At 74.7% G+C, this 57387-nt stretch carries 43 protein-coding genes and 7 pseudogenes (2 of these 50 only partly in view); 19 read left to right on the top strand and 31 right to left on the bottom strand.

Features of this window, described 5'->3' with window-relative positions; all coding sequences use genetic code 11:
• The 7 genes from sufB to BS72_RS02195 form a co-directional block, all read left to right on the top strand.
• Positions 1 to 819, top strand: partial view of a Fe-S cluster assembly protein SufB gene (gene sufB / locus BS72_RS02225; RefSeq protein WP_037905945.1) — the 3' portion only. Its footprint begins 615 nt before the window's first position; 819 of the gene's 1434 nt are visible here — the last part of the coding sequence; its start codon lies beyond the left edge, outside the window; its stop codon occupies positions 817 to 819.
• Positions 820 to 1004: 185 nt separating this feature from the next.
• Positions 1005 to 2174 carry a Fe-S cluster assembly protein SufD gene (gene sufD / locus BS72_RS02220; protein WP_037905944.1) on the top strand — a complete coding sequence of 390 codons (1170 nt, stop codon included), beginning with the start codon at positions 1005 to 1007 and terminating at the stop codon, positions 2172 to 2174.
• A complete protein-coding gene (locus tag BS72_RS02215; RefSeq protein ID WP_037905942.1) occupies positions 2171 to 2503 on the top strand; it encodes a bifunctional 3-phenylpropionate/cinnamic acid dioxygenase ferredoxin subunit in 333 nt (110 codons plus the stop codon). The genes sufD and BS72_RS02215 overlap by 4 nt, the downstream gene beginning before the upstream one ends.
• Before the next feature lie 7 nt (positions 2504 to 2510).
• Positions 2511 to 3275: a Fe-S cluster assembly ATPase SufC gene (gene sufC, locus BS72_RS02210; RefSeq protein ID WP_037905940.1), complete on the top strand. Its 765-nt coding sequence runs from the start codon at positions 2511 to 2513 to the stop codon at positions 3273 to 3275.
• A 26-nt stretch (positions 3276 to 3301) separates the two neighbouring features.
• A complete protein-coding gene (locus tag BS72_RS02205) occupies positions 3302 to 4549 on the top strand; it encodes a cysteine desulfurase (RefSeq protein ID WP_198545766.1) in 1248 nt (415 codons plus the stop codon).
• Between the two features lie 12 nt (positions 4550 to 4561).
• Positions 4562 to 5029, top strand: coding sequence for a Fe-S cluster assembly sulfur transfer protein SufU (gene sufU, locus BS72_RS02200; protein ID WP_037905937.1), 468 nt, complete (start codon positions 4562 to 4564; stop codon positions 5027 to 5029).
• Positions 5026 to 5367, top strand: coding sequence for a metal-sulfur cluster assembly factor (locus BS72_RS02195; protein ID WP_037905935.1), 342 nt, complete (start codon positions 5026 to 5028; stop codon positions 5365 to 5367). The genes sufU and BS72_RS02195 overlap by 4 nt, the downstream gene beginning before the upstream one ends.
• A gap of 170 nt (positions 5368 to 5537) precedes the next feature.
• Here the strand turns inward: BS72_RS02195 and BS72_RS02190 are convergent, their stop codons facing one another.
• From BS72_RS02190 to BS72_RS36245, 9 genes and pseudogenes are all read right to left on the bottom strand, one after another.
• Positions 5538 to 6224: a response regulator gene (locus BS72_RS02190; protein ID WP_037905934.1), complete on the bottom strand. Its 687-nt coding sequence runs from the start codon at positions 6222 to 6224 to the stop codon at positions 5538 to 5540.
• Between the two features lie 134 nt (positions 6225 to 6358).
• The gene (locus tag BS72_RS37655) at positions 6359 to 6763 is read right to left on the bottom strand and encodes a response regulator transcription factor (RefSeq protein ID WP_051950562.1); all 405 of its coding nucleotides are present in this window, start codon (positions 6761 to 6763) and stop codon (positions 6359 to 6361) included.
• Positions 6764 to 6781: 18 nt separating this feature from the next.
• Positions 6782 to 7057, bottom strand: a pseudogene (locus BS72_RS39720) (response regulator); the annotation flags it as partial.
• Positions 7058 to 7095: 38 nt separating this feature from the next.
• A pseudogene (locus tag BS72_RS37650) lies at positions 7096 to 8553 on the bottom strand (ATP-binding protein); the annotation flags it as partial.
• Between the two features lie 137 nt (positions 8554 to 8690).
• Positions 8691 to 9884, bottom strand: a complete 1194-nt coding sequence (locus BS72_RS02180) for a universal stress protein (RefSeq protein WP_051950559.1) — start codon at positions 9882 to 9884, stop codon at positions 8691 to 8693.
• Positions 9885 to 10122: 238 nt separating this feature from the next.
• Complete coding sequence (locus tag BS72_RS02175) at positions 10123 to 10656, bottom strand: potassium-transporting ATPase subunit C (RefSeq protein WP_037905931.1); 534 nt, start codon at positions 10654 to 10656, stop codon at positions 10123 to 10125.
• Positions 10657 to 10752: 96 nt separating this feature from the next.
• Positions 10753 to 12831 carry a potassium-transporting ATPase subunit KdpB gene (gene kdpB, locus BS72_RS02170; RefSeq protein WP_037905929.1) on the bottom strand — a complete coding sequence of 693 codons (2079 nt, stop codon included), beginning with the start codon at positions 12829 to 12831 and terminating at the stop codon, positions 10753 to 10755.
• A gap of 79 nt (positions 12832 to 12910) precedes the next feature.
• The gene (gene kdpA / locus BS72_RS02165; protein WP_037905927.1) at positions 12911 to 14599 is read right to left on the bottom strand and encodes a potassium-transporting ATPase subunit KdpA; all 1689 of its coding nucleotides are present in this window, start codon (positions 14597 to 14599) and stop codon (positions 12911 to 12913) included.
• Entirely contained in the window at positions 14599 to 14688 is a 90-nt protein-coding gene (locus BS72_RS36245; protein WP_157856132.1) for a potassium-transporting ATPase subunit F, read from the bottom strand. The genes kdpA and BS72_RS36245 overlap by 1 nt, the downstream gene beginning before the upstream one ends.
• Before the next feature lie 528 nt (positions 14689 to 15216).
• Here BS72_RS36245 and BS72_RS02160 point away from each other — a divergent pair.
• From BS72_RS02160 to BS72_RS02140, 5 genes are all read left to right on the top strand, one after another.
• A complete protein-coding gene (locus tag BS72_RS02160) occupies positions 15217 to 16605 on the top strand; it encodes a DUF3616 domain-containing protein (RefSeq protein ID WP_037905924.1) in 1389 nt (462 codons plus the stop codon).
• A gap of 202 nt (positions 16606 to 16807) precedes the next feature.
• Complete coding sequence (locus BS72_RS02155) at positions 16808 to 18754, top strand: DUF2264 domain-containing protein (RefSeq protein WP_232792186.1); 1947 nt, start codon at positions 16808 to 16810, stop codon at positions 18752 to 18754.
• A 138-nt stretch (positions 18755 to 18892) separates the two neighbouring features.
• Positions 18893 to 19870 (top strand): 2,3,4,5-tetrahydropyridine-2,6-dicarboxylate N-succinyltransferase, encoded by a 978-nt coding sequence (dapD, locus tag BS72_RS02150; protein ID WP_037905922.1) that lies wholly within the window; start codon positions 18893 to 18895, stop codon positions 19868 to 19870.
• Between the two features lie 729 nt (positions 19871 to 20599).
• On the top strand, positions 20600 to 21439 hold the full coding sequence (locus BS72_RS37645) for an aminotransferase class V-fold PLP-dependent enzyme (protein WP_232792185.1): 840 nt from the start codon (positions 20600 to 20602) through the stop codon (positions 21437 to 21439).
• Positions 21440 to 21762: 323 nt separating this feature from the next.
• On the top strand, positions 21763 to 23430 hold the full coding sequence (locus BS72_RS02140; protein ID WP_037905921.1) for a hypothetical protein: 1668 nt from the start codon (positions 21763 to 21765) through the stop codon (positions 23428 to 23430).
• 284 nt (positions 23431 to 23714) lie between these two features.
• Here BS72_RS02140 and BS72_RS02135 read toward each other — a convergent pair whose 3' ends face one another.
• The 8 genes and pseudogenes from BS72_RS02135 to BS72_RS02105 all read right to left on the bottom strand — a co-directional run.
• Positions 23715 to 24548, bottom strand: coding sequence for a PIG-L family deacetylase (locus tag BS72_RS02135; protein WP_037905918.1), 834 nt, complete (start codon positions 24546 to 24548; stop codon positions 23715 to 23717).
• A gap of 905 nt (positions 24549 to 25453) precedes the next feature.
• Positions 25454 to 25984: a hypothetical protein gene (locus BS72_RS02130; RefSeq protein ID WP_037905916.1), complete on the bottom strand. Its 531-nt coding sequence runs from the start codon at positions 25982 to 25984 to the stop codon at positions 25454 to 25456.
• 351 nt (positions 25985 to 26335) lie between these two features.
• A complete protein-coding gene (locus BS72_RS02125; protein WP_051950556.1) occupies positions 26336 to 26974 on the bottom strand; it encodes a hypothetical protein in 639 nt (212 codons plus the stop codon).
• A 10-nt stretch (positions 26975 to 26984) separates the two neighbouring features.
• On the bottom strand, positions 26985 to 28406 hold the full coding sequence (locus BS72_RS02120) for a hypothetical protein (protein WP_051950552.1): 1422 nt from the start codon (positions 28404 to 28406) through the stop codon (positions 26985 to 26987).
• A gap of 93 nt (positions 28407 to 28499) precedes the next feature.
• A complete protein-coding gene (locus tag BS72_RS33515) occupies positions 28500 to 28811 on the bottom strand; it encodes an SPRY domain-containing protein (RefSeq protein ID WP_198545735.1) in 312 nt (103 codons plus the stop codon).
• Positions 28812 to 28955: 144 nt separating this feature from the next.
• Entirely contained in the window at positions 28956 to 29759 is an 804-nt protein-coding gene (locus BS72_RS02115; RefSeq protein WP_037905914.1) for a nucleotidyltransferase domain-containing protein, read from the bottom strand.
• A gap of 200 nt (positions 29760 to 29959) precedes the next feature.
• A pseudogene (locus BS72_RS02110) lies at positions 29960 to 31184 on the bottom strand (TerD family protein).
• A gap of 113 nt (positions 31185 to 31297) precedes the next feature.
• Positions 31298 to 32128: pseudogene (locus BS72_RS02105) on the bottom strand (NAD-dependent epimerase/dehydratase family protein); the annotation flags it as partial.
• 292 nt (positions 32129 to 32420) lie between these two features.
• Here BS72_RS02105 and BS72_RS02100 point away from each other — a divergent pair.
• Together BS72_RS02100 and BS72_RS02095 are read left to right on the top strand one after the other, a co-directional pair.
• Positions 32421 to 33362, top strand: coding sequence for a 5-dehydro-4-deoxyglucarate dehydratase (locus BS72_RS02100; protein WP_037905911.1), 942 nt, complete (start codon positions 32421 to 32423; stop codon positions 33360 to 33362).
• 19 nt (positions 33363 to 33381) lie between these two features.
• Complete coding sequence (locus tag BS72_RS02095) at positions 33382 to 34578, top strand: hypothetical protein (RefSeq protein ID WP_037905910.1); 1197 nt, start codon at positions 33382 to 33384, stop codon at positions 34576 to 34578.
• Positions 34579 to 35002: 424 nt separating this feature from the next.
• Here the strand turns inward: BS72_RS02095 and BS72_RS02090 are convergent, their stop codons facing one another.
• The 4 genes and pseudogenes from BS72_RS02090 to BS72_RS02075 all read right to left on the bottom strand — a co-directional run bounded on the left by BS72_RS02090 (position 35003) and on the right by BS72_RS02075 (position 38601).
• Entirely contained in the window at positions 35003 to 35362 is a 360-nt protein-coding gene (locus BS72_RS02090; RefSeq protein WP_051950548.1) for a hypothetical protein, read from the bottom strand.
• Between the two features lie 885 nt (positions 35363 to 36247).
• Positions 36248 to 36811 (bottom strand): annotated as a pseudogene (locus BS72_RS02085) (SigE family RNA polymerase sigma factor); the annotation flags it as partial.
• An 83-nt stretch (positions 36812 to 36894) separates the two neighbouring features.
• A complete protein-coding gene (locus tag BS72_RS02080) occupies positions 36895 to 37719 on the bottom strand; it encodes a class I SAM-dependent methyltransferase (RefSeq protein ID WP_051950547.1) in 825 nt (274 codons plus the stop codon).
• Positions 37720 to 37791: 72 nt separating this feature from the next.
• Entirely contained in the window at positions 37792 to 38601 is an 810-nt protein-coding gene (locus BS72_RS02075) for an IclR family transcriptional regulator (protein ID WP_051950546.1), read from the bottom strand.
• Positions 38602 to 38756: 155 nt separating this feature from the next.
• Here BS72_RS02075 and BS72_RS02070 point away from each other — a divergent pair, with 155 nt between their 5' ends.
• The gene (locus BS72_RS02070) at positions 38757 to 40286 is read left to right on the top strand and encodes an aldehyde dehydrogenase (NADP(+)) (protein WP_037907278.1); all 1530 of its coding nucleotides are present in this window, start codon (positions 38757 to 38759) and stop codon (positions 40284 to 40286) included.
• Positions 40287 to 40368: 82 nt separating this feature from the next.
• Here the strand turns inward: BS72_RS02070 and BS72_RS02065 are convergent, their stop codons facing one another.
• The 3 genes from BS72_RS02065 to BS72_RS02055 all read right to left on the bottom strand — a co-directional run bounded on the left by BS72_RS02065 (position 40369) and on the right by BS72_RS02055 (position 42988).
• Complete coding sequence (locus BS72_RS02065; protein WP_037905906.1) at positions 40369 to 40908, bottom strand: AAA family ATPase; 540 nt, start codon at positions 40906 to 40908, stop codon at positions 40369 to 40371.
• Positions 40909 to 40986: 78 nt separating this feature from the next.
• Positions 40987 to 41352 carry a DUF488 domain-containing protein gene (locus tag BS72_RS02060; RefSeq protein WP_037905904.1) on the bottom strand — a complete coding sequence of 122 codons (366 nt, stop codon included), beginning with the start codon at positions 41350 to 41352 and terminating at the stop codon, positions 40987 to 40989.
• A gap of 10 nt (positions 41353 to 41362) precedes the next feature.
• Complete coding sequence (locus BS72_RS02055; RefSeq protein ID WP_078900946.1) at positions 41363 to 42988, bottom strand: MFS transporter; 1626 nt, start codon at positions 42986 to 42988, stop codon at positions 41363 to 41365.
• A gap of 256 nt (positions 42989 to 43244) precedes the next feature.
• Between BS72_RS02055 and BS72_RS02050 the strand changes: the two genes are divergently transcribed.
• The 4 genes from BS72_RS02050 (at position 43245) to BS72_RS02035 (ending at position 48638) form a co-directional block, all read left to right on the top strand.
• Positions 43245 to 44156 carry a GlxA family transcriptional regulator gene (locus BS72_RS02050; RefSeq protein WP_051950721.1) on the top strand — a complete coding sequence of 304 codons (912 nt, stop codon included), beginning with the start codon at positions 43245 to 43247 and terminating at the stop codon, positions 44154 to 44156.
• Between the two features lie 374 nt (positions 44157 to 44530).
• Positions 44531 to 45835, top strand: a complete 1305-nt coding sequence (locus BS72_RS02045) for an SGNH/GDSL hydrolase family protein (RefSeq protein WP_037905900.1) — start codon at positions 44531 to 44533, stop codon at positions 45833 to 45835.
• An 87-nt stretch (positions 45836 to 45922) separates the two neighbouring features.
• Positions 45923 to 47005: an amidohydrolase family protein gene (locus tag BS72_RS02040; protein WP_037905898.1), complete on the top strand. Its 1083-nt coding sequence runs from the start codon at positions 45923 to 45925 to the stop codon at positions 47003 to 47005.
• A 355-nt stretch (positions 47006 to 47360) separates the two neighbouring features.
• On the top strand, positions 47361 to 48638 hold the full coding sequence (locus tag BS72_RS02035; RefSeq protein ID WP_232792184.1) for an SCO1860 family LAETG-anchored protein: 1278 nt from the start codon (positions 47361 to 47363) through the stop codon (positions 48636 to 48638).
• Positions 48639 to 48789: 151 nt separating this feature from the next.
• On the opposite strand, the gene cobC is transcribed toward BS72_RS02035, so the two are convergent.
• The 7 genes and pseudogenes from cobC to BS72_RS02005 all read right to left on the bottom strand — a co-directional run.
• Positions 48790 to 49821, bottom strand: a complete 1032-nt coding sequence (gene cobC / locus BS72_RS02030) for an Rv2231c family pyridoxal phosphate-dependent protein CobC (RefSeq protein WP_037907272.1) — start codon at positions 49819 to 49821, stop codon at positions 48790 to 48792.
• A complete protein-coding gene (locus tag BS72_RS39070) occupies positions 49767 to 50822 on the bottom strand; it encodes a cobalamin biosynthesis protein (protein ID WP_407638933.1) in 1056 nt (351 codons plus the stop codon). The genes cobC and BS72_RS39070 overlap by 55 nt, the downstream gene beginning before the upstream one ends.
• A gap of 65 nt (positions 50823 to 50887) precedes the next feature.
• Positions 50888 to 52284: pseudogene (locus BS72_RS02025) on the bottom strand (cobyrinate a,c-diamide synthase).
• Positions 52278 to 52874 (bottom strand): cob(I)yrinic acid a,c-diamide adenosyltransferase, encoded by a 597-nt coding sequence (gene cobO / locus BS72_RS02020; RefSeq protein WP_037905897.1) that lies wholly within the window; start codon positions 52872 to 52874, stop codon positions 52278 to 52280. Before cobO ends, BS72_RS02025 begins: the two are co-directional and overlap by 7 nt.
• Positions 52874 to 55032, bottom strand: a pseudogene (locus BS72_RS02015) (putative cobaltochelatase). The gene cobO and the pseudogene BS72_RS02015 overlap by 1 nt, the downstream one beginning before the upstream one ends.
• Before the next feature lie 143 nt (positions 55033 to 55175).
• A complete protein-coding gene (locus BS72_RS02010; RefSeq protein ID WP_037905896.1) occupies positions 55176 to 56678 on the bottom strand; it encodes a cobyric acid synthase in 1503 nt (500 codons plus the stop codon).
• On the bottom strand, positions 56675 to 57387 hold the 3' portion of the coding sequence (locus BS72_RS02005) for a cobalamin biosynthesis protein (protein WP_037905895.1). The gene runs 262 nt beyond the window's last position; 713 of the gene's 975 nt are visible here — the last part of the coding sequence; its start codon lies off the right edge, out of view; the stop codon is at positions 56675 to 56677. Before BS72_RS02005 ends, BS72_RS02010 begins: the two co-directional genes overlap by 4 nt.

Here is a 57387-nt window from a genome sequence, read left to right as displayed (position 1 = left end):
GTGGAGATCCCGCTCCAGGCGTACTTCCGGATCAACACCGAGAACATGGGCCAGTTCGAGCGGACCCTGATCATCGTCGACGAGGACGCCTACGTCCACTACGTCGAGGGCTGCACCGCGCCGATCTACAAGTCGGACTCGCTGCACTCCGCGGTGGTCGAGATCATCGTGAAGAAGGGCGGCCGCTGCCGCTACACGACGATCCAGAACTGGTCGAACAACGTCTACAACCTGGTCACCAAGCGGGCCGTCGCCTACGAGGGCGCCACCATGGAGTGGATCGACGGCAACATCGGCTCCAAGGTCACCATGAAGTACCCCGCCGTGTACCTGATGGGCGAGCACGCCAAGGGCGAGACGCTCTCCATCGCCTTCGCCGGCGAGGGCCAGCACCAGGACGCCGGCGCCAAGATGGTCCACATGGCGCCCAACACCTCCTCCAACATCGTCTCCAAGTCGGTGGCCCGGGGCGGCGGCCGCACCTCCTACCGCGGCCTGATCGAGATCGGCGAGGGCGCGCCGGGCGCGAAGTCCAACGTGCTCTGCGACGCGCTGCTGGTCGACACCATCTCCCGCTCCGACACGTACCCGTACGTCGACGTCCGCGAGGACGACGTCTCGATGGGCCACGAGGCCACCGTCTCCAAGGTCTCCGACGACCAGCTCTTCTACCTGATGAGCCGCGGTATGACGGAGTTCGAGGCGATGGCGATGATCGTGCGCGGCTTCGTCGAGCCGATCGCCAAGGAGCTGCCGATGGAGTACGCGCTGGAGCTCAACCGGCTGATCGAGCTCCAGATGGAGGGCGCGGTGGGCTGACGCCCCCGGGGCCTCCGGGCCCCGCCGCGTCGCCCCCTCCCCGCTCCGTCCCCGAGCCGACGCCCGCGACCGGCCGGCCGCCCCTGGCGTCCGGCCGGAGCGGGTGCCGCGGCCCACCGGGCCGCGGCCGCACCGGCCGCCCCCGACGTACCGAAACAGCCGACCAGAAAGCAACACGACTAGCGATGGCAGAGATCACGCCCGCCGGCGCCACCACAGAGGGTGCCATCACGGTGGGACAGCCCACCGACGCCCGGGTCAGCGCCGCACCCTCCTACGATGTGGCGGACTTCCCCGTGCCGCACGGCCGGGAGGAGGAGTGGCGCTTCACCCCGCTGGAGCGGCTGCGCGGCCTGCACGACGGCACCGCCGAGGCCACCGGGTCCCTGCGGGTCGAGGTGACCGCCCCCGAGGGCGTCACCGTGCAGACCGTCGACCGCGACGACCCGCGGGTCGGCAAGGCCGGCAAGCCGGTGGACCGGGTCGCGGCGCAGGCGTTCAGCGCCTTCGAGAAGGCGTCCGTGGTCAGCATCCCCAAGGACGCCGTGCTCACCGAGCCGGTGCGGATCGCCGTGCACGGCGAGGGCGGCACCGCCTACGGCCACCAGGTCGTGGAGGTCGGCGCGTTCGCCGAGGCCGTCGTGGTGCTCGACCACACCGGCTCCACCACGCTCGCCGCCAACGTCGAGTACCTGATCGGCGACGGCGCCAAGCTCACCGTGGTCTCCGTCCAGGACTGGGACGACACCGCCGTGCACGCCGCGCAGCACACCGCGCTGGTCGGCCGGGACGCGAGCTTCAAGTCCGTCGTGGTCACCCTCGGCGGCGACCTGGTCCGGCTGCACCCGCGCGTGGTCTACGGCGCGCCCGGCGGCGAGGCCGAGCTGTTCGGCCTGTACTTCACCGACCGCGGCCAGCACCAGGAGCACCGGCTCTTCATCGACCACGACACCCCGCACTGCCGCTCCAACGTCGCCTACAAGGGCGCGCTGCAGGGCCAGGACGCGCACGCGGTGTGGATCGGCGACGTGCTCATCCGCGCCGAGGCCGAGGGCACCGACACCTACGAGCTCAACCGCAACCTGGTGCTCACCGACGGCGCCCGTGTCGACTCCGTGCCCAACCTGGAGATCGAGACCGGCGAGATCGTCGGCGCCGGCCACGCCTCGGCCACCGGCCGGTTCGAGGACGAGCAGCTCTTCTACCTGATGAGCCGCGGCATCCGGGCCGAGGAGGCGCGCCGCCTGGTGGTGCGCGGCTTCTTCGGCGAGCTGGTCCAGCAGATCGGCCTGCCCGACCTGGAGGAGCGGCTCATGGCGAAGATCGACGCGGAGCTGGAGGCGGCGGTCGCATGAGCCTGCCCACCGACGGCTTCGTCCGCGCCTGCGCGCTCAGCGAGCTGGCCGAGGACACCCCGCAGCGGATCGAGGTCGACGGCGTCCCCGTCTCGGTGGTCCGCACCGGGGGCGAGGTCTTCGCCATCAACGACATCTGCTCGCACGCCAACGTCTCGCTCTCCGAGGGCGAGGTCGAGGACTGCCAGATCGAGTGCTGGCTGCACGGCTCCAGCTTCGACCTGCGCACCGGAAAGCCGTCCGGGCTGCCCGCCACCCGGCCGGTGCCCGTTTACCCCGTCAAGATCGTTGGGGACGACGTGCTCGTCTCCGTCACCCAGGAGTCCTGAGTCACCCATGGCCACGCTTGAAATCCGCGACCTGCACGTCACCGTCGACGCCGACAACTCCACCAAGGAGATCCTCAAGGGCGTCGACCTGACCGTGAAGCAGGGCGAGACCCACGCCATCATGGGCCCCAACGGCTCCGGCAAGTCCACCCTGGCCTACTCCCTGGCCGGTCACCCCAAGTACACCGTGACCGGCGGCACCGTCACGCTCGACGGCGAGGACGTCCTGGCGATGTCCGTCGACGAGCGGGCCCGCGCCGGCCTCTTCCTCGCCATGCAGTACCCGGTCGAGGTGCCCGGCGTCTCCGTCTCCAACTTCCTGCGCACCTCCGCCACCGCGATCCGCGGCGAGGCGCCGAAGCTGCGCACCTGGGTGAAGGAGGTCAAGGAGGCGATGGAGCGGCTCCAGATGGACTCCTCCTTCGCCGAGCGGAACGTCAACGAGGGCTTCTCCGGCGGCGAGAAGAAGCGCCACGAGATCCTCCAGCTCGAACTGCTCAAGCCGCACATCGCGATCCTGGACGAGACCGACTCCGGCCTCGACGTGGACGCCCTGCGGATCGTCTCCGAGGGCGTCAACCGGGTCCGCGAGGGCGGCGAGGTCGGCACCCTGCTGATCACCCACTACACGCGCATCCTGCGCTACATCAAGCCCGACTTCGTGCACGTCTTCGCCGCGGGCCGGATCGCCGAGTCCGGCGGCGCCGAGCTGGCCGACAAGCTGGAGGAAGAGGGCTACGAGTCCTACGTGAAGGGTGGCGCTTCCGCGTGACACCGACCTCGTCGACCGGCCGGGTGCTGTCCGGCCTCCTCGACACCGACGCGATCCGCAAGGACTTCCCCGTACTGGACCGCCTGGTCCACGACGACCGGAAGCTGGTGTACCTGGACAACGCGGCGACCTCGCAGACGCCGCGCCAGGTGCTCGACGCGCTCGCTGAGTACTACGAGCAGCACAACGCCAACGTGCACCGCGGCGTCCACGTGCTCGCAGAGGAGGCCACCGCGCTGTACGAAGGCGCCCGCGACAAGGTCGCGGCCTTCATCAACGCGCCCAGCCGCGACGAGGTGATCTTCACCAAGAACGCGTCGGAGTCGATCAACCTCGTGGCCAACATGCTCGGTTGGGCCGACGAGCCCTACCGGGTGGACCGCGACACCGAGATCGTCATCACCGAGATGGAGCACCACTCCAACATCGTCCCGTGGCAGCTGCTGGCGCAGCGCACCGGCGCGAAGCTGAAGTGGTTCGGGCTGACGGACGACTTCCGGCTGGACCTGTCGGCGATCGACGAGGTCATCACGGAGAAGACGAAGATCGTCTCCTTCGTGCTGGTCTCCAACATCCTGGGCACCCTCAACCCGGTCGAGGCGATCGTCCGCCGCGCCCAGGAGGTCGGCGCCCTGGTGATGATCGACGCCTCGCAGGCGGCCCCGCACATGGCGCTGGACGTGCAGCGGCTCGGCGCCGACTTCGTGGCCTTCACCGGCCACAAGATGCTCGGCCCGACCGGCATCGGCGTGCTGTGGGGCCGGCAGGAGCTGCTGGAGGACCTGCCGCCCTTCCTCGGCGGCGGCGAGATGATCGAGACCGTCTCGATGCACTCCTCCACCTACGCGCCCGCGCCGCACAAGTTCGAGGCCGGCACCCCGCCGATCTCGCAGGCGATCGGCCTGGGCGTGGCGGTGGACTACCTCAACGCGATCGGCATGGACCGGATCGCCGCGCACGAGCACGCGATCACCGAGTACGCGCTGGAACGGCTGCGCGAGGTGCCGGACCTGCGGATCGTGGGCCCCGCCACCAGCGAGGACCGCGGCGCGGCGATCTCCTTCACGCTCGGCGACATCCACCCGCACGACGTGGGACAGGTCCTCGACGAGCAGGGCATCGCGGTGCGGGTCGGCCACCACTGCGCGCGGCCGGTCTGCCTGCGGTACGGAATTCCCGCGACGACGCGAGCGTCGTTCTACCTGTACTCCACCCCGGGCGAGGTCGACGCTCTGGCCGCGGGACTGGAGCAGGTCCGGAACTTCTTCGGCTGAGGCGGTGGCGCAGTGAAGCTCGACTCGATGTACCAGGACGTGATCCTGGACCACTACAAGAACCCGCACGGCCGAGGGCTGCGTGACGGGCAGGCCGAGGTGCACCACGTCAACCCGACGTGCGGGGACGAGATCACCCTGCGGGTCAGGCTGGACGGCGGTGTCGTCGGCGACGTCAGCTACGAGGGGCAGGGCTGCTCGATCAGCCAGGCCAGCGCCTCGGTGCTGAACGAGCTGCTGGTCGGCAAGGAGCTGGGCGAGGCCCAGCGCATCCAGCAGGCGTTCCTGGAGCTGATGCAGTCCAAGGGCCAGCTGGAGCCCGACGACGAGATGGAGGAGGTGCTGGAGGACGCCGTGGCGTTCGCCGGCGTCTCCAAGTACCCGGCGCGCGTGAAGTGCGCGCTGCTGAGCTGGATGGCGTGGAAGGACGCGACGGCGCAGGCGCTGTCCGGCGCTCCCGCACCGAAGGAGTCCGAATGAGCGACAACACCGCTGAGGCCACCCTCTCGCCGGCCTCCGAGGAGGAGGTCAAGGAGGCCCTCTACGACGTCGTCGACCCCGAGCTGGGCATCGACGTGGTCAACCTGGGCCTGATCTACGGCATCCACATCGACGAGTCCAACGTCGCCACCCTCGACATGACGCTCACCTCGGCGGCCTGCCCGCTCACCGACGTCATCGAGGAGCAGGCCCGGTCCGCGACCGAGGGCATCGTCAACGACCTGAAGATCAACTGGGTCTGGATGCCGCCGTGGGGCCCGGACAAGATCACCGACGACGGCCGGGAGCAGCTGCGCGCACTCGGCTTCAACGTCTGACCGCTCCATCCCGGCGCCGCACCGCGCCGGTTCCGGACGACCCGTCCGGCTGTTGCCAAAGGCCGCTGCCCGTCCCCGCCGTCGAGCGGGGGCGGGCAGCGGCCTTTGGCCGGCGGGGCCGCCGGTCCGGCCTCCCGGTCCGGCCTCCCGGTCCGTCCTACGGGTCCGTCCTACGGGACGAAGCGGTAGCCCATTCCCGGCTCCGTCTGCAGGTGGCGGGGGGTGGCGGGGTTGGACTCCAGCTTCCGCCGCAGGCCGGCGAAGTAGACGCGCAGGTAGTTGGTCTTCTTCTCGTGCCCCTGGCCCCAGACCTGGCGCAGGATCTCCTGGCTGGTCACCAGCTTGCCGGGGTGGCGGAGCATGACGTTGAGGATGCGCCATTCGGTCGGCGTGAGCTGCACCGACTCGTCGCCGCCGTCCCTGCGGCGGATCTCCGCGTCGCTCAGGTCGACCGTCCACTCGCCGAAGCGCACCTCCAGGTGGGAGGGCGCCTCCGCTGAGGGGCGGCGCAGCGCGGCCCGCAGGCGGGCGAGGAGCTCGTTCATCGCGAAGGGCTTGGTGACGTAGTCGTCGGCCCCCGCGTCGAAGGCGGCGACCTTCTCGTCGGTGCCGGACCGCCCCGACAGGATGATGATCGGCACCTCGCTCCAGGCGCGCAGGGCCCGGATCACGTGGTGGCCGTCGATCTGCGGCAGCCCGAGGTCGAGGATCACCGCGTCGGGCGGGTTCCTGAGGGCTTCGAGCAGTGCTCGCCGGCCGTCGGGCGCGGTGTCCACCGTGTAGCTGCGGGCCCGAAGGTCGATCTGCAGGGCCTTGAGCATCTGCGGTTCGTCGTCGACGACCAGGATGCGGGTCATGGTGGTGTCCTTTGTGTGCGGGCGCGTCCGCGGGCGGTCCGGTCGTGGCCGGGCCTGGCGGCCGGCCCGGGCTCACCGGGGCCGGTTCCGTCCGGCCGGGCGGTCAGCGCCCCTGCTACGGCTGGGAAGCGGCGTCAGTCGGCCGCGGCGGCGGGCGGCACGGCGAGCAGGTAGCCCACGGAGGGGTCGTTCCGCAGGAACTGGCCGGCCTCGTCGTGCAGCTTCTTCCGTATTCGGTAGGCGTAGACCTTGAGGTAGTGCGTCTCGTTGGCGTACGAGGGACCCCAGACGTTCTCCAGGATCATCCGCCGGGTGCAGACCTTGCCGACGTGGCGGGCGAGGAAGGCCAGGACGTCGAACTCCTTGAGCGTGAGGTCGAGCGGCTGGCCGTGGTAGGTCGCCTGGTAGTGGACCAGGTCGAGGGTGAGCGGGCCGGCGGTGAGCTCGGTGAGCTGGCCGGCGGTGTCGTCGGCGGCGTGGTGGCGCAGCGCGACGCGCAGGCGGGCGTCGAGCTCCCGCATGCCGAAGGGCTTGGTCATGTAGTCGTCGGCTCCGTTGTCGAGGGCTTCGACCTTGCGGTCCTCGGAGCTGTCGGCGGACAGGATGATGATGGGGAGGTCGGTCCAGGCCCGGATGCGGGTGCAGACGTCCAGCCCGTCGAGGTCGGGGAGGCCGAGGTCGAGGACGACGGCGTCGGGGGCGTGGACCGCGGCCGCGGAGAGGCCGCCATGGCCGGTTTCGGCGGTGCGGACCTGGTGGCCCAGGGTTTCGAGGCCGACTCGGCAGGCGGCGAGCAGTGCGATGTCGTCGTCGACGATGAGGACCGTGGCCACGGGTTGTTCTCCTCGGGCAGGCCGGCCGCGGCCGGCAGGGTGAAGGTGAAGCGGGCGCCGCCGCCGGGGGTCTGGTCGGTCCAGATCCGCTGCTGGTGGGCCTCGACGAAGATCTTGGCGATGGCCAGCCCCAGGCCGGTCCCGCTGTCGGCCTCGCGGCGGAAGAAGAAGCCGAAGACGTCCTCCCGCCGGTTCGCCGGGATGCCGGGGCCGTGGTCGGTGACCGAGACGGTCACCGCGGCCGGGCTCTCCTGGTGGGCGCGCAGGGTGATGGCCGTGCCGGGCGGGGCGTAGCGGGCGGCGTTCTCCAGCAGGTTGGTCAGCACCCGGCCGATGAGCACGGTGTCGACGTCGAGCAGCGGCAGGTCCGCGGCGATGTCGGTGACGATCTCCCGGGGCGCCGGTACGGGCAGGTCCCGCAGGACGGTGGCGACCAGGTCGTCCGCCGTGGTCAGGCTGGTACGCGGCCGCAGCACGCCGGCCTGCACCCGGCTCATGTCGAGCAGGTTGGTGACCAGGGCGGCGAGCCGGTCGGTCTGGGTGTCGACGAGCTGGGCGAGCTCGGCGCGGGCGTCCTCGCTCAGCGCCGGAGCCAGGTCGGGGTCGGCCAGCACCGAGGAGGACGCCTTGATCGAGGCCAGCGGGCTGCGCAGGTCGTGGGAGACCGCGGCGACCAGGGTGCGCGCCAGGTGCTCGACCTCCTCGGTGAGCCGGGCGTGCAGCGCCTCGTCGCGGAGCTGGGCCCGCTCCACCGCCAGGGCGATCTGGTTGGCGAACAGCAGCAGCGGCTCCCGCTGCTGCTCGGTGATGGTGGCGCCGGTGATCGCCAGCATGCCGATGGGGCGTCCGGCCGCCACCAGCGCCAGCCGCACCGGCTCGCCGCGCTCCCCCGGGCCGGCGGGCGCGGAGAGCAGGTCGAGGTTGGTGACCTGTCCGGGGGCCGGCTGGAGCCGCTGCAGCTCGGCCGGGGCGAGGTCGGCGCCTGCGGTGGCGGCCACGCCGAGCCGGTCGTCGGCGTCCGGCAGCAGCAGCGCGACGTGGCCGGCTTCGAGGATGTCGGCCAGCGTGGTCACGATGACGCTGAGCAGCTCGGGCAGCGGCCGGTCCTGGACGAGCTGCGTGGACAGGTCGAACAGCCGGCGCAGTTGCAGGCCGCGCTGCCGGGCCTCGGCCTGCGCGATGTTCATGCCGGCCACCACCCGGGCGACGGGCAGCATGACCACCGCGTAGATGCCCAGCGCCGTCCAGTTCTCGCTCGCGCCGACGTCCAGGGTCAGGTAGGGCGGGACGAAGAAGAAGTCGTAGACGAGGAAGCCGCCCATGATGCTGAGGGCGCCGGCGAGGAACCCGCCGTTGGTGACGCCGACGACCACCGGCACGACCAGCACCAGGGCCGTGGTGGCGATGCTGAGGTGGCCGCGCAGCGGCAGCATCGCCGCGGTGAGCACGGCCATGCAGGCCAGGGCCACCAGCGCACCGGCGAGGTTGCGGTGCATCGTGTCGGCGCCGAGGGTTCCCCGCACGCGCCGGACGGACGGACCGGTCATCCTCGGGTGCCTCCAGATCGTCTCCACCGGGTCGCCCGGAGCAGGGGTGCCGGTCCGGACGGCCTTCCCGCCCGGACCACGCCCTTTCAGCGTATGAGCCACGGTCGGCCGCCGAAGTCGTCGGGGTACGTGATGATGTGCACGTCGATGCCGGCGCGCCCGGCCAGGCGGGTGACCCGGCTGACGGTGGAACCGCTGGTCAGCAGGTGCCGCAGGCGGCCGCGGCCGCTGTGGCCGAGCACGATCCCGGTGGCGCCGTGCTCGGTGGCCGCCTCCACCAGCGCCCGCGCCGGATCGTCGGCCTCGATCTCGACCCAGGTGCCGCCCAGCTCGCCGGCGAGCTGCCGGACCGGCAGCAGCGCGTCCGCGTGCCGCTCCGCCCGCCCCCTCCGGCGGACCTCGCTCGGGTGGACGTGCACGACGGTGAGGTCGGCGGGTGAGCGGCCGGGGGACTGGGCGGCGAGGCGGTGGGCCCGGCGCAGCACGGTCTCCGTGCCGGGGGCGCCGGTGACGCCGACCAGGAGGCTCTCGGCGGGGGCCGCGGCGCGGCCCGAGGCGGTGCGGCGCAGCCGGGCGAGCAGCTCGTCGTCGGCCTCGCCGGCCAGGAAGCGCAGGGTCAGCTCGCGCAGCACCGAGAGGTTGTCGGTCTCGAAGAAGCCGGTGAGTGCCTGGTGGATGCGGTCGGCCGGGTAGATGTGGCCGTGCAGCATCCGCCGGCGCAGGTCCTCGGGGAGGGAGTCGACCAGCTCGATCCGGTCGGCCCGGGCCAGCACCGCGTCCGGGACGCGCTCGCGGACCCGGGTGCCGGTGACGGCCTCCACGGTGTCGGCGAGGCTCTCGATGTGCTGGCTGTTGAGGGTGCTCATCACGTCGACGCCGGCGTCGAGCAGTTCGAGGACGTCCTGCCAGCGCTTCTCGTGGCGGCCGGAGCCGGGCACGTTCGTGTGGGCGAGCTCGTCGACGAGCACCGTCGCGGGCCGGCGGGCGAGGACCGCGTCGAGGTCCATCTCGGCGAACCGGCTGCCCCGGTGGGTCACCGTCATCGGCGGAACCACCTCCAGCCCGCCCAGCCGGGCCGCTGTGGCCGGTCGGCCGTGGGTCTCCGCGAACCCGACCACCACGTCGGTGCCGTCGGCGAGGAGGCGGGCCGCCTCCTCCAGCATCGCGTAGGTCTTGCCGACCCCGAACGCCATCCCCAGGTAGACGTGGAACCGTCCGGCGGCGGCCGCCGGATCACCACCGTCGCGTCGGGGCGCCGACGTGTCAGCGGGGTTGGACATGCGGACTCCGGTCGGTGCGGCCCACGGCGGGGCTGTCGGAAGACGGTCACCTCTCAGCCCTCTCGGCCCCTTCCAGCCCCTCACGGGGCGCATGGGGCGCACGGGGCTCGTTCGGCCCTCGGCGGGCTCGCCACGGGTGCGCAGACGGGTCAACGGTCTGTGCGCGGGCGGGCCCGTAAGGGGCAGGCGGCCAGGGCCGAGGCCCTGGCAGACGCCGTGCCCCTTACGGGCATCTTCGCTACTTCGCCGCGGCCAGCGCCTCGTTGAGTTCGAGGACGTTGACGTAGGACGCCCCCAGGAACCCGAGCTGGGGCCCGTGCACGTGGCCGGCGACCAGGTCGTGCACCTGGGTGGCGGGCAGCTGGCGCGCCTTCGCGACCGCGTTCACCTGCGCGTAGGCCGCGGAGGGGCTGATGTCGGGGTCGATCCCGCTGCCGGAGGCGGCGACCAGGCCCGGGTCGGGCGTGATGCCCTGCTTCTCCAGGGCGGCGACCCGCTTCTTGTACGCGTCGGCCAGCTCCTTGGAGCGGGGGCCGAGGTTGGACCCGCCGGTAGCGGTCGGGTCGTCACCGTCGGGGCGGCCCTGGAACCACTGCGGGCCCTTCCACTGCTGCCCGACGAGGGTCGATCCGTTCTTTCCGAGGGAGCCGCTCGCCTGATGGCGGAAGAGCAGCTGCCCGATTCCGGTCTCGGCCAGCGGATAGGCCAGTCCGAGCAGGACGAAGAAGATGACCGAGACGATCAGTCCCCTTCGCAGGTTCACCCACAGCATGACAACTCCATGACGATTCCCGTCCGTACCCGCGCGGTGCGGGCCTTCGGCAGTCCAGTTCTTGAGACGATGCGGTCGTTGACAGGCATGCGGGTCCTAGTAGGCATGCAGGGCGGTGAGGATCAGGTCGATGACCTTGATCCCGGCGAACGGGACGACCAGCCCTCCGAGGCCGTAGATCAGGACGTTGCGGCGCAGGATCGCCGTCGCGCTGGACGGCCGGAACCGCACACCGCGCAGGGCCAGCGGGATCAGCGCGATGATCACCAGCGCGTTGAAGATGACCGCGGACAGCACCGCCGACGTCGGGCTGTGCAGGTGCATCACGTTGTACGAGCGCAGCTGCGGGAACGTCGTGAGGAACAGCGCGGGGATGATGGCGAAGTACTTCGCGACGTCGTTGGCGATCGAGAAGGTCGTCAGGGCACCCCGGGTGATCAGCAGTTGCTTGCCGATCTCGACGATCTCGATGAGCTTCGTCGGGTTGGAGTCGAGGTCGACCATGTTGCCGGCCTCCTTCGCGGCGGTGGTGCCGGTGTTCATCGCCACACCGACGTCCGCCTGGGCCAGCGCGGGGGCGTCGTTGGTGCCGTCGCCGGTCATCGCGACCAGCTTCCCGCCGTCCTGCTCGGCCTTGATCAGCTCCAGCTTCCGGTCCGGGGTCGCCTCGGCCAGGTAGTCGTCGACCCCGGCCTCCTGCGCGATCGCGGCGGCGGTGAGCGGGTTGTCGCCGGTGATCATCACCGTGCGGATGCCGATGGCGCGCAGCTCGGCGAACCGCTCGGCGATGCCCTGCTTGACGACGTCCTTCAGCTCGATCACGCCCAGCACCCGCCGGCCGTCGGCGACGACCAGGGGGGTCGCACCGGCCATGGCGACCCGCTCGACGATGGGGTCCAGCTCGGACGGGTTGGTGCCGCCCTGCTCGACGACCCAGCGCTTGACCGCCTCGGCGGCGCCCTTGCGGATGCTCCGGTCACCGGTGTCCAGGCCCGACATGCGGGTGGTCGCGCTGAACGGGACGAACGTGTAGGACTGGCCCATCTCGCGCTCGCGCAGTCCGCAGCGCTCCTTCGCCAGGACGACGATCGAGCGTCCCTCCGGCGTCTCGTCGGCCAGCGAGGCCAGTTGCGCGGCCTCGGCGAGGTCCTCCTCGCTGTACTCACCGACCGGGTGGAAGGCCGAGGCCATCCGGTTGCCGAGGGTGATGGTGCCGGTCTTGTCCAGCAGCAGGGTCTGCACGTCGCCGGCGGCCTCGACCGCGCGGCCGCTCATCGCGAGCACGTTGCGCTGGACCAGCCGGTCCATGCCGGCGATGCCGATCGCGGACAGCAGCGCCCCGATCGTCGTCGGGATCAGGCAGACCAGCAGCGCCACCAGGACGACCACCGACACCCGGGCCCCGAAGAAGCTCGACATCGGCTGCAGCGTGACCACGACCGGGATGAAGATGATCGTGAGCGCGGCCAGCAGGATCGCCAGCGCGGTCTCGTTCGGCGTCTTCTGCCGCTTGGCGCCCTCGACCAGACGGATCATCCGGTCCAGGAACGTCTGCCCCGGCTCGGCGGTGATGCGCACCACGATCCGGTCCGACAGCACCCGCGTGCCACCGGTGACCGCGGAGCGGTCGCCGCCGGACTCGCGGACCACCGGCGCGGACTCGCCGGTGATCGCCGACTCGTCGACGGAGGCGACACCCTCGATGATCTCGCCGTCGGAGGGGATCACGTCCCCGGTCTCGCACACCACGAGGTCACCGGAGCTCAGGTCCGCCGCGGCGACCCGCTGCTCGGTGCCGTCGGCCGACAGCCGGCGGGCGTCGGTCTCGGTGCGGGTGCGGCGCAGCGCGTCCGCCTGCGCCTTGCCGCGGCCCTCGGCCATCGCCTCGGCGAAGTTGGCGAACAGCACCGTCAGTGCCAGCCACACCGTCACCAGCCAGGTGAACACGCTGGGGTGCGCTATCGCCTCGACCAGCGTGACCACGGTGCCGATCAGCACCACGAACATGACCGGGTTCTTGATCTGTACCCGCGGGTCGAGCTTGCGGACGGAGTCCACCGTCGCCTGCCGCAGGATCTGCGGGTCGAAGAGGCTGCGGCGGTTCACCACGCCCCGCGGCCCGTCGGGTGCACCGGGCCCCGCGTCCGGCGTCTCCAGGACATGAGCGTCCGACATCACAGCATTCCTTTCCACACGCGCGTTGGGCGCGGTGACAGGGGGTTCACGCATTCAGCACACATCGGAGTCACGTCCATCAGAAGAGCCCGTGGCTGACCTGCTCGACCAGCGGCCCGAGGGCCAGGGCCGGGAAGAACGTCAGCGCGCCCAGGATCAGGATCACGGCGATGAGCAGGCCCACGAACATCGGCTTGTCGGTCCGGAAGGTGCCGAGGCCGGAGGCGACGGGCTTCTTCGCGGCCAGCGCGCCGGCCAGCGCGAGCACCGGGATGATCATCCCGAACCGGCCCAGCAGCAGACCGATCGTGCCGGTGATGTTGTAGAAGGGGGTGTTGGCGCTGATACCGCCGAACCCGGAGCCGTTGTTGTTGGTCTGCGAGGTGTAGGCGTACAGGATCTCGGAGAACCCGTGCGGCCCGGAGTTGAGCGGCCCGGCCCGGCCGGCGCTGATGGCGGCGGCGATCGCGGTCAGCACCAGCACCGTGATCGGCATGACCAGGACCCCCAGGGCGGCGAGTTTCACCTCCCTGGCCTGGATCTTCTTGCCCAGGTACTCCGGGGTCCGGCCGACCATCAGGCCGCCGATGAACACCGTGATCACCGCGAACAGCAGGATTCCGTACAGGCCGGTGCCGACGCCGCCGGGGCTGACCTCGCCGAGCATCATGCCGGTCATCAGCGCGAACCCGCCGATCGGCGTGTACGAGTCGGCCGCGGAGTCCACCGAACCCGTCGAGGTCTGCGTCGACGTCACGTCGTAGAGCGCCGAGGACGGCACCCCGAACCGGGTCTCCTTGCCCTCCAGGTTGCCGGTGTGGCTGTCGTCCACGCTCACCGACGCCATCACCGGGTTGCCCTGGTGCTCGGCCACCGTGGCCATCGTCACCCAGCCGGCGAACAGCACCGTCATGACGGCCAGGATCGCCAGGCCCTGGCGGGTGCTGAACACCATCTTGCCGAAGACGTAGGTGAACGCGACCGGTATGCACAGGATCAGCAGGACCGACATCAGGTTCGTCAGGCCCGTCGGGTTCTCCAACGGGTTGGCGCCGTTGGCGTTGAAGAACCCGCCGCCGTTGGTGCCGAGCTGCTTGATGACCTCCTGCGAGGCCATCGGGCCGCGGCCCAGGACCTGGGTGACGCCGTTCAGCGTGTCGTGGATCGACGCCGAGCCGGCCAGCGTCTGCACCGCGCCCTGCCCCATGAACACGATCGCGGCCACGAAGGCGATCGGCAGCAGCACGTAGATCGTGCCGCGGACGAAGTCCACCCAGAAGTTGCCGATGGTGGACGAGCCCTTGCGGGCGAAACCGCGCACCAGCGCGACCGCCACCGCCATACCGACCGAGGCGGACAGGAAGTTCTGCACCGCCAGCGAGCCCATCTGCGACAGATAGGACATCGTCGTCTCACCGGAGTACGACTGCCAGTTCGTGTTCGTCACGAACGACACCGACGTGTTCCACGCCGTGTCCGCGCGCACCGCGCCGAATCCCTGCGGATTGAAGGGCAGGTGCTTCTGCAGCCGGAAGATGCCGTAGGTGATCAGCAGCGCCACGGCGGTGAATCCGATCACCGACGCCGCGTACCGCTGCCACGTCTGCTCCGACTCCGGCTCCACCTTCAGCGCGCGGTAGATCGGCCGTTCGAGCCACTTCAACCAGCGGGAGCGGCCCTCGTAGACCGCCACCATGTACGAGCCGAGGTAGCGCCAGCACAACCCCAGCACAACGACCATCACGACGATGGTCCATGCGAACGCCATCAGAAACGCTCCGCTTTGAACAGCGCCACGCCCAGATAGACGAACATGACGATCGACAGAATCAACAGCAACGCGTCAGTCGCGCTCACACCCGCTCCAAGCACCAGATCAGGCCCAACATTGAGGCCACGAATCCGACAATCCCGATGACAACCCATGCATCAGCCACGCACGCAGCCTCGCCCCGGGCCCGGTGGCGGCGGAGTGAACGCGGTGGCCACGGGGGTGGAGAAACGGTGAACGGGGTGCGGGACCGCCGGGCGGGCACCTGACCGGGGCCGGCCGCCGACGGCCCCGGCGGGAGGTGTGGCGGCTGGTCCGCGGGGGTGTGGTGGGGGCCTGCGGGGCGGTGGAGTGCGGTGGAGCCGGGGTGCGGTGGCGTTCCGTCGGATGGTGGAGCGGGGGTGGAGCGGTGGTGGAGCCGGGGCGGGCGGGAGCCCCCGGAACGCCGCGATGGCGGGCGCCGGTCCGGCACCCGCCCGCCCCAACGCAGCGGCCGCCGGGTGTTCGCCGCCCGTACGGCCACCGTGCGCGCGGTGTTGGAGTACGGGCCGCATCGTTCTCACCGGCGTCCGGCCCGCCGGCCGGACGCGTCGAGCCGACGAAAGGCACTCACTGTGCGTGTCCACCTCTCGCCGACCGTCCGCGGTACCACCCTCGCCGCCGCCGCCGCCCTGCTGCTGGCCGCCCTCGGCACCGGCGGCCCGGCCCACGCGGCCAGCTACGGCACTCCGAAGATCAAGCTGTCCGCGTCGTACCTGTCCGGCGCGGTCGGCGCGACCGGGGACCCGGTGGTGACCGCGACCATCAGCCAGAGCGGCGCCGACGCCTCCGACCTCACCGTCACCGCCACCAAGAGCAGCAAGTCCGCGGTGGCCGGCACCGGCGACCTCGCCGCCACCGGCACCGGCGGCACCCGCACCCTCGCGGTGACCGCGCACGCCCAGGGCTACACCGACCTGACCGTCCAGGTGGCCGGGCTCGGCGGCAAGACCGCCACCACCACGCTGCACTACGCGGCCTCGCCCGCCGTGCAGTTCTCCGCGGACGCCCGCTACCTGACCGGAGCCAGCGACGCCTCGGCCGCGGTCGACGTCGGCGGCGGGTACGTCGTCGTGGCCAACGACGAGGACAACACCCTGCGCCTGTACGACGGTTCGGCCTCCGGCGCGCCGGTGAAGACCTGGGACCTGGACGACGCGCTCGACGCCGACAAGGAGGTCGACATCGAGGCCGGCACCCGCGTCGGCGACACGATCTACTGGACCGGCTCCCTGGGCAACAACAAGGACGGCGAGTACAAGTCCGACCGCAACACCGTCTTCACCACCACCGTCTCCGGCAGCGGCGCGGCCACCTCGCTCACCTTCGGCAAGGCCTACCGCAAGCTCCGTGACGACCTGGTGGCCTGGGACGAGGACAACGGCGACCGGTTCGGCTTCAAGGCCGGCACCGCCGACGGCCAGATCCCCAAGGAGATCAACGGGTTCAACGTCGAGGGCCTGGAGTTCGCGCCCGGTTCCACCTCCACCGCCTACCTCGGCTTCCGCGCCCCGCTGGTGCCGCCGAAGAGCGGCGGCAAGGCGCTGATCGTGCCCGTCACCAACATGGACAAGGTCGTCACCGGCTCGCACGCGACCTTCGGCACCCCGATCGAGCTGGACCTCGGCGGGCTGTCCGTGCGCGACATCCGCAAGAACGCGGCCGGCCAGTACCTGATCCTGGCCGGCTCCTGGGCCGCCGACGACAACAGCGACCCGTACGCGCTGTACTCCTGGGACGGCGCCGCCGCCGACGCCCCGGTGAAGGTGCTCGACCTGCCGACCTCCGACGCCGGCGCCTGGGAGTCCATCGTCGCCGTGCCCGACCTCACCCAGCCCGGGGCGCGGGTCCAGCTCATCACCGACGACGGCGACGCCGACCTCTACGGCGACGGCACGCAGGCCAAGGACCTGGACCACCCCGAGTGGCAGAAGTCCCGCACCACCTGGTTCACGCTGAACTGACCCGACGTCAGGTGTGCGGGGAGGGTGCGGGGCCGGAGAACGGACCCGCACCCTCACCGCGTTCAGGGCCTTCACGGTGATCCAGGCGTGCCAGGCGTGCCAGGCGTGCCAGGCGTTCCGGCGTTCCAGGGCGTTGACGCGGCCGGAGTGAACTTGCGAAAATTCCCGCAACTTCGGTGACCTCGACCCAGGAGGCAGTCCCATGGCCAGCGACGGCGGCACCCCGGCTCCCGCGTCCGACCGCGAACGGATGCGCGCGCACGTCCTGGAACTGGCGGAGCCCCTGGTGCGCCACGCCCACCACGACGGCGCCCGGTTCACCCTCGGCGTCAACGCGGCCCACCACGACGACGCCTCCGCCGACCTGGAGGGCTACGCCCGCCCGCTGTGGGGTCTGGCCCCGCTCGGCGCCGGCGGCGGGGACTTCGCGCACTGGGAGCTGTGGGCCCGCGGCCTGGCGGCCGGCACCGACCCCGCCCACCCCGGCTACTGGGGCCCCATCCGCGGCATCGACCAGCGCCAGGTGGAGACCGCGGCCCTCGGCTTCGCCCTCGCCCTGGTCCCGGAGCGCCTCTGGGACCCGCTCAGCGGCGCCGAACGCGACCGGGTCGGCCGCTGGCTCGCCTCCTCCCTGGACCAGCCCACTCCGGCCAACAACTGGAACTTCTTCCCCGTCATGGTCAGCCTCGGCCTGGACCGGGTCGGCTTCGCCCACGACCGCGACGCCCGCCACGCCCGCCTGGACCGGCTGGAGAGGTACGCCCTGGGCGACGGCTGGTACGCCGACGGCCCCACCGAGCAGCGCGACTACTACATCCCCTGGGCCATGCACTACTACGGCCTGATCTACGCCGCCCTGGCCGGCGACGAGGACCCCGAGCGGGCCGAACGGTTCCGGGAGCGGGCCGCCCGCTTCGCCCTGGACTTCCGCCACTGGTTCGCCGACGACGGCTCGGCCGTCCCCTTCGGCCGCAGCCTCACCTACCGCTACGCCCAGGGCGCGTTCTGGGGCGCCCTGCCGTACGCCGGGGCCGACGCGCTCCCGCACGGCGAGACCAGGGGCCTGCTGCTGCGCCACCTCGACTGGTGGCGCGGGCGGGAGCCGCGGTACGCGTCCGACGGCCTGCTCAGCATCGGCTACGCCTACCCGCAGCCCCAACTGGCCGAGCAGTACAACGGTCCGGGCTCCCCGTACTGGGCGATGAAGGCGTTCCTGCCACTGGCGCTGCCCGCCGGCCACCCGTTCTGGACCGAGCCCGAGCAGGCCGCGGCGCCGCTGCCCGAGGTGTCCGCCCAGCCGCACGCGGGCGCCGCACTCATGCGGACCGGCGGCGACGTGGTGATGCTCAGCGGCCGGCAGCGCGGCACCTGGGCGCGCGGCGGCGCGGCGAAGTACGGCAAGTTCGCCTACTCCACCCGCTTCGGGTTCAGCCTGCCGGCCGGCGACCTCGGCCTGGTGCACGGCGCGTACGACTCGATGCTGGCGCTCAGCGACGACCCCGAGGGCACCGAGCCGACGCACTTCCGGGTCCGCGAGGGCGGCGAGCAGCCGGGCTCGGCGGGCTCTGTGGGGGCGGCGGACGCGGCGCGGGCGGGTGCCGAGGCCGGCACGGCGGTACTGGCCGACGGGACCGTCCGCAGCACCTGGCACCCCTGGCCGGACGTCGAGGTCACCACCTGGCTGACCCCGGCCGCGCCCTGGCACCTGCGCACCCACCGCATCCGCACCGCCCGGCCGCTGTTCACCGCGGAGGGCGGGTTCGCCGTCGACCGCGACGGCGGCCTCGCCCGGTCCGAGGCCGGTGCCGGCAGCGCGCTCGCGGTCTCCGCCGCCGGCGACCTCAGCGGCCTGCTCGACCTCGGCAGCGCCCCGGCGGATGTTCCGGCGGACGGTTCCGTGAACGGTTCCGTGAACGGTTCCGTGCACGGGGTGGATACGGCGCACGGTCCGGCCGGCGCCGGCCGCGAGGGCGAGGTGCTCCAACTGCTCCCGGGAACCAACGTGCTGGCCCGGCGCACCGTGCTGCCCGTGCTCACCCGCCGGCTGGAACCGGGCGAGCACGTGCTGCGCTGCGCCGTCCTGGGCGCCGGGCCGGACCTCGCCGCCGCCTGGGACCAGCCGCCGGCGCCGCCCGCCACCGGGTTCTGACCGCCACCGGGTTCTGACCGCCGCGGGGCCGGGCGGGCGGCCCCCTCGCAGGTCCCGGCGGCCCCCGGCGGCCCCCGACGGCCCTGGCCAGACGGCCAGGGCGCCGGGTCGGGCCGCCGGATCGTATAGCGTGAAACCATGACTGACACCCGCAGCGGCGCCGCCGGCGTCGGCCTCGCCACCATCGCCGACGACGGCACCGTCCTCGACACCTGGTACCCGGCCCCGGAGCTGACCGACGCCCCCGGGCCGGCCGGTACCGAGCGGCTGACCGCGGAGCAGGCCGCCGAGCTGCTGGGCGCGGCCGCCCCCAAGGCGCTGGGCCCCGACCCCCGCCGGGGCGTCGAGGTGGTGGCGGTGCGCACGGCCATCGCCTCCCTGGACGACAAGCCGCTCGACGCGCACGACGCCTACCTGCGGCTGCACCTGCTCAGCCACTGCCTGGTGCGGCCCAACGAGCAGAACCTGGACGGCCTGTTCGGGGTGCTCGCCAACGTCGCCTGGACCTCCCTGGGCCCCGTGCCGGTGGCGGGCCTGGAGGCCGCGCGGCTCGCCGCCCGCGCCGACGGCCTGCACCTGAGTGTCTTCGGCGTGGACAAGTTCCCCCGGATGACCGACTACGTGGCCCCCGCCGGCGTCCGCATCGCCGATGCCGGCCGGGTCCGGCTGGGCGCCCACCTGGCGGCCGGCACCACCGTCATGCACGAGGGCTTCTGCAACTTCAACGCCGGCACCCTGGGCACGTCCATGGTGGAGGGCCGCATCTCGCAGGGCGTCGTCATCGGCGACGGCTCCGACGTCGGCGGCGGCGCCTCGATCATGGGCACCCTCTCCGGCGGCGGCACCCAGCGGGTGTCGGTCGGCGAGCGCTGCCTGCTGGGCGCCGAGTCCGGCCTGGGCATCGCCCTCGGCGACGACTGCGTCGTCGAGGCCGGCCTCTACGTCACCGCGGGCACCCGCGTCACCCTGCCCGACGGCAAGATCGTCAAGGCCGTCGAGCTGTCCGGCGTCGGCAACATCCTCTTCCGCCGCAACTCCACCACCGGCACGGTCGAGGTCCTGCCCCGCACCGGCTCCTGGGGCGGCCTCAACGAGGCCCTGCACAGCCACAACTGACCTCGCGTCACCCTCGGCTCCACCCCCGCCCCGGCCGCGCCCCCGCGTGTCCGGGGGCGGCGCACGTCCCGGCGCCGGTCGTCCGGGCACGTCAGGGGGGCGCGGCCCGAGCCGATGTGGTGTCAGCCGGTGAACCGGAGCGCGACCGCGGGCGCCCGAGCCACCGCACCGCTTCCGCGCACCGTCTCCGCGTGGGCCGGGAGGGGGACGGCGGGGGTGGCGGGTGCGATGCTGGAGGGTGGGCGGCGGCGGGCCTTGAGGGGGCGGACTCATGGGCGTACTCGACGCGTTGCGGGCCGCGGAGGACGGCTACGGGTACCTGGACGAGGGCGGGCACGTCTACCTGGACCACACCGGAGCAGGACTGCCGGCCCGGGCGCAGGTGCGGGCGCACGCCGAGCGGGTCACCGCCGGGTGCTTCGGGAACCCGCACTCGGCCAGCCCCGCCTCGGAGGCGTCCGGGACACTGGTGGAGCGGGCCCGCCGGCGGGTGCTGGAGCACTTCGGCGCCGATCCGGCGGAGTACGCGGCGGTGTTCACCGCGAACGCGACGGCCGCCTGCCGGCTGGTCGGCGAGTCCTACCCGTTCGGCCCCGGCGCCCGCCTGGTGCTCGCCCTGGACAACCACAACTCCGTCAACGGCCTGCGGGAGTACGCCCGGGCGCGCGGCGCCGGCACCGTGTACGTGCCGTTGACCTCGCCCGGCCTGGCCCTGGACTGCGGCACCCGTTGGAGTGGATCGGGCGGGCCCGGACGGCCGGCTGGGACGTCCTGCTGGACGCCGCCGCGTTCGTCCCCGCGAACCCCCTGGACCTCGGCGCGGTCCACCCGGACTTCGTCGCCGTCAGCTGGTACAAGGTCTTCGGCTACCCCACCGGGGTCGGCTGCCTGGTCGCCCGCCGTGAGGCACTGGCCCTGCTGCGCCGTCCCTGGTTCTCCGGCGGCACCATCCGGATGGCCAGCGCGCGCGGCCAGTGGCACACCATGGCCGAGGGCGAGGCGGCGTTCGAGGACGGCACGGTCAACTACCTCTCCATCCCCGACGTGGAGACCGGCCTGGACTGGGTCGGCGCGGTCGGCATGCCCGAGATCCACCGCCACGTCACCGCCCTCACCGGACGGCTGCTGGCCGGGCTCGCCGCGCTGCGGCACTCCGACGGCAGCCCGCTGGCCCGGGTGTACGGACCGGCCGGCACCGGCGGGCGCGGCGGCACGGTCGCCCTCAACCTCCTCGACGCGGCCGGGCGGGTGGTCGACGAGCGGCTGGTCGCCCGGGACAGCGCGGCCCGCGGCATCTCCCTGCGGACCGGCTGCTTCTGCAACCCGGGCACCGGCGAGGCCGCCTTCGCCGTGGAGCGGGCGGTGCTGGACGGCGCGGCGCGCACCGCGTCCGGCACGATCGACGAGTACCTCGAAGAACTCGGCCTGCCCTCCGGCGGCGCGGTGCGCGTCTCGCTCGGACTCTCCTCGAACCGGGCGGACGTCGACGCGTTCCTGGCCTTCGCCGCGGAGACCTACCGCGACGTCGTGCCGGACACCCGCGACCTCAGCCCCCGGCGCGCCTGCTGACGCGCCCGCTGGCAAGCCCGCTGCCGTGCCTGGTCGTGCCGGTCGGGCCGGTTGGGCCCGCTGACGCCGGGCTTCCGCGGGCGGACCTCGACGTCAATATCGACCTGGGGAATTGGGTCGCGCGTACGGGTGAATTATGTGCGGTGCCGCCGGTGGCGGCGGGCGGGCAGGGGTGGAGGTGCGCGGAGCGGCCCGCGCAGGCAATACGCTGGCCCGGCACCAGGCGAGGGCCGACACCCGCACCCGGGGCGGCCCGCCCGAAGGTCCGTGGCGCGGCGTCGCACCCGTACCCTCGCCACCTCAGCCGAATGGGAGCCCGCCCGATGCCCGCACGTCCCCTCGTCCTGCCGCCCGTCCGGCTCCTGTCCCCGGACGAGCTGGCCCGGCACGCGCTGGCCGCGCCGCTGCTCCACCGGGCGCTGCGGCTGGTGCGCTGGGCCGGCGAGGAGCGCCCGGTGGACGGCTTCGGGGACCTGCCGGAGGACGAACTCGCGGCCGCCGCGGCCGAGCTGGGCCTCGACGGCGAGGAGGGGCTGGACGAGACGGCGTACGCGTGGGCCGTCGCCGCGGAGACCGCCCTGCTGGCGCTGGAGATCCCCGAGGAGGCGCGGGAGGCGTCGCCGGCGGGCGTGCCTGTCGGCCGGGCGGTGCCCGGGGAGGCGTATCGTCGGCTCGACGGCGCGGCGCTGGCCGTCGCGGAGCCCGCCGACGGGGGCGCCGTGGACCCGCACGAGGTGCTGGACCTGTGGCTGGAGACCGCGGAGAGCGCCCTGGCCGACGCGACCCTCCCCGGGGGCCCGCTCGCCGCCGGTGAGGACGACGCGCTGTCCGGGGTGTCCGAAGGGGTCGCGGAGGCCGAGGACGAGCTCTACGACGACGACGCCGCGCTCGACGAGGCGGAGGAGAACGGCGAGCTGCTGGACGCCGCCATGGTGAACCTCTACGCCTTCACCGCCCTGGGCGGCGGCAGTTGGGGCGCGGACGGCGGGACGGAGCAGGGCGCGGCGTCGGAGGAGGACGCGGCGCCGGAGGAGGTGCCGGACGGCGGCGGCGCCCCCGTACCGCTGCCGGTGCTGGCCGCCTCCCTCGTCGCCCCGGAGGACGCCGGGCAGCCGAGCGAGGAGATGCTCGACGAGGTCACCGAGGTGATCTTCCGGCTGGACGGCCTCTTCCACCTGCTGGCCTCCACCGGCCTGCTGGAGTACCAGCCGCTGGACGAGGCGCTGATCGAGGAGGTCGACGGGGAGGGCGACGAGCAGGCCCCCGGCTGGGACGCCGCGGCGGCCTCGGCGGCCGGTGCGGACGACCTGACGGCGGACGAGCTGGCCCGCTACGGCACCGTCCGGCTCACCCCGCTGGGCCTGTACGGGCTGCGGGAGCGGATGCTGGAGGCCGGCGCGCACGTCCCGGTGCTGGGCGACCTCGCCGACGCCCCCGCCGCCGATCTGCTCGACGCGCTGCCCGGCTACCCGGCGCCGGCGCTGCGGGCCGAGGCGGGCGGCTGGGTCGAGGGGCGCGAACCGGTGGCCGCCGCGCGGGAGCTGCTGGCCGCCAGCGTGGGCGCCGACCCGGAAGGGCCCGGTCGCCGGCTCGCCTGCCGTACGGTGCTGGACCTGCTCGGTCCCGCCGCGGAGCCCGCCGTCCGCGAGGTGCTGGACGAGCCTGAGCTGGCCGGCCTCGCCTGGACCTGGCTCAGGCGTTTCGGTGCGGCCGACCTGCCGGCGCCCTCGCCCGAGGCGGCCCGGTGGCTGGCCGTGGACGTGCTGGCGGCCTGCCTGCACGCCGACGAGGACCCGGAGGACCTGGCCGAAGTGGTCGTCGAGACCGTGGCCGCCGACGACGGCTTCGCCGAGGACGCGTGGCGGGTCGGCCACCCGGCCACGGCCGTCGTCCTGGAGGCGGTCGGCCGCCTCCACCCGGACCGCGGTGTCGCCAAGCAGGCCCGCAAGGCCGCGTTCAAGGCCCGCTCCCGGCAGAGCGCGGCGGGCTGACCGGCGGCCGGCTGACCAGTCGGCTTCGGGTGGCGGGTGGCGGGTGGCGGGTGGCTCCGGGGCGCCGGTGGCCGCCCGTGCCACCCCGTCAGGCCGGCGCCGGGGCATCGGCGAGGTCCGCGAAGGTCGCGGGCCGCCGCAGCGGAAGCGGCGTGGGCGGGCCTGACGGAGTGGCGCGGGCGTATGCGGTCACGCTGGACGACCGCTGATCACGCCCGATCGTGCCGCGCGGCCGATGGGTCGTCCCGGGCGCCGGTCCCACGGGCGGGTCGGCGGGTCGGCGGTCAGCGCAGGCCGGCGAAGAGGTCGTTCTCGGGTACGGCCGCGCCGGTGGAGTCCTGGACGCGTACGAAGGTCTCCGTGCCCATCAACTCGCCGAACCTCTCCTTGCCCATCTTGAGGAAGAAGATGTTCTCGCCCTGGCTGGCGTGCGCCGCCAGCGCGTCGAACTTCTGACCGCTGAACGCGGTGGCGTCCACCCACGTGGTGATCTCGTCGTCGGGGAGGCCGATCTCGGCCATCGCGGCGGCCTCGGCGGGATCCGGCTCCGGCATGTCCTCGTGGAACTCGCGCAGGACCTCGCCGAACCGCTGCATCATCGAGCGGGGCGCCGTCGTCCAGTACACCTTCGGCGTCAGCTCGGTCATCTCCAGCGCCGCCATGGTGATGCGGTGGGCCTGGATGTGGTCGGGGTGGCCGTAGAAGCCGTTCTGGTCGTAGGTGACGACCACGTCGGGCCGGTAGTGCCGCATGAGGTCCGCGAGCCGGGCGGCCCCTTCCTCCACGGGGGTCTGCCAGAACGCCCCGGGGGCGTCGTTGCTCGGCCAGCCCGTCATCCCGGAGTCCGCGTAGTCCAGCATCTCCAGGTCGCTGATCTTCAGGACCTCGCAGCTCGCTTCGAGTTCCTGACGGCGAAGCCGGGCGACGGCCGCCGGGTCGTGCCCGGGATCGCCCGGCTTGGCGCCTCCGGGTCCGTCACCGCAACCGCCGTCGGTACACGTCACGAGAACCGTGCGGATGCCCTCCGCGGCGTACCGTGCGAGGACCCCTCCGGTCCCGGTGGCCTCGTCGTCGGGGTGGGCGTGTACTGCCATGAGCGTCAGGGGCCGGTCGGCCATGGAAGAGTCCTCCTGCAGAGATACGTCGTGGTCCGCGTGTGCGCCGGGTGTACCGCGTCCGGGGGCCCGGTCCTGGTGGGGCGGACGACCCCGTGGTCTCCGTGTTCCCCGCCGTGCGGCGCCGGTCCCCCGGTCGATGCAACCGCGCCGGCCGGACCACCTGTTCCCGGCGCGCCGTCTGGCCCTCTTCCGTCCGGCACCGGCCGTGGGATTCCGACACCGAATGTGCGACCCTACACGTCGCCCGCTCGCCGGACGGCGGCACGCGGCCGGGACCGTCCGGCCCCGCCGGGCCGGTGCGGATCGCGGCGCACCGGCGGCCTGAGGCGACGGGCGGCGCGGGCGGTGCTCGTTCCCCAGCCCCGGGCCCGGACGCGGGCGGAGGCGCGTCCGCGGCGACCGTGCCGGCGACCGTGCCGGCGGCGGTCCGCGGCGGTCCGCGGCGGTCCTCAGGGTCCGCACTCGGCGACCAGCGGGGTGTTTCCCGCGACCCGGTCCGGAGCGACATCCGGCTTGCCAGCCGCCTTGCAGAGACCCGTGCGCTGACCAAGGTCCTTGTCGCTCTCGACCAGGTCAGTGTCCACGAGGACGGGCGTTTCCGCGCCGTTCGCGAGGCCCGGGACCGCGGCATCAGATCGCACGGCTCCGAGCCAAGAGCGGACCGGCTTCCGCGATTCCCGCGGATCGTCCGACCGAGTCCTCGACCTCGGACGCTGCGCGAGCGCTGAGTGCACGCCCGACCCGGCAACAGCAGGTCCACCGCGAGGAGGTGGCAAGGCTCCGCAAGGCTCTGGAGGTCGCGCAGGGCGAGGATCTCGCTCTGCGGTGGGCGCTCGCCCGGTACGCGTGACGGGCACTGGCCGGTGACGCCTGATAGCAGACAAACGGCACCGGCCAGTTCCCTTCTAACCGATGCCGGTGACGCTGAGAGCCGTTGTCCAGTTCGCTTTGATCGCGGTGCGGGCAGCGTTGAGGGTGATGGTGCCCTTGCACACCGCGTTCTTCAGTTTCGTCTCCACACCGTCCTTGGTGGTGGAGTTCTTGGTGCCGGAGTGCGGCTCGGGCCACAGGTTGTTCGGGTCCCGCGGTGATCCGCCGAGTTCGAGGGGGATCTGGTGGTCTTCCTCGTAGTCGGACATGTTCGTGTCGCTGTAGCCGTAGTCGATGATCCCCTGTGCTTTGAGCGCGTTGGTGTAGGAGGTGGGCGGGCGGACGGTCGCCGTCCAGCCGGACACGCAGATCGTGGAGCCGATCGTCGACTGGGTGACGGCAGAGTTGTACACACCGGGCGTACACGACGGGTCCGGCAGCGGGAGGTAGGACTGGGAGCAGGTGGCGGCCTGCGCGGTTCCGGCGCTGACGCCGAGGACGAGGCCGCTCACCGCCAGGGTGAGAGCGGAACCGGTGGCGGCCGATATTCGGGTGATGGAGCGCATGAGGGTCTCCCGGCATGACAGGCTCGACGGGAGTCGCCGAGGTCGTGTCCATGACACCCTGTGCATGCGCTACGCGGGTAGATGGGAGACGGTGAATTCGTTGTGATCGCAGGATTTCCGACGGGTCAATGCACCGTGCGGGGCCTTTGCCGGTAGCACCGGCCGTCCAACGGGCGAGACGGGTGGCGTTCGTCGGCGGCCGGCCGCCTCAGGTGTCGCCCAAGAGCGCCTCGATGGTCGCCCGCGTGGTGGGAAGGCCGGCGTCCTGGAACCAGGACGCCGTGAGGCGGCCGAAGCGCCAGACCACGTCGCGGTCGACGAGCGCTCGCAGGTACTGGTGCTGGGCGTCGGTCAGTTCGCGGTCCCCTCTGTAGCCGTGGGGAAGGCCGCGGCGAGGAGCGGGCCCCAGTCGTGCGCGGCGGTGAGGTTGCTGGACAGCGGTACCGAGGCCAGCGCGGCAGGAAGCAGTTCCTCGAAGCTGGTGCGTTCGATGGCCGCGGACAGGAGAGCGGCGCGGAAGGGACCTTCGACGTACGGCAGGGGCTCGCTGAACCACGAATCCACGTCTGCGGGCTCGCACAGCGCCCGGAGGATCTCCCGCGTTGCCTCGGCGTCTCCGGCGCAGGCGGAGGCCAGTGCCGCGCAGGCGCGGACCGCGGCGTCGGAGTCCGTGAGCAGATCACGGGTGTCCTGGCCCCAGGCGCCTATGGTCACCGCGATGGCGGCACGCTCGCGACGTTCAGTGGCGTCGGCGAGCGCCCCACGCAGGAGTCCGGTGGCTTCGCCGATCCTGTCCGCGAGTTCGGGGGCCTCGAAGAGCGCGGTCGTCGCCCCTAGGGCGGCCTCGCGGACATCGGGGTCCGGGCTCTGCAGATGCCTGGAAGCGGCCTCGTAAAGAGTCGTGCGGATGGCGCGGACGTCGACGGTGGCACCGGGCTCGTTGCGGTCCTCGGCCTGGTCTGTTTCGCCGTGGGCGGCCGAGTCCGCCATGGGGCGAGGGTCAGCTCACGGACGCACTCCAGCCGGCTCCGGCCGCGACGTGCAAGGCGCCCTGGTGCAGGTCGAGACTGCAGGAGGCAGTGGGCTTCCCCACCTGGACGAGCGGGCCGGGGCCCTGGAACGCATCGGTGCTAAGGCGGAAGGCATCCGGATCGGCACAGTCGACGGTACGCAGTCGCCAGGGCGCTGAAGAGTTGTCGTTGGTGCGCGGCGGCAGGGCGAGTTGGAGCTGCGCGGCGGCCGGACGCTCTGTCTGGTAGTCGGTGTGCGCCGCCGTCCAGGCGGCCAAGACGAGAGCTGCCTGCGAAGGCGTACCGGACACGGGCGAACCGTCGGTGAGGGAGGCAGGTGTTCGTTCGGGGGGCCGGGATGTCTCGATGATGTCGGGGCGGCCTGCGCGTCCCCTGAGGACGGCGGCGAACCAGCGGGTGATGTCCGGACCGCCTTGGTCGGCCCAGGCTCGGATCACGTCCTGGAAGGCCGCCTCACGGCGACGGGCGCCGCGTTGCGACCCGGCGGCCAGGATCGCTTCACCGGCTCCTGAGAAGGCTCGGCACAGCTTCAGCACGGGGACGTGATCCGCGCGGTGGGCGTAGCGCACCGAGCGGAGTTCCAGCATGGCGTGGTGCAGAAGTGCGGCGGCAGCGTGCGCGCCGGGGCCCAGGTCTCCGCCGGGTGGCCGACGCGGACGGCTCGACGGGCTGGTACGGGGAAGGGTGACCGCGTCCGCGCGTCGACCGGCAGTCGACAGGTGCCATGAACGGTCGTCCAGGCGATACTCACCACCGGCGGCGCGGAGCAGACCGCCCGGGCCCAGGGAGATTCCGATCTCCCGCACTCCGGCGTCCAGGATTGCTCCCCGCGTATCGGAAAGGCTGAAGGCGATGTCGGTGACGCCATCCAGCCACACGTCCAGCAGGGCGGGCGGCGCGTGCTCACCGACAGCGAACTTGCGGTCAGCGACCAGTTGGAGAAAGGCGGTAAGGCGAGTTCCGGCACGCTCTACCCGCAGGCTGCGGACGGACGCCGACGCCAGAGCGTAGTCAGGGGCCAGCTCATCCACGCTCTGCCGTGTGAGCCGGCATTGCGGTGCTATGACGTGTCCGCGGTAGTCGCGGCCTGGCGTGTGCGGCTTGGCCGGCGGTAGGAGCGCTTCGATGTCGTACCCGGCAATCGCGGCCTGCTCGGTCATCCATCCGTGCCGCCGCTCGCCGAGATCGGCCATCCACTCCAGCACGGTTGTCGCCCGTCGCTCACGTTCACCGGAGCTGCACGTGCTTGCGGCCCAGAACAGCGGAAACAGGTTGTTGTCCCACACATCCGATGCCGCGCGGATCGCCTCCCGGTTGAACCGGCGGACGTCTGCCGCAGCCTCTGCCATCTGTTCCACCGAGCGGTCCAGCAGCGCCGCCAGCGCAGACATGGCCGATGCAGGACTCGCGGGGAGGCGCGGCACGCCGGACGGTTGAGGGGGAGTCATGACCACGTCGTGATCGTCGCACAGCTTGAGGTGCGGTCATGAAGAACATGAAGAAAGCGTCAGCGGTAAGCCGCTGACGCTATGAGCTGTTTGCGTCCACACTCGTAGCGTCGCGGCTACGGATACGAGGTGGTCGATGTCGAACGTCGACGGGTTGGTGGTGGTCGCGCCGTCGTAGGCGCTGGTCCAACTGCCGGAGGTGGCTTTTGCGGGTGCTGTCGTGACGACGCTTGAGCCGTCCCGCTTGATGACGCACTCGCGGGTGTCGCACGTTCCGGAGATGGTGATCCAGGTGGGGAAGAGGCCCCGGTCGTAGGTGGAGGCGTGCGTCTCGGCGGTGGCCGTCATGGCCGAGAGGTAGCTGCGGGCCGTGGAGGCCGCGATCGGCGTCGGCAGCGCGGCCTGGGCGGTGCCGCTGCTCAGGAGCAGGGCGGTGTCACCAGCGTGCCCGCGCAGGGGCCGCGCAGCGCGTGGACCGGCGGACCGATGCCCTCAGGGGCGCGGGGCCTTCTCGCCGTGCACGGCCGTGTACTCCGCCGCGAGCCACGGGCCCAGGTCGTTGAGGAACATGTCGAGTACGGCCGGGTCGGCCGAGGGCGTGCGGCCGGTGGCGGCGGCGGCCCGCATCTGCGTGACGCGCTCGGGGTAGTGGCGGCCGAAGAGTTCGGCAGACTCGCCGAGGTGGCTGGTCCAGCCGCCCCAGCGCGGCATGACGAGGGTGAACCCGGTGCGGACGAGCCGGCGGCCGACGCCTCGGCTCAGCACCTCGCGTTCGCGGTCCGTGGCGGCGGTGGCCGCCCGGGTGCGCCAGCCCGGGAGGGCGAGGGCGAGGTCGCCGTTGGTCTCCCGGGCGAGCAGGGGGGTGGGGCGGTAGGCGGGAAGCCGTTCGGCGAGGTCCTCGCCCAGCAGCGGCGTGCACAGGCAGGCGACGAAGAACCCGAGATCGTGCCGTTCGAGGTCGCTGAGCAGCGTGCGCGCGCCGAACACGAGGACGCCGACGCCGTCGACCTGGGGGAAAGCGCGGTCGAGCGCGGCTTCGAGGGCCCCGGCGGCGGCCCGGTCGGCCGCGGTGGGTTCGTCGGCGAGGGCGAGCATGAGGTCCAGGTCGGAGGCGCCGGGGACCGCGGTGCCGCGCGGGACGCTGCCGTAGAGGTAGGCGCTGTGCAGCCGGGCGCCGAACTCCCCCTCGATCCGGGCACGGGCGGCGTCGACGACCGGGGCGAACGCCGCCGGCACGCGGTCCAGCGCGCCCTCGCGTGCGATCGTCCCGTCCGGTGCCAGCCCTTTGCCGTTCATGGGACCACTCTGCCTCGTGCCCTGATCCCTGCCGAGCGGTTTTCCCGGCGGGGTGGGCGGCTGCGGCGGCGGGGCTTTGCCTACGGCGTCGGCGAGGGGAAGGCGACGCCGCCGGAACCGGCCGGCCGGCCCGGGAGGGGCCGACCGGCCGTCGGGTGAGGGCCTCCGGATCGGCGGGGTGCCGAGGTGCCGAGGCCGGGTCAGAGCGCCGCTGCGGCGGGCTCCACCATGGCGCGGGCGGTCTTGCCGTCGAGGAAGCTGCCCAGCGCGGTCATCTCCCACTCGCCGGAGTACTGCTTGACGAGCTTCGCCATCAGCACCCCCGTGCGGCGCTCGCCGTGGGTGAGGTCGAAGCGGACCAGCTCCTCGCCGGTGTCCCCGGCGATCAGGCGGCAGTACGCCTTGGCGATCTTGTTGAAGGTCTGGCCCGAGTAGGAGTTGACGGTGAAGACCAGGCCGGTGGCGTTCGCCGGGAGGGAGCCGAGGTCGATGGTGATCACCTCGTCGTCACCCGCGCCCGCGCCGGTCAGGTTGTCGCCGGAGTGCTGCACGGCACCGTTCAGGATGGACAGCTTGCCGAAGTAGCAGGTGGCGACGTGCTCCCGCTGCGGACCGTAGACCAGCACGGACGCGTCCAGGTCCACATCCCGGCTGAGGAACGACGGCTCCCAGCCCAGCCCCATCCGCACCACCGACAGCACCGGCCGGCCCGCCTTGACCAGGGAGACCGACTCGTTCTTGCGCAGCGAGACACGACCCTTGTCCAGGTTGACCTTTCCGGACGCGGCCGGAGCGGAGGGGGCGGCGGGCGCGGCCGGCGGCGGCAGGTGGGTGGCCGCGGGCCGGACGGCGGCGGCGCGGTGGGCGGCACGGCGGGGGAGTGGCCGGGGGAGCGGGCGGTGCGGCGGGCTGCTGGGCCGCCGGGGCGGACTGCGGCTCCTCGACGCTCACCCCGAAGTCGGTGGCGATGCCGGCCAGCCCGTTCGCGTACCCCTGGCCCACGGCGCGCACCTTCCAGCCGGCGCCGCGCCGGTAGACCTCGACGACCACCAGGGCGGTCTCGGAGCTGAGGCCGGTCGGAGAGAAGGTGGCGAGGACGGAGCCGTCGTCCAGCCCGCGCACGGTGGCGGTGGGCGTGGTGCCGGCGAACGCCCCGCCGCCGTCGATGCTGGCCGTCACGACGATCTTGTCGATCCCGGCGGGCACCGCCGAGGTGTCGACCTCGATCGCGTCCGGCGCGCTGCCGCCGCCCGAGCGGTAGGTGACCCCGGGGCCCTGCGGCTGGTTGTAGAAGACGAAGTCGTCGTCCGAGCGCACCTTGCCGCTCTCGGTCAGCAGCAGGCCCGAGACGTCCAGCCGCACGGGTGCGGTGACGTCCACCGCCACACGGGAGACGGGCAGGGGCACGTTCGAGCCAGGCGTCATTGCGGTCATAACGCTGGAAACGAAATACCCGCCCCGGCGGTTCCGCAACCGGGCCGGACGGCGAGGGCCCCGGTCAGGCCCGGCCCGGCGGCGGAACCGCCGGGCCGGGCGGCTCAGTACGGCCACATCGGCGGGTCCGTGCAGAACGCCCCGCCGAGGTTCGCCTGCGCCGGGTCGGCCGGGTCGGCCGGGTCGGCCGGGTCCGGCTCGCCGTGCGCGGCCAGCAGCGCCGGGGCGAACACCTCCGAGTCGTCCTGCGGCGCGTAGCCCAGGGCCCGTGCCGGGGCCAGGTCCCACCACAGCCGGGTGTTCGCCGAGCTGCCGTAGACGACGGTGTGCCCGGTGGTGCCGGCGGTCAGCGCGGCGTGGAAGAGGCGGGCGCCGTCGGCCGGGCTCAGCCAGAGGGACAGCATCCGGACGGTGGTGGGCTCCGCGTAGCACGACCCGATCCGCACCGAGACGGTGGCGATGCCGTGCCGGTCGGCGTAGAGCTGCGCCAGGTCCTCGCCGAAGCACTTGGACAGGCCGTAGAAGGTGTCGGGGCGGTGCGCGGTGGCGGCCGGGACGAGCGGGTCGCCGTCCCCGGGGCGGGGGGTGAAGCCCACCGCGTGGTTGCTGGAGGCGAAGACCACCCGGGGCACGCCGGCCTCCCGGACGGCCTCGTAGAGGTGGTGGACGCCCTGGATGTTGGCGGCGAGGATCTTGTCGAAGGTGGACTCCACGGAGATGCCGGCCAGGTGCAGCACCGCGTCCACCCCCTCCACGGCCTCGCGTACCGCGTCCCGGTCGGCGAGGTCGGCGGTGATGACCCGGGTGCCGTCCGGGGCGTCCTCGACCGGGCGGCAGTCGAACAGCCGCAGGTCGTAGCCGTAGGCGGGGAGCAGGCCGCGCATCAGGGTGCCGACGCCGCCGGCGGCGCCGGTGAGAAGGACGGTGCGGGGGGCGGTGCGCGGGCACCGCCGGGGGCGGTGGTGTCCGTGGCGGGCGGCGCTGGGGTCGTGGGCATGGGCTGGTCCTCCTCGGTCACCGGCGACCAGGCGAGTATATCCGTGATCGCTGTTCATGTATGCGGACAGCTATCTCCGCTTGAAGCGCGCCGTGGTGCGCCGTTGCGCGCTTGACCCGCGCCAGGAGGAGCGCCTAGCGTGGCCGCGTTCATGAATATGGACGTGAATCAAGTGAGCGCACACTGTGCACCGGCTTCGAGACTGTGCACCGGCTTCGAGGGGGACCCCGATGACCCTGCCCGCCCCAGCCCCACTCGCCGACCGCCTCGACGGCCTGCTGTTCTTCCCGGTGACCGCCTTCGGCCCGGACGGCGCCCTGGACCTCGACACCTTCCGCACCCACGTACGGCGCGGGGTGGAGGCCGGCGCGGCGGCGGTGTTCGTCGCCTGCGGCACGGGCGAGTTCCACGCGCTGGCCCCCGAGGAGTTCCGCGCCTGCGTCGCCGCGGCCGTGGCGGAGGCCGCCGGACGGGTGCCCGTGGTGGCCGGCGCCGGCTACGGGACCGCGCTCGCCGTCCAGTACGCGGCGCTCGCCGAGGAGGCCGGCGCCGACGGGCTGCTGGCCATGCCGCCCTACCTCGTCGTCGCCGACCAGGCGGGCCTGCTGCGCCACTACACCGCGCTCGCCGCGGCCACCCCGCTGGACGTCGTGGTCTACCAGCGCGACAACGCCGTCTTCACCCCGGAGACCGTGGTGGCGCTCGCCCGGGTCCCCAACATCGTCGGCCTCAAGGACGGCGTCGGCGACCTCGACCTGATGCAGCGGATCATCAGCGCCGTCCGCACCGAACTGCCCGGTCGCCCCTTCCGCTACTTCAACGGCCTGCCCACCGCCGAGCTCACCGGCCTCGCCTACCGCGGCATCGGCGTCACCCTCTACTCCTCCGCGGTGTTCGCCTTCGCCCCCGAGATCGCCCTCGCCTTCCACCGGGCGCTGGCCGACGGCGACGACGCCACCGTCACGCGGCTGCTCGACGGCTTCTACCGGCCCCTGGTGGACCTGCGCAACAAGGGCCGCGGGTACGCCGTCTCGCTGGTCAAGGCCGGGGTGCGGCTGCGCGGGCTGGACGTGGGCGGGGTCCGGCCGCCGCTGTCGGAGCCGGCGCCCGAGCACGTCGAGGAGCTGGCCGGACTCGTCGAGCGGGGCCTGGCCCTGCTCGACGGGCACTGACGGACGGGCGGGCCGGCCCATGCGCGCCTCCGCCTTCCTCTACCCCTGGGACGTCGTCGGCGACCCCGCGGCGGCCGAGCGGACCGCCGGCCTCGGCGTCCAGCAGGCCACGCTCGCCGCCGCGTACCACTCCACCCGGGCGCTCACCCCCCGCCACCCGAGCCGCCGCGTGGTCACCGCGCGGCACTCCGCCGTCCTCTACCCGGCAGGCGAGGCGCGCTGGGCGGGACGCCGGCTGCGCCCGTACCCGGCCGGCGACTGGACCGGCGGCGAGGAGGACGCCTTCGGCGCGGCCGCGGACGCGCTCGCGCGGGCCGGCCTGGAGGTCCACTCCTGGGTGGTCCTCGCGCACAACTCCCGCCTGGGCGAGGAGCATCCGGACACCAGCGTGGTCAACGCCTACGGCGACCGCTACCCGTGGGCGCCGTGCGTCGCCCACCCGGAGGTGCGGCGCTACCTCGTCGACCTGGCCGCCGAGGCCGCCGTCCGGCCCGGGGCGGCCGGCACCGAGCTGGAGTCGCTGGGCTGGTACGGGCTCGCCCACCTGCACGCCCACGACAAGATCGGCGGGGTGCCGCTCGGCGACGCCGCCCAGTACCTGATGTCGCTGTGCTTCTGCCCGCACTGCCGCACCGGCTACGACCGGGCCGGCGTCGACCCCGAGCAGTTGGCCGCCGCCGTCCGGGAGGCGCTGGCCGGGGCCTGGTCCGAGGGCAGTGACGCGTACGGTCACGCCGCCGTCGAACGGCTGCTCGGCGCCGAACGGGCCGCCGCCGTACTGGAGTTCCGCGCCGCTACGGCCGGGTCGCTGCAGGCCGCGGCGGCCGCCGCGGTCCGGGCCGCCGCGCCGCCCGGCTTCCGGGTGCTGATGCACGCCGATCCGGCGCCGCACCGCTGCGGCGCCAACGCGGGCGTCGACCCGGCGCGCGTCCTCGGCCACGTCGACGGGCTCGTCCTGCCCTGCACCGGCGGCCCGCGGGCCCGTACCGCCGTCCTCGGACCGGTCGCCGCGCACCGCCGTCCCGGCACCGTGCTCGCGGCGAACCTCACCGTCGTCTCGGGCATGGGCGGCAGCCCGGGCACCCTCGCCGCCGACGCCGCGCATGCCCGTTCCCTCGGCGCGACCGAACTGCGCCTCTACCACGCCGGGTTGGCCTCCGACCCGGACCTCGCGGCGGTGCGCGCCGGACTGGCGGAGGTGGCGGCGCCGGAATAGCCCCGGCGGCCTCCGTGCGGGGCGTCCCGCCTGACGTTCACCTGAACGCGGCCGGCTGACAGGGGCGTTGGGCGGAAGCACGGTGACGCACGGCGGCCGCGTCGCGGCGTGGTGCCCGGGGCGCGGCGATCATGGGGGTACCGCCGCGCCCCGGGAGCTCGGCCCGCCGGGTGCCGACGGGGAAGTCCGTGCACCCCCAAGTCGCCGCCGAGGCACAGGAGGTTGCCGTGGCGATCCGAGTATTTCCACCGGATGTCAGGAGGCCGTTCCCGTCCTGTCCCGTGCCGTTCCGCCCGGTGTCGTGCCGTTCCGTCCGTTCCCGTCCCGCCCTGTGCCGGGCACCGCCGTCCCGCCGCCCGCGCGCGGAGGCGCGCGCCCGCACTCAAGCGGGTGCGTGGCGGACCCGGGTGCACGCGGCCGCGGCTCAGAAGTGGCCGGTCAGCGGCGGCAGGGCCGCCGTGCCGACGGCACCGGAGGCGTCCACCGTCCAGCGGTCGGCGGTGGTGTCGCGGGTGCCCCGCGGGTGGTTGAACTGCGCGCCGAAGGTGTACGTGCCCGGGGGGAGGACCCGCCCGGTGAGCGTCCAGCGGTACAGCAGGCTGCCGTCCGGCTGCGCCGAGACCACCGCCGGGAGGCCCCCCGGTATGTCGGTGAAGGAGTTGGTCGAGGTCACCGGACCCGAGCCGGCCGATATCCGGATCTCCACGGTGAACGAGGCCAACTGCTCCGCCGTGGTGAGGCGGACGTCGCTCCCGGCCCAATAAGGGTTGCTGTTCGGGTCCATGCCGCCTGAGGCCCGGACCGGTCCGGCCGCCGCCACCGACGGGGACGCGCCGTCCGCACCCGGGGTCGCCCCGGCCGGGGAGGCGGGGGAGGCGGGGAGCCCGCAGCCGTCCGGCTGTGCCGCCCGCCCGGCTCGGCGGCCGAACTGCCGCCGGGCTCGGCGGTCCGGCCCTCCGCGCCGCCCGTCGCACGGGTACGGGACGGTGGCGCGGAGATGCTCGGCTCCGGGGAGCGGCCGGCCGGCGGCCGCAGCGGCGCGGGGCCTGGGTGGTGGCGGTCGGCCGGTCCGAGCCGCTGGAGACCGCGCCCACCGCGAGGCCGCCGAGCCCTATCGCGCCCGCCACCGCGGCGGCCACCACGCCCACCCGCATCCAGGGCGCCGCGGGCTCGGCCTCCGGCGCGGCGATCGCCCGCTCCACCCGGGCCAGCATCCGTTCGCGGTCGGGCCGGTGCGCGTCTGCCGCGGCGCGCAGCCGCTCCGGCAGTTCGGCCATCACACTCCCCGTCCCGTGTGCGTGCGCGGTCGTGCCCCGGGACTCCCGCCCTCAAGTATCCTCGTCCGCTTCGCCGCCCCCGTGACCGCCCCCGGCGCGGAACCGCTCCCGCCGGCGGTCCGGCGTCCCCCCTCGGCCCCCGCGGCGTCCTCGGACCGCGCCGCACCGCCCGCCGCGAGCCCGCTGACCAGCCCGTCCTCCAGCCCGGCCGGGGGTCCGCCCACCGGACCCGCGGTAGCCGAGGTGTCGGCCCCCGCGTCCGCCCGGCCGACGCTCCCCGGGGACAGCGCTCCGCCCGCCGGCGGCGGCGCGCCCCCGTCGCCCGGGCCCGTCCCGCCGTCCGGCGGCCGTACCGCGCCCGCCGCCGTCAGCGCGCCCGCCGCCCCGCCCGGCCGGCCGGGCGCGGACCCGGGCCCGGCGGCGTTCCCGCGACCGGCCGCGGCGGGGCCGTCCGGCGCCAGCAGCCGCTCCAACTCGGCCACCCCGCGCGAGGTCTGGCTCTTCACGGTGCCGACGGAGACGCCGAGCGCCGCGGCCGTGTCCTTCTCCGACAGGTCGAAGGCGTGGCGCAGCACCACGCACGCCCGCTTGCGGAAGGGCAGCCGCTGGAGCGCCTCGCGCAGGTCCAGCACCGCCGGCACGTCCGGTTCCTCGACGCGCTCGGTGCGCTGGGAGAAGAACAGTGCCACCCGGCGCCGTTCGCGGACCGCGCTGCGGATGCGGGACCGGGCCAGGTTCGCCACCACCCCGCGGGCGTACGCGACCGGGTTGTCGGCCGCCCGCACCCGGTCCCAGTGCCGCCAGACCGCCACCAGCGCGTCCGCCGCAAGGTCGTCGGCCGCGTCCTGCTCGCCGGTCAGCAGGTGGGCGAGGCGGGCGAGTTCGGCGTAGTGGCGCTCGAAGAACGCGTGGAAGGCCGCGGAGTCCCCGGCGCCGGCCTCGACGGACGTGCCCACGCCCCACCCTCTTCCTGCCTGCCCGGACCTCCCCGCCACGGCGCTGCGCGAGCGTAGCAGCGCGGTCACTCTGTGGGCAGAGTTCAGGAACCGGTAAAATTCCCTGTCCTGATCCGGACTTCCACCCGGGTGGTGAGCGGCAGGTCGAAGGGGCCCGAGGCGGTTTCCGGACAGCCTTCGAGGTAGGCCCGGATACGCGCCGACTCCTCGGCCAGCGCGGCCGGTTCGAGGGTCAGCTGGTGCGAGTGGGTGCCGATGACGGCCAGCAGCGAGTCGACGGTGTGCCGCACCCGGTGGGTGAACAGCTCCACCTCCAGCCGGCCCAGCAGCGGATGCGCGCCGACGCCGGGGCCGTCCCCCCAGGACACGGTCGAGACCTCCGCCGGCGACACGGCGACCAGGCCGCGCACCCACTCCACCCGGTCGTCGTCGGCGTTCCACAGCCCGGCGACCACGCCGCCCGGCCGCAGTACCCGGGTGATCTCGGGCAGCGCGCGGTCCTGGTCGAACCAGTGGAACGCCTGGCCGACGACCACCGCGTCCACCGAGGCGTCCGGCAGCGGTATCCGCTCCGCGTCACCCTGACGTGTCGTCACATCCGGGTACAGGCGGCGCAGTTCGGCGATCATCTCGGCGTCCGGCTCCACGGCCGTGACGCGGTGGCCGAGCGCCGCGACCACGGCGGTGAGCTTGCCGGTGCCCGCTCCGAGGTCGAGGACGTCCAACGCGCCCTTTGCCGTGCGCCCTTCGCCGCCGGGCCGGGTGGCGGCGGCCCGCTCCAGGGCCCACCGCACCGCCTCGCGCGGGTAGCCGGGGCGGTGCTCGGCGTAGGCGCGGGCGGCGGCGCCGAAGGAGGAGCGGCGGCGCTCGATCAGGTCCTTGTGGCTGTCACGCTGGCTGTTCGGCATGCCGCTGACCCTAACCGCGACACCCTTTACGGGGACGTGGCTTGCCGGTGGGCGGGGGTCGGCGGGCGGGGGTCACAGCCGCCGGGTGGCCAGCAGCAGCCGGTCGCGCGCGTCGAAGAGGGTGTCCTTGATCGTCTCCTCGTGGCCCTGGGTGAGCCGGGCCACCGGAACCGAGCAACTGACCGCGTCCCGGGCCGGCGTGCGGTACGGGATCGCCACGCCGAAGCAGCGCAGGCCGAGGGTGTTCTCCTCCCGGTCCACCGCGTAGCCCTGCTCGCGGATGCGGCCCAGCTCCTCGATCAGCTTCTCGCGGTCGGTGTGCGTGTGCTCGGTCAGCGGCTCCAGCGTCTCCGGCAGCATCGTGCGCACCTGCTCGTCGGTGTACGTGGCCAGCAGCGCCTTGCCCAGCGACGTGGAGTGCGCCGGCAGCCGCCGGCCGACCCGGGTGAAGGGCCGCAGGTAGTGCTGCGACTGGCGGGTGGCGAGGTAGACCACGCTGGCGCCGTCCAGCCGTGCCAGGTGGATCGTTTCGCTGGTCTCGTCCGCGAGCCGGTCCAGCGCCGGCCGGGCGGCGGCCACCACCTCGTCGCCGTCGATGTAGGAGGTGCCCACCAGCAGGGCGCGCACGCCGATGCCGTAGCGGGTGCCCGTGGCGTCCGTCTCCACCCAGCCCAGCTCCACCAGGGTGCGCAGCAGCATGTACAGGCTGGACTTGGGGTAGCCGACCGCCTCCTGGACGGCGGCGAGGCTGTGCATGCCGGGGCGGCTCGCGAAGAACTCCAGCAGCTCCACCGTGCGGACCGCGGACTTGACCTGCGAACCCTGCGAACCCTGCGAACCCGGGCCCTGTGAACCCTGTGGACCGGCTCCCTCGGCAGCCATCGCGTCAGACCCCTCTTGTTCGGCCGGGAGGCGCGGAAGTAGGCTCCCGACGTGATTCACATGTGAAGACGCTGTTCAGTATAGAGAACACGAACGCAGCGCGAACGCCGTCGTCCGAGGCCGCGCGCGGTACCGAGAACGTGGAGGTTCATCCGGTGGCAGTACCAGTCTGGAGCGTCGACCCCCGAACCGGGAAGCAGCGCGGACAGGCCGCCGTCGAGGCCGGAACCGCCGAGGTGGACGCCGCCGTGCGCGCCGCCGCGGGGGCGCTGCCCGCGCTGGCCGACCGCGGCTCCCGGGCCCGGCTGCTGCGGGAGTCCGCCCGGCTGCTGGAGGAGCACGCCGACGAGGTGGTCGCCGCGGCGGACGCCGAGACCGCCCTCGGCTCCCCCCGCCTCACCGGCGAACTCGCCCGCACCGCCTTCCAGTTGCGCACCTTCGCCGACGAGGTGGAGGACGGCGGCTTCCTCGACGTCGTCATCGACCACGCCGACCCGGCGGCCACGCCGATCCCGCGCCCCGACCTGCGCCGCTACAAGGTCCCGCTGGGCGTGGTCGCCGTCTACGCGGCGAGCAACTTCCCGCTGGCCTTCTCGGTGCCCGGCGGCGACACCGCCAGCGCGCTGGCCGCCGGCTGCCCGGTGGTCGTCAAGGCCCACCCGGACCATCCGGCCACCTCCGAGCTGTGCGCCGGGCTGCTGCGGCGGGCCGCCGAGACCGCCGGACTGCCGGCCGGCACGGTCGGCCTCGTGCACGGCTTCGACGCCGGGCTCGACCTGGTCCGCCACCCGCTGGTGGCCGCGGCCGGCTTCACCGGCTCGGTCCGCGGCGGCCGCGCGCTGTACGACGCGGCGGCCGCCCGCCCCCACCCGATCCCCTTCCACGGCGAGCTCGGCAGCGTCAACCCGGTCGTCGTCACCGCCGCCGCCGCGGCCGAACGGGCCGAGCAGATCGGCACCGGGCTGGCCGGGTCGTTCACCCTGGGCACCGGGCAGTTCTGCACCAAGCCCGGCCTGGTGCTGGTCCCGGCAGGCCCCGACGGAGACCGGCTGGTGGCCGCGGTGACCGGCGCGGCCGGGCAGGCGCCGGCCGGCGTGCTGCTCGACACCCGGATGCGCGACGCCTTCCTCAAGGGCGCCGCCGAACGGTCCGCGCTGCCCGGCGTGGACACCCCGCTCGCCCCCGACGCCGGCGACGGCCTCACCGTCCGGCCCGGCTACGTCACCGCCTCGGCGGCCGAGCTGGCGGCGCCCGGCGCCCTCGACCCGCTGCTGGAGGAGTGCTTCGGCCCGCTGACGGTGATCGTCCGGTACGACGGCGCCGCCGAACTGGCCGCCGTCCTCGACCGGGTGCCCGGCAGCCTGACCGCCACCGCGCACCTCGGCGAGCGGGAGGCCGCGGCGCCCGGCGGCAGCGCGGCGGGGCTGCTGGCCCGGCTGGCCGGACTGGCCGGACGGGTCCTCGTCAACGGATGGCCCACCGGCGTCGCCGTCACCGGCGCCCAGCACCACGGCGGCCCCTACCCGGCGACCACCTCCACCTCCACCTCGGTCGGCGCCACCGCCGTCGAACGCTGGCTGCGCCCGGTCGCCTACCAGGACACGCCCCCGGCGCTGCTGCCGGCCGAGCTGCGCGACGACAACCCGCTCGGCCTGCCCCGCCGCGTCGACGGCGTGCGCGGATAGCCCCCGGCCGCCGGTACCGGCCGGCCGTACGGCGCCCGGCGGGCGTGCCGTACGACCGGTCAGGTCCGGCGGCGGGGCGCGGTCACGTACCGGTGGCCCAGCCGGTGGCGGCGACCACCTCGCGCGCGATGTCGACGACCGTCCTGCCGTCGGTGGCCACGCGCACGGTGTCCGCGGGCGCCCGCTCGTCCAGGAGCCGGGCCTTCCGTCGGCTGTTCGCCACCTCCTGCTCCAGCCCCGACCCGCGTTCGCGGGCTGCCGGCCGCTCCCCGGCGGTGGCGTCGGAGGCGGTGAGCAGGACCCGGACGATCCGCACGCCGGCGCCCATCGCGCGCTCGAACATCGCGGTGGCCTCGGGCAGCACGCTGACGGTGTCGGTGCAGACGAGGAACCGGTAGCCGAGCTGGGCGTAGTTCCCCCACACCGACGTCAGGTTGCGCTCCGTGATCCGCGAGCGGTCGGGGTCCCCCGCCGGCGCGGGATGCGCCTGCCCCATGAAGTCGCCCCCGATCACCGCGTGGTGGACGGACGCCGCGCGCAGACACGTCGAAACCTCCCACGCCACCGTCGACTTGCCGACGCCGGCCCGGCCGCCGATGAGCAACGCCTCCGCACGGTCCATGCCGGCAGCGTGCCAGTCCGCGGCCGCTCCGGGCGTCCGGAAAACCGGGGCCCGGCCCGGCGGCCGGACCCCGGGGTGTCAGCCGCGCAGGGCGGCCAGCAGGGTGGGGACGTGGCTGCGGTCGGGGTCCTTCACCGCCGTGACGAGGGTGACCGGGCCCCGCTCGGCCAGCTGCCGCAGCCGCCGGGCCGCCGCGGCGGGGGCGGCCTCGGCCAGCTCCTCGCGGTAGCGGCGGGCGAACTCGTCGTACCGGTCCGGGTCGGCGTGCAGGAAGCGGCGCAGCTCGTCGGAGGGCGTGAGCTCCTTGGGCCACTCGTCCACCGCCGCCCGCTCCTTCGACACCCCGCGCGGCCACAGCCGGTCGACCAGCACCCGCGTGCCGTCCCCAGGCTCCACGTCGTCGTACACCCGACGCACCCGGAAACCGCCGTGCCCCGCCGCCACCGCGCCCTCCTCACTCGGGGCCCTGGACGGCCCGCACCCCACCAGCCTGCCCCGCTTCCGGCGGGCCCGCCTGCTCCGCCGCGCCGGGGCCGGCCACCACCGCCACCCGCCGGGCCGCCGCCCCCGGGCCGCGCAGGCCGAGCGTGGTCACCGCCGCGGACAGGGCCAGCAGCGCCGCGCCCGCCACCGCGCTCAGCCGCATCCCGGTCAGGAACCCGGCGTGCTCGCCCAGCAGCGTCCCGAAGACCGCGACGCTCAGCGCGCCGGCCACCTGGCGGCAGGCGTTGAGCACGCCCGCCGCCATCCCGGCCCGCTCACCCGGCACCGAGGCCATCACCGCCGCCGTCAGCGCCGGAACCGCGAGGCCCGTGCCCAGCGCGAACGGCACCGCCGCCAGCGCCACCACCGGCAGCGGGGTGTGCGAGCCCACCGGCAGCAGCACCAGCGTCCCGGCCGCGGCCACCGCCTGGCCGAGGAGCAGCGGCACCCTCGGCCCGTAGCGGTTCGTGAGCCGGCCGGACACCAGGTTCACCGTCGAGATGAGCACCGTCATGGGCACGAACAGCACCCCGGCGTGCAGCGGCGACTGCCCCCGCACCTGCTGGAAGAACAGGCTGAGGACGAAGAGCATGCCGTAGAACGCGAAGCTCAGCGCGGCGCCGGCCAGTACGGACGCCGACACCGCCGGCTGCCGGAACAGCCCCAGCGGCACCACCGGGTGCGGCCGGCGGGCCTCCACCACCAGGAACACCGCGAACGCGGCCGCCGCCACCGCTCCCGCCGCCACCCCGGCCCGGCCGCCCTGCACCACCGCGTACGCCACCCCGGCCAGCGCCACCACGGCGGTGGTCTGGCCCGGCAGGTCCAGCGGCGTCCGGCGGCGCGCCGACCGGCCGGTCCGGCGGGCCAGCACCACGGCCAGGGCGCCCGCCGGCAGGTTGACGAAGAACACCGCCCGCCAGCCCCAGATCGTGGTCAGCGCCCCGCCGGCCACCGGCCCCAGCGCCAGCGCCGTCGACCCGCCCACCGCCCACTGCGAGATGGCCCGCGCCTGCCGGGCCCGGTCGGGGAACGCCTGGCGGACCAGGGCCAGCGAGGAGGGCAGCACCACCGCCGCCGCGGCGCCCTGGAGCACCCGGGCGGCCACCAGCACCGTCAGGTCGGGGGCGAGGCCGCACGCGGCGGAGGCCGCCGTGAAGACGACGGCCCCGCCGCGGAACGCCGGGCCCGCGCCCACCCGGTCCGCCAGCGCCCCGGTGGAGAGCATCAGCGCGGCCAGCGCGAGGGTGTAGCCGTCGACGACCCACTGGAGCGCGGACATCCCGCCGTGCAGCCCGTGCCCCATCGCCGGCAGCGCGACGTTCACCACGGAGGAGTCCAGCGCGACGAGGAAGGAGCCGAGGAGGGCCGCGACGAGGGTGACGGTCGGGCTCCCGCCCGCCGGCCGCTGTCCGGGACCGTCGAGCCGGCTCGGCTCCGCTGCCGTACTCGTGCGGGTGGGGCGGTCCGGGAGTTCGGGGCGGCTTCGCCGGCCTGGACGGCCTGGACGCTCCGGACGGCCTGGACGGTCCGGGCTCGGTGAGTCCCCCTCGGGCGTGGGGACATGAGGCCTGCTCAGGCCGCGGTCGGTGGTCATGCACCCCAGGGTGGGGCGGGCAGGTCGCGTAGAGTAGCGGCCAGAATGCCATGCTCCCGGAGGTTCTGGCCATGACGCCGTCCGCACCGCCGCTCACGCCCTTCACGCCCTCCGCGCCGCTCATGCCGTCCGCACCGCCCCCGCCCGGTCCGCCGCCCCGGCCTTCTCCGACGCGCTCGCGTCCGCCGCGCCGCCGGCCCCGTTCACCTGCCAGCGCCCGCACCGGGTGGCCGTCGTCGTCGCGCCGCCCGTCTCGATGTTCAACCTGGCCCTGCCGGAGATGCTGCTGGACAAGGTCCGGGTGGACGGCAGGCCCGGCTACTCCGTGGAGCTGTGCGCCCCCGACCCCGGGGTACTGCCCACCACCGGGTCGGCCGAGGTGGTGCTGCGGTCCGGGCTGGAGGCGGTCGAGCACGCCGACACCGTCATCGTGGCCGGGAACGGCCCCGACCATCCGTCCGACCCGAGGGTGCTGGACGCGCTGCGGACGGCGGCCCGGGCCGGCAAGCGGGTGGCGTCCATCTGCACCGGCGCCTTCGTCCTCGCCGAGGCCGGGCTCCTCGACGGCCGCCAGGCCACCATCTACTGGGCCTGGACGGAGGAGCTCGCCGCCCGCTACCCGGCGGTGCGGCTCCAGCCCGACGTGCTCTTCGTCCAGGACGGCACCCTGCTGACCTCCTCCGGGTACGCCGCCGGCATCGACCTGTGCCTGCACCTGGTACGCACCGACTACGGCGCCGCCGTCGCCAACACGGTGGCCCGGCTCGCCCTGGTCGCCCCCGTCCGGCCCGGCGGCCAGGCGCAGTTCACCGACACCCCGCTGCCGCCGGAGACCGGCACCGCCCTGACCGCGACCCGCGCCTGGACGATGACCCGGCTGGACCAGCCGCTCACCCTCGGCGACCTCGCCCGGCACGCCTCGGTCAGCGTCCGCACCCTCACCCGCCGCTTCCACGCCGAGACCGGCCTCAGCCCGCTCCAGTGGCTGCTCCACCAGCGGGTGGAGCGGGCCCGCGAGCTGCTGGAGACCACCACGCTCCCCGTCGACCAGGTGGCCCGCGCCAGCGGCCTGGGCACCGCCGACTCCCTGCGCCAGCACCTGCTGCGCCGGGTCGGGCTGACCCCCTCCGGCTACCGTGCCACGTTCTCCCGCCTCCCCGTCGACTGACGCCCTCCGTACGCGACTACCCCGGCCGGGTGAAACCGCCGACCGGGTGAAACCACCTGCCGGGTGATCCGACCTGCCGGCTGACGGCTCCGCGCCGTGGCACGGGCCCGCCGCGGTGACACCTGACCGAATCGGGGCACTCGCCGCGTTGTACCGTCAACCGCCTCGCGGTCCACCGGACGTGTGGCGCGTCACGTCTCGGCATCGCGGGCAACCGCGCGCCGCGGCCTCGCGTCTGAGGGCGTGAACAGGGGCGACGTGCCCCGATAAGGCAGGTCGTCGCGGTGTTCTCCCGGCTTCCGCCTAAGATGATCATCCGTACCCGTTCGGGGGAGATTGTGGGGAAGAGCCGCGTGGTCAGGTCACCGCGTCGTATGGCCGCAGCGGCGACCGCGGCAGTGATCGCGGTCCTCGTGCTGGCCACCGCCGTGGTGGTGGGCGTCCGCTCGCTGCCGGGCCGTGGCGGCTCCGGCGCCGAGGCCGCCCGGGTGGCCGTGCCGGCGGGCCGCGCCACCGCGACCCGGGCCGGCGCCGAGCTGCGCAGCACCGTCGGCGCGCTGCGCAGCGGGGCGTGGGAGGCCGCGATGTCCGGCGGCGGGCCGTCGTTCACCGACCGCACGCTGCGCATGGTGGTGCACCCCAGCATCGGCGGCGCCGGCCTGCGCATCCGCCTGACCGACCGCTACGGCCGCTCCGACCTGCGGGTCGGCTCGGTCTACGTCGCCGAGCAGGAGGCGGGCGCGCGGCCCTATCCGGGCACCCGGCACCAGGTCCTCTTCGGCGGCGCGGCGTCCACCGTGGTCACCGCGGGCACCGACAAGATCAGCGACGTGGTGCCGATGGCGGTGGAGGCCGGCCGCGACCTCCTCGTCAGCTTCTACCTGCCGGGCACCACCGGCCCGTCCATGTACCACCGCGAGTCCTACCAGACGTCGTACCTGTCCACCGACCGGCGCGACCACGCCGCGGACCTCGGCGGCGGGGCGTTCTCCGAGACCACCACCTCCTGGTACTACCTCTCCGGCCTCGACGTGCAGTCGCAGACCGCGGACGGCACCGTGGTGGCCTTCGGCGACTCGATCACCGACGGCTACCACTCGACGCTCGACGCCAACCGCCGCTGGCCCGACGAGCTGGCCCGGCGGCTGGCCGCGCAGCCCGGCGGGCCGCGGCTCGGCGTCGTGGACGCCGGCCTCGCCGGCAACCGCCTGCTCACCCAGGCGCCGCAGGTCTACCGCGGCCCGGCCGGCACCGACCGCTTCGCCCACGACGTGCTGGACCAGCCCGGCGTCCGCGACGCCATCGTCCTCGAAGGCGTCAACGACCTCTCGAACGACGTCAACGCCTCCGGCGGCCCGCTCACCGCCGCCGACCTGGAGAACGGCTACCGCACGCTGATCGCCGAGGCCCACCGGGCCGGGGTGCGCGTGATCGGCGCCACGATCCTGCCGTACAGCAAGCTGAGCCCGGCGATGGAGGCGGTCCGGGAGGAGGCCAACGCCTGGATCCGCACGAGCGGTGCCTTCGACGCCGTCGCCGACTTCGACGCGGCGGTACGCGATCCCGCGAACCCCTCGGCGATGCTGCCCGCCGACGACTCCGGCGACCACCTCCACCCGGACGACGCCGGAATGCGCGCCATGGCCGCCGCGATCGACCTCGCCACGCTGACCTCCTGAGCTTCTGAGCTCCTGACCTTTCCGGTCCCTCCCGTGCGTCCGTACGGTCCCCCGGGGCGGCCCGGGGGCGGGTCGTAGGGTGGGCCCATGGGCGAGGTGTGGCGGGTGGCGGGGCGGGTACTGGTCGGCCCGGAGGAGGTGCGGCCCGAGGCGTGGATCGTCGGCGGCCGCCTCACCTACGAACGGCCTGGCGGCGAGGTCGCCGGCACCGTGCGCGGCTGGGTGCTGCCGGGGCTCGTGGACGCCCACTGCCATGTGGGACTGGACGCCCACGGCGCCGTCGACGCCGCCACCGCCGAGAAGCAGGCCGCCACCGAACGCGAGGCGGGGGCGCTGCTGCTGCGCGACGCCGGCTCGCCCGGCGACACCCGGTGGATCGACGACCGCGCCGACCTGCCCCGGATCATCCGGGCCGGCCGCCACATCGCCCGCCCCCGCCGGTACATCCGCAACTACGCCCACGAGATCGAGCCGGCCGACCTGACCGCCCACGTCCGGCGCGAGGCCCGCCGCGGCGACGGCTGGGTGAAGCTCGTGGGCGACTGGATCGACCGCGAGGCCGGCGACCTGTCCCCGCTGTGGCCGGCCGGCGTCCTCGCCGAGGCGATCGCGGCGGCCCACGAGGAGGGCGCGCGGGTCACCGCGCACTGCTTCGCCGAGGACTCCCTGGCCGACCTCGTCACCGCCGGCATCGACTGCGTGGAGCACGCCACCGGCCTGACCGCCGAGACGGTCCCGCTCCTCGCCGGGCACGGCGTCGCCATCGTGCCCACCCTCGTCAACATCGCGACCTTCCCCCGACTCGCCGACGGCGGTGCCGCGAAGTTCCCGCGCTGGGCCGACCACATGCGCCGGCTGCACGCCCGCCGCTACGCCACCGTGCGGGACGCCTACGACGCCGGGATCGCCGTCTACGCCGGCACCGACGCGGGCGGCGGGCTCGCCCACGGGCTGATCGCCACCGAGGTGGCCGAGCTGGTGCGGGCCGGTCTGCCCCGCACCGCCGCGCTCTCCGCCGCCACCTGGGAGGCCCGCGCCTGGCTGGGCCGCCCCGGGCTGACCGAGGGCGCCCCGGCCGACCTCGTCGTCTACGCGGAGGACCCGCGCGCCGACGTGCGGGTCCTCGCCGACCCGCGGCACGTGGTGCTGCGCGGCGCCGTCCTGAGCTGACTCCGGTCGGCGCCCGGTCGGTGACCAGTCGGATGCCGGTGGGCGCCCGGTTGACGCGCGGTCGGGGGCCGGTTGACGGCGGCCGGGCGGCGGGCTGACGCCGGCGTCAGCGTGGCGCGGACCTCGTGCCCCCGTGGGGGTGAAGGCGGCGGGCCGACGGCGGGAACAGCCGTGCCAGCAAGCGGACAAGATTCGAAGAAACGGGCGGAAACCACCCTTACGGGTGAACTAGCGTCGTGTAGCGCCCAATTCACCCTCAGTGCGTAAACATTGGCCGGGTCGATGTCCCCGGCGGGCTGTCCCCAACCAGCGCGCGCCGAGGGGCTGCCATCCCACTCCGGGGAGTTTCCCAACCGTGTACCGCACCATCAGATTCCGCCTGCCCGCACGCCGTCCCGCAGCTGTCGCCGGGGCTGCCGTGGCCCTCGCCGCGGGGGCGCTGGCGCTGGCGCCGGCCGTGCAGGCGGCACCCGCGACCGCCCCCGCCCCCTCGCACACCGCTGGCGCGTCCACCGCCGTGGTGCTGCGCGCCGGGCTCGACGTGTCGCTGCTGCACCAGTCCGTCGACGTCCCCGTCGACGTGTCCCTGAACGACGTCAAGGCGCCCGCCACCTCCAGGGAGACGGCCCTGGCGCTGAACGTCGGCCACGGGGTGGAGGGCGGCCGCCGGATCGGCCTGCTGCGGGCCAGGGCGGCCACCGCCGAGGCCACCGCCGACCGGGAGGGTGCCGAGGGCCACGCGGAGGCTGCCTCCGCCGAGGTCCACCTGCCGGGCCTGCCGCTGCTGTCCCTGGTGAAGGTGGACGCGGTCTCCTCCGACGCCGTCTGCCGGGTCGGCCACCGTCCCACCGCCTCCTCGCACGTGGTCGGCGTGACCGTCCTCGGCCGGCGGATCGCCGTCGACGCCGTGGACGGCACCAGGGTCGCCGTACCGGGCGTCGGCGTGGTGGACCTGGCTCTGACCACCACGTCCACCACCTCGCACACCGCCGCGGCGACCGCGCTCCACCTGAAGGTGGCCGTCAACCCGCTGAACCTGGGCGTGGCCAAGGTGCGCGGCGACGTCACCCTCGTCCAGGCCACCTGCGCCACCCCGGGCGGCGGCTCGGGCGGTTCCGGCGGCTCGGGCGGCTCCACGTCCGGCTCCACCGCGGGCTCGTCCAACGGCGGTGCCACGGAGGGAAGTTCGTCCTCGGGTTCGACGTCCGGTTCGACCTCGGGCTCCACCTCGGGCTCCACCGCCGGTTCGACCTCGGGTTCGACGTCGGGCTCCACTTCCGGCGGCACCGCCGGTTCGACGTCCGGTTCCACCTCGGGTTCCACCTCCGGCGGCACCGCCGGATCGACCTCGGGCTCCACGTCGGGTTCGACGGCCGGCTCCAACGGCGGCGCCGGTACGTCCGGTACGTCCGGCGCCACCGCCTCGGGCGGTTCGACGAGCGGCACCGGCGGCACGGCCGCGCGGCCCGTCAGCGACGGCAGCGGCACCGGCCACCTCGCCGAGACCGGCTCCTCCTCCTCGACCCCGTACATCGCGGCCGGGGCGGTGGCGCTCGTCGCGGCGGGCACCCTGGCGTTCCTGCTCGCCGGCCGGCGGCGCCGGAACGCGACGGCGGACGACGGCGAGATGTGACCGCCGTACCGCGGTAGCGACGCCGGGGGCGGCACCGGTCACGGTGCCGCCCCCGGCGGCCTCACCGGGAACGGGCCGGGCCCCCAACCGGCCTTCCGGATCAGGGCCCCGGCAGGCCCCGACAGGCCCTCAGCCGCCTCTCAGCCGTCTCTCAGCGGCCCGGGTGCGAGATGAGCGCGGTCGCCAGCGCGTTGAGGAAGCCGTCCACGGTCCGCCGGTCCCGCACCGTGATCCGCAGCCACTGCGGGCCCAGCCCCGGGAAGGTGTCGCCGCGCCGTACCGCGTAGCCCATTCCGCGCAGTTGCTCGCGCACCAGGTCCGCCTCCGGCAGCCGCACCAGCACGAACGGGCCGGCCGGCGCCGTCACCGGCAGCTCCGCCCCCCGCACCGCGCGCAGCCGGCTCACCAGGTAGGCGCGGTCCGCGGCCGTGTACAGCGCCGCCTCCGCCGCCTCGGCCAGCGCCCCCGGGCTCACGCACGCCTCCGCCGCGGTCAGCGCCGGCGCCGACACCGCCCACAACGGCTGCGCCTCGGCCAGCGGCGCCAGCAGCTCCGCCGCGCCCAGCAGGTAGCCCACCCGCAGTCCGGCCAGCCCCCACATCTTCGTCAGGCTCCGCACCACCAGCAGGCCCGGCACGTCCCGCACCCCGGCCAGCGACTCCCGCTCGCCCGGTACGGAGTCCATGAACGCCTCGTCCACCACCAGCACCCGGCCCGGCCGGGCCAGTGCCAGCAGGGACGCGGCGGCGTGCAGTACGGACGTGGGGTTCACCGGGTTGCCCAGCACCACCAGGTCGGCGTCGTCCGGGACCGCCGACGGGTCGAGCCGGAAGCCGTCGGCCGCCGACAGCATCACCCGCTCCACCTCGTGCCCGGCCGCCCGCAGCGCCGACTCGGGCTCGGTGAACTGCGGGTGCACCACCACCGCCCGGCGCGGCCGCAGCGCCCGCGCGAGCAGGACGAACGCCTCGGCGGCGCCCGCGGTCAGCAGTACCTCGCTGTCCGGGCGGCCGTGCCGGGCGGCCACCGCGTGCCGCGCCGCCCGCCCGTCGGGGTAGGAGGAGAGGCCGACCAGCGAGGCGGCGATCCGCTCGGCCAGCCAGGGCGGCGGGGTGCCCGCGCGCACGTTCACGGCGAGGTCGACCATGCCGGCGCCGACCTCCGCGTCGCCGTGGTGGCGCAGGTCGTAGCCGCCGGCGCCGGAGGGGGCCTCGGTGAGGGCGCCGGAACGCCCCCAGTCCTGGTCGCCGTAACGGGCGTGCCGGGCGTGGCCACCGCCGGGGACCGCGAACCCGGCGGCTCCGGAGGGTTCGGAGGGTTCGGCCGGGGCGGGCGGCGGCGCCGCGGGAGGGCCGGTGCGGGCGGGGCGGCGCCGCCGCGGGGTAGGCCTGGGCGGGGTAGGCGGGCGCGGGCGAGGCCGAGGTGGGGTAGGCCGGCGCGGGGGAGGGGTCGGAGCGCCGGGGCGGGGCGTGAAGACGGACTCGGCGGGGTCGGTCCGGTGCGCGGACGGGTTGCCGGCGGCGAAGACGTCCGGGCCGCCGAAGACGGAGCCGCGCGGGTCCTCGGGGGTGGAGCTCTGCGGGGCGCCGGAACGGGCCGGCCCGCGCAGGCCGCTCTGGCCCGCCGGCGCCGGGGCAGGCTCGGCTTGGCGGGGTCGTCCGGCCGGGAGAGCGCGCCCGGCCCGGCCGGGAGCGTGCCACCCGGCTGTCCGGCCGCGGCGCCGGTGGCGCGGGGCCCGACCGGCGGGAGGGAACGGGCGGCGGAGCCCGGACGGGCGCCCGGGGGGCCGTAGCCGTCGTCCTGGCCGGCGCCGAACCCACCGCGCTCGCCGTCGAATCCGTCCTCGTGCACGTCCACGTCCTGTTCTCTCTGGAGTTCCGGCCCGCACCGGGCGAGAGCCACCGTAACGTGCGCCGACTTCCGCTTCGGCACGACGAGTCCCCCGCCGGGCCCGGCCGCGGTGAGCGCCGCCGCCTCGGCCACCGACGGCGTGCCGGTCGCCGCCCGCACCGCCTCCGAGGGGGTGGGCACCGGCACCGCCGCCAGCACGGCGGACGGGAAGTCCCGCAGCGGTACGCCGAGTTCGCGGGCGGCCCCGGCGACACCCCCGTGCCCGGCCCGCCCGTCGACGGTGGCCAGCACGGTCACCCGCCCGCCGGGGACCTCGGCGAGGGCCGACCGCACCAGCTCCAGGACCTCCGCGGCACCCGCCCCGCCCGCCGCGCCCACGCCCGCCGCCAGCCGCACGGTCACCGCCACCCGGCGCACTCCTGGACGAACCTCCGCGCGATCGAGGGCTCGGCGGCCCAGTGCGTGTGCAGGTAGGAGGCGTGCACCCGGCCCGTCGCGAACCCCTCGACCCGCCGCTCGGGCCGTACGAACCCCCACGCCGGAGCCGGCCCGGCGCCCGGCTCCACCGACGTGCGGTGGAACTCGTGGCCGCGCGTCCGGGTGCCCGCGGCGGCCAGCACGCTGTCGCCGACGGCCACCGCCTCCCGGTAGCCCAGGGTGAGCCGCTCACCCATGCGGGCGGTGGCCGGCAGCACCCCGCACATCGGGTGGCCGTCCAACTCCCGTACCAGGTAGAGCAGTCCGGCGCACTCGGCGGCGACCGGCCCGGCGAACGCGGCGACCCGCCGGCGCAGCGCCGCGTTCGCGGACAGTTCCGGCCCGTACACCTCGGGGAAGCCGCCGCCGATCACCACGCCCCGGGTGCCCTCGGGCAGCTCCTCGTCCAGCAGCGGGTCGAACGCGACCACGTCCGCGCCCGCCGCCGCGAGGAGTTCGGCGTGCTCGGCGTAGGAGAAGGTGAACGCGGCGCCGCCGGCCACCGCGACGACCGGCCGGGAACCGGCCGCCCCGTCGCCGGCCCGCCTCCCGCGTGGGCCTCCGGGTCCACCGGCGCGAGCTCCGCCGCCGCGTCCCAGGGGCGGCCGGGCAGCGGCGGGGCGCTACGGGCCAGGGCGAGCAGCGCCGGCAGGTCGCACTCCGCGCGCACCTTCGCGGCCACGGCGTCCACCCACGCCAGCGCCTCCGCGCGCCGCTCGGCGGCCGGCACCAGCCCGAGGTGGCGGGCCGGCACCGCGAGTACGCCGTCGCGGCGCAGCGCCCCCAGCACGGGCACCCCGACCTCCTCCAGCGCGGCCCGCAGGATCTCCTCGTGCCGCGCCGAGCCGACCTTGTTGAGCACCACCCCGCCCAGCCGCACCCCGGGCTCGAAGGAGGCGAAGCCGTGCACCAGCGCCGCCACCGAACGGGCCTGCGCGGAGGCGTCCACCACCAGCACCACGGGCGCCGAGAGCAGCTTCGCCACGTGGGCGGTGGAGGCCAGTTCGCCGTGGCCGGAGGCGCCGTCGAACAGGCCCATCACGCCCTCGACGACGGCCACGTCGCAGCCCGCCGCGCCGTGCAGGAAGAGCGGGACGATCCGCTCCGGGCCGCACAGGTACGCGTCCAGGTTGCGGCCCGGGCGGCCGGTGGCGAGCGCGTGGTAGCCGGGGTCGATGTAGTCCGGGCCCACCTTGTGCGGGGAGACCGACAGGCCCAGGCCGGCCAGCGCCGCCATCAGCCCGGTGGCCACCGTCGTCTTGCCGCTGCGCGAGGCGGGCGCCGCCACGACCAGGCGCGGCACCCGCCCGGTCACCACTCGATCCCCCGCTGGCCCTTCTGTCCGGCGTCCATCGGGTGCTTGACCTTCGTCATGTCCGTCACCAGGTCCGCCGCGTCCAGCAGCGCCCGCGGTGCGTTGCGCCCGGTGATCACCACGTGCTGGTCGCCGGGCCGCGCCCGCAGCGCCTCGACCACCTCGTCCACCGGCACCCAGCCCCAGTGCATCGGGTACGCGAACTCGTCCAGCACGTACAGCCGGTAGGTCTGCGCGGCCAGGTCCCGCTTGACCTGCTCCCAGCCCTCGCGGGCCGCCTCCTCGTTGGACGACGGGTCGCGCTGCACCCACGACCAGCCCTCGCCCATCTTGTGCCAGGCCACGGTGCCGCCCTCGCCGGAGTCGCCCAGCACCCGCAGCGCCCGCTCCTCGCCCACCTTCCACTTGGCGGACTTGACGAACTGGAAGACCCCGACCGGCCAGCCCTGGTTCCAGGCCCGCAGCGCCAGCCCGAAGGCCGCCGTCGACTTGCCCTTGCCGGTGCCGGTGTGCACCAGCAGCAGCGGACGGTTGCGACGCTGACGGGTCGTCAGGCCGTCGTCCGGTACGACACTCGGTTTCCCCTGCGGCATCAGGCTGCCCTCCGTACGTCCTTGACCAGTGCCGACACCGTGTCGGCCCGCAACTCCCCGAGGGTCACCGCGACCCCCGCAACTCCCGCGCCAGCGTGCCCGCCAGGCCCAGCCGCACCGGCCCCGCCTCGCAGTCCACGACCACCGAGGCGGTGCCCTCGGCGGCCAGCAGCCGGGCCGCCCGGGCCGCCCGCTCCAGCGGCTCCGGGCCGCCGGTCGCCCGGCCGTCGGTGACCACCACCAGCAGCGGGCGGCGCGCCGGGTCGCGCAGCCGCTCCACCCGCAGCACCTCGCGGGCCCGCAGCAGCCCGGCCGCCAGCGGGGTGCGGCCGCCGGTCGGCAGCGCCGCCAGGCGGCTCGCGCCGGCGTCCACCGACGAGGTCGGCGGCAGCGCCAGCTCCGCCCCGGCGCCCCGGAAGGTGACCAGGCCGACCTTGTCGCGGCGCTGGTAGGCGTCGAGCAGCAGCGACAGCACCGCGCCCTTGACCGCCGCCATCCGGCGCCGCGCGGCCATCGACCCGGAGGCGTCCACGACGAAGAGCACGAGGTTGCCCTCGCGCCCCTCCCGTACCGCCTGCCGCAGGTCCGAGCGGCGCACCAGCAGCCCGGGCCCGCGGCGCCCGCGCGCCCGCTGGTGCGGGGCGGCGGCGCGGACCGTGGCGGACAGGTGCACCGCGTCCAGCCGGCCGTGCGGCACCTGGGCGCCGGTGGTGCGGCCCTGCGCGGTGCGCGCCCGCGACCTGCGGCCGGCAGCGCCCTCGCCGAGACCCGGCACGGTCAGCGCCCGGGTGCGGAACGGCTCGCCGGCCGCGGCCGGCGGCTGCTCGGCGGCGCCACGCGGCACCGGCACGCCGGCGCCCTCGGGCTCCCCGGCGTCCGGGGTGCCGGCCGGGCCGCGGACCCGTCCGCCGGGGAGCGGCCGGGCCGGCCTCGGGCGCGGGCCGCGGCTGCGGGGGCAGGCCGCCGCCGGGCCGCCGTCCGGACCGCCGCCGTCGGGCCCGCCGTCCTCGGGGCCTTCGGGGCCTTCAGGGCCGCCGTCCGTCGCCGGGTCGTCTCCGCCATCGCCCGGCTCGGGCTCCGGCTGCCCGGCGGACTCCTCGGCCTCACGCCGGGCCTGCTCCAGCACCTGGTCGAGCAGCTCCTCGTCGAGCCCGGGAGCGTCGAACGGGTTGCGCCGGCGCCGGTGCGGCAGGGCCAGCAGGGCCGCCTGGCGGACGTCCGCCTCGACCACCTCGTCCCGGCCCGCCCACGCGGCCAGCGCCACGGCCGTGCGGGCCGTCACGATGTCCGCGCGCATCCCGTCCACCTCGAAGGCCGCGCAGACCGCGGCGATCTGCCGCAGCGCCGCGTCGCCCAGGAGCACTCCGGCGAGGGCGTCCCGGGCCGTGGTGATCCGCTCCCGCAAGCGCCGCTCGGCCGCCGCCCACCGCCCGGCGAAGGCGGCCGGGTCCGCGTCGAAGGCCATCCGCCGGCGGACCACCTCCACCCGCTCGTCCGTCCGCCGGGACGCCGCCACCTCGACCGTCAGCCCGAACCGGTCCAGCAGCTGCGGCCGCAGCTCTCCCTCCTCCGGGTTCATCGTGCCCACCAGCAGGAACCGCGCCGCGTGCCGCACCGACACGCCCTCGCGCTCCACGTGGCTCGCGCCGGTCGCCGCCGCGTCCAGCAGCACGTCCACCAGGTGGTCGCCCAGCAGGTTGACCTCGTCGACGTAGAGGACGCCGCGGTGCGCCTCCGCGAGCAGGCCCGGGTCGAAGCTCTTCACGCCCTCGGCCAGGGCCCGTTCGATGTCGAGGGCGCCCACCAGGCGGTCCTCGGACGCGCCGACCGGAAGCTCGACCAGCCGCGCGGGGCGCCGTACGCCGCCGGATGCCGCCTCCGGGGCGTCCTCCCGCGCCGCGTCGGGGGAGGCGGGCGGGTGCGGGCCGTCGGGACAGCGCGGGTCAGGGGCGGCCGGGTCGCAGGAGAACCGGCAGCCCGGCACCACCGCCAGGTCCGGCAGCAGCGCCGCCAGCGCCCGCACCGTCGTCGTCTTCGCCGTCCCCTTCTCGCCGCGCACCAGCACGCCGCCGACGGCCGGGGAGACCGCGTTGAGCAGCAGCGCCAGCCGCAGGTCCTCCTGGCCGACGACCGCCGTGAACGGGTAGGGCGCGTCCATCGCGCTGTCCACTCCTGTCACTCCTTCCACTGCCTGAGGTGCCTGAGGTTCCTGGGGACTGTGAGATGCCTGAGCCGACGCCTGGGGTGCCTGAACCGGTGTCGGTGCCCGTCGTGCCTCCTGCGGCTCCTCCCGGGGCGCGGTCACGGCGCGCCCGGCGGGATGAACGGCAGGCCCGGCGGCGGGCCCTCCTCGACCAGCCGCAGCAGCGCCCCGGTGTCCGCGTGCTCCTCGACGAGGTCCGCCAGCCGGTCCAACTGCTCCTCGCGCAGCGCCCCGAACCGCGTGTCCGGGGCGGGGACGAACCGCCGCCCGGCCGCCTCCGCGACCCGCCGCAGGAACGCCCGGCGGAACCCGTCGGACTCCAGCGAGCCGTGCCAGTGCGTGCCCCACACCGCGCCCACCCGGCAGCCGTCCAGGAACGGCTCGCCGCCCAGCAGTTCGGCCACCCCGTGGTGGATCTCGTAGCCGGCCACCCGCTCGCCGTACTCCTCGCCGACCGGCCGGGCCAGCGTCTTCTCCCGGGCGAACCGCACCCGCACCGGCAGCAGGCCCAGCCCCGGCACCGTTCCGGCCCGCGACTCCACCTCGTCCTCGATCAGCTCGCCCAGCAGCTGGAAGCCGCCGCACACGCCGAGCACCGGCCGCCCCTCGGCGGCCCGCCGGGCCACCGCGTCGGCCAGCCCGCGCTCCCGCAGCCAGGCCAGCGCCCGGACGGTGCCGCGGGTGCCGGGCAGCACCACGAGGTCGGCGTCGGCCAGCTCCTCGGGCCGGTCCACGAACCGCACCACCACGCCGGGTTCGGCCGCGAGCGCGTCCACGTCGGTGAAGTTCGACATCAGCGGCACCGCCGCCACCGCCACCCGCAGCAGCTCCGGCCCGTGCGGCGCCGCCACCACCGACTCCCGCACCGTGCCGCGCAGCGACACCCGCAGGCCGTCCTCCTCGTCGATGCCCAGCCCGTGCGCAAAGGGCAGCACGCCCAGCACCGGGCGGCCGGTCAGGCCGTTCAGCATGTCGAGCCCCGGCCGCAGCAACTCCACGTCGCCGCGGAACTTGTTCACCAGGTACCCGGCGATCAGCCGCTGGTCGGCGGCGTCCAGCAGCGCGGTGGTGCCGTAGAACGAGGCGAACACGCCGCCGCGGTCGATGTCGCCGACCACCACCACCGGCAGGTTCGCCCGGCGGGCCACCGCCATGTTGACGATGTCGGTGCGGCGCAGGTTGATCTCGGCCGGGCTGCCGGCGCCCTCGCAGATGACGGCGTCGTAGGTGCGGCCCAGCTCCTCCAGGCAGCCCGCCACCGTCTCCAGCAGCTCGCCCTGCCGCCCGCCGTGGTAGCCGCGCGCGCTCAACTCGCCCACCGCCCGGCCCAGCACCACCACCTGGCTGCTGCGCTCCCCGCCGGGCTTGAGCAGCACCGGGTTCATCAGCGCCGACGGCTCCACCCCGGCCGCCTGCGCCTGCATCGCCTGCGCCCGGCCGATCTCCGCCCCGTCGCGCGTGACGAAGGAGTTGAGCGACATGTTCTGGCCCTTGAACGGCGCGACCCGCACACCCCGGCGGGCCAGCCAGCGGCAGATGCCCGCGGTGACCACGCTCTTGCCGGTGTCCGAACCGGTCCCCGCGACCAGCAGCCCCTTCACGCCACGCCTCCCCGACCCGTCACGCGCGGGCCCGCCGCCCGCGTCCGCAGTACCGACACGGCCGCCGCCGCGCCCAGCGCGAGCGCGCCGACCCGGCGCGACAGCCGCACCGCGCGCGGGATGTCCGCCGCCGCCGGCGCCCTGAACTCCCCGCCGAGCACTGCCCGGTGCTCCGAGCGCCCGCCGTAGGAGAGCGGGCCGCCCAGTCGCAGCCGCAGTGCCCCGGCGAAGGCCGCCTCCACCGGGCCCGCGTTGGGGCTCGGATGGCCGGCCGCGTCGCGCCGCCACACCGCCAGCGCGTCGGCCGGGTACGGCCCGGCCGCCGCCGCGAGCAGCGCGGTCAGCCGGGCGCCGGGCCAGCCGGCGACGTCGTCCAGCCGGGCGGCCGCCCAGCCGAACCGCAGGTGCCGGGGCGAGCGGTGGCCCACCATCGCGTCCAGCGTGTTGACGGCACGGAAGCCGGCCAGGCCCGGCACGCCCAGCAGCGCGCCCCACACCAGGGCGCCCACCACCGCGTCCGAGGTGTTCTCGGCCACCGACTCCACCACCGCCCGGGCGATCCCGTCGGCGTCCAGCCCCTGCGGGTCGCGCCCGCACAGGTGCGGCAGCCGGGCCCGAGCCGCGTCCAGGTCGCCGCGCTCCAGGGCGGCGGCCACCAGACCGGCCTCGCGGGCGAGCGAGGTACCGCCGAGCACCGCCCACGCGGCCA

It is taken from the genome of Actinacidiphila yeochonensis CN732, assembly GCF_000745345.1.
GTDB classification, from domain to species: Bacteria; Actinomycetota; Actinomycetes; order Streptomycetales; family Streptomycetaceae; genus Actinacidiphila; species Actinacidiphila yeochonensis.
The sequence above is the reverse complement of the archived record's forward strand: the minus strand, read 5'-3'. Positions and strand labels throughout refer to the sequence as shown.

Excerpts from the sequence above, each read along its gene's own strand:
- sufD (WP_037905944.1), top strand. The coding sequence starts at position 1,005 with ATGGCAGAGATCACGCCCGCCGGCGCCACCACAGAGGGTGCCATCACG.
- BS72_RS02215 (WP_037905942.1), top strand. The coding sequence starts at position 2,171 with ATGAGCCTGCCCACCGACGGCTTCGTCCGCGCCTGCGCGCTCAGCGAG.
- sufC (WP_037905940.1), top strand. The coding sequence starts at position 2,511 with ATGGCCACGCTTGAAATCCGCGACCTGCACGTCACCGTCGACGCCGAC.
- BS72_RS02195 (WP_037905935.1), top strand. The coding sequence starts at position 5,026 with ATGAGCGACAACACCGCTGAGGCCACCCTCTCGCCGGCCTCCGAGGAG.
- BS72_RS02190 (WP_037905934.1), bottom strand. The coding sequence starts at position 6,224 with ATGACCCGCATCCTGGTCGTCGACGACGAACCGCAGATGCTCAAGGCC.
- BS72_RS37655 (WP_051950562.1), bottom strand. The coding sequence starts at position 6,763 with ATGACCAAGCCCTTCGGCATGCGGGAGCTCGACGCCCGCCTGCGCGTC.
- BS72_RS02180 (WP_051950559.1), bottom strand. The coding sequence starts at position 9,884 with ATGTCCAACCCCGCTGACACGTCGGCGCCCCGACGCGACGGTGGTGAT.
- BS72_RS02175 (WP_037905931.1), bottom strand. The coding sequence starts at position 10,656 with ATGCTGTGGGTGAACCTGCGAAGGGGACTGATCGTCTCGGTCATCTTC.
- kdpB (WP_037905929.1), bottom strand. The coding sequence starts at position 12,831 with ATGTCGGACGCTCATGTCCTGGAGACGCCGGACGCGGGGCCCGGTGCA.
- kdpA (WP_037905927.1), bottom strand. The coding sequence starts at position 14,599 with ATGGCGTTCGCATGGACCATCGTCGTGATGGTCGTTGTGCTGGGGTTG.
- BS72_RS02155 (WP_232792186.1), top strand. The coding sequence starts at position 16,808 with ATGGCCAGCGACGGCGGCACCCCGGCTCCCGCGTCCGACCGCGAACGG.
- dapD (WP_037905922.1), top strand. The coding sequence starts at position 18,893 with ATGACTGACACCCGCAGCGGCGCCGCCGGCGTCGGCCTCGCCACCATC.
- BS72_RS02140 (WP_037905921.1), top strand. The coding sequence starts at position 21,763 with ATGCCCGCACGTCCCCTCGTCCTGCCGCCCGTCCGGCTCCTGTCCCCG.
- BS72_RS02135 (WP_037905918.1), bottom strand. The coding sequence starts at position 24,548 with ATGGCCGACCGGCCCCTGACGCTCATGGCAGTACACGCCCACCCCGAC.
- BS72_RS02130 (WP_037905916.1), bottom strand. The coding sequence starts at position 25,984 with ATGCGCTCCATCACCCGAATATCGGCCGCCACCGGTTCCGCTCTCACC.
- BS72_RS02125 (WP_051950556.1), bottom strand. The coding sequence starts at position 26,974 with ATGGCGGACTCGGCCGCCCACGGCGAAACAGACCAGGCCGAGGACCGC.
- BS72_RS02120 (WP_051950552.1), bottom strand. The coding sequence starts at position 28,406 with ATGTCTGCGCTGGCGGCGCTGCTGGACCGCTCGGTGGAACAGATGGCA.
- BS72_RS33515 (WP_198545735.1), bottom strand. The coding sequence starts at position 28,811 with ATGACGGCCACCGCCGAGACGCACGCCTCCACCTACGACCGGGGCCTC.
- BS72_RS02115 (WP_037905914.1), bottom strand. The coding sequence starts at position 29,759 with ATGAACGGCAAAGGGCTGGCACCGGACGGGACGATCGCACGCGAGGGC.
- BS72_RS02100 (WP_037905911.1), top strand. The coding sequence starts at position 32,421 with ATGACCCTGCCCGCCCCAGCCCCACTCGCCGACCGCCTCGACGGCCTG.
- BS72_RS02095 (WP_037905910.1), top strand. The coding sequence starts at position 33,382 with ATGCGCGCCTCCGCCTTCCTCTACCCCTGGGACGTCGTCGGCGACCCC.
- BS72_RS02090 (WP_051950548.1), bottom strand. The coding sequence starts at position 35,362 with ATGGACCCGAACAGCAACCCTTATTGGGCCGGGAGCGACGTCCGCCTC.
- BS72_RS02080 (WP_051950547.1), bottom strand. The coding sequence starts at position 37,719 with ATGCCGAACAGCCAGCGTGACAGCCACAAGGACCTGATCGAGCGCCGC.
- BS72_RS02075 (WP_051950546.1), bottom strand. The coding sequence starts at position 38,601 with ATGGCTGCCGAGGGAGCCGGTCCACAGGGTTCACAGGGCCCGGGTTCG.
- BS72_RS02065 (WP_037905906.1), bottom strand. The coding sequence starts at position 40,908 with ATGGACCGTGCGGAGGCGTTGCTCATCGGCGGCCGGGCCGGCGTCGGC.
- BS72_RS02055 (WP_078900946.1), bottom strand. The coding sequence starts at position 42,988 with ATGACCACCGACCGCGGCCTGAGCAGGCCTCATGTCCCCACGCCCGAG.
- BS72_RS02050 (WP_051950721.1), top strand. The coding sequence starts at position 43,245 with ATGTTCAACCTGGCCCTGCCGGAGATGCTGCTGGACAAGGTCCGGGTG.
- BS72_RS02045 (WP_037905900.1), top strand. The coding sequence starts at position 44,531 with ATGGCCGCAGCGGCGACCGCGGCAGTGATCGCGGTCCTCGTGCTGGCC.
- BS72_RS02040 (WP_037905898.1), top strand. The coding sequence starts at position 45,923 with ATGGGCGAGGTGTGGCGGGTGGCGGGGCGGGTACTGGTCGGCCCGGAG.
- cobO (WP_037905897.1), bottom strand. The coding sequence starts at position 52,874 with ATGCCGCAGGGGAAACCGAGTGTCGTACCGGACGACGGCCTGACGACC.